The organism is Nocardioides sp. Z43_10, from assembly GCF_059766615.1.
Map to the genome: position 1 here is coordinate 280915 of NZ_JCBAJY010000004.1, position 57279 is coordinate 338193.

49 protein-coding genes, 1 tRNA gene and 1 pseudogene (2 of these 51 cut by a window edge) are annotated in these 57279 nt (G+C 72.9%); 32 read left to right on the plus strand and 19 right to left on the minus strand.

The annotated features are described in order from the left end of the window. The 8 genes from AC6EI4_RS09645 to AC6EI4_RS09680 form a co-directional block, all read left to right on the plus strand. Positions 1–81: the 3' portion of a FecCD family ABC transporter permease gene (locus AC6EI4_RS09645; protein ID WP_498451311.1), read on the plus strand. The gene continues 1002 nt to the left of window position 1, outside the view; only the last 81 of its 1083 coding nucleotides appear in the window; its start codon lies beyond the left edge, outside the window; it ends in the stop codon at positions 79–81. Further along, positions 78–1148, plus strand: a complete 1071-nt coding sequence (locus AC6EI4_RS09650; protein ID WP_498451312.1) for a FecCD family ABC transporter permease — start codon at positions 78–80, stop codon at positions 1146–1148. Before AC6EI4_RS09645 ends, AC6EI4_RS09650 begins: the two co-directional genes overlap by 4 nt. Then, complete coding sequence (locus tag AC6EI4_RS09655) at positions 1145–1999, plus strand: ABC transporter ATP-binding protein (RefSeq protein WP_498422499.1); 855 nt, start codon at positions 1145–1147, stop codon at positions 1997–1999. The genes AC6EI4_RS09650 and AC6EI4_RS09655 overlap by 4 nt, the downstream gene beginning before the upstream one ends. A gap of 63 nt (positions 2000–2062) precedes the next feature. Further along, positions 2063–3121, plus strand: coding sequence for an iron-siderophore ABC transporter substrate-binding protein (locus tag AC6EI4_RS09660; protein WP_498422501.1), 1059 nt, complete (start codon positions 2063–2065; stop codon positions 3119–3121). Between the two features lie 143 nt (positions 3122–3264). After that, on the plus strand, positions 3265–3432 hold the full coding sequence (locus tag AC6EI4_RS09665) for a hypothetical protein (protein ID WP_498422502.1): 168 nt from the start codon (positions 3265–3267) through the stop codon (positions 3430–3432). Between the two features lie 31 nt (positions 3433–3463). Then, positions 3464–3970: a PH domain-containing protein gene (locus AC6EI4_RS09670; protein ID WP_498451313.1), complete on the plus strand. Its 507-nt coding sequence runs from the start codon at positions 3464–3466 to the stop codon at positions 3968–3970. Between the two features lie 25 nt (positions 3971–3995). After that, positions 3996–4484 (plus strand): MarR family winged helix-turn-helix transcriptional regulator, encoded by a 489-nt coding sequence (locus AC6EI4_RS09675; protein WP_498422506.1) that lies wholly within the window; start codon positions 3996–3998, stop codon positions 4482–4484. 47 nt (positions 4485–4531) lie between these two features. Beyond that, on the plus strand, positions 4532–5767 hold the full coding sequence (locus tag AC6EI4_RS09680) for a hypothetical protein (protein ID WP_498451314.1): 1236 nt from the start codon (positions 4532–4534) through the stop codon (positions 5765–5767). A gap of 78 nt (positions 5768–5845) precedes the next feature. Here AC6EI4_RS09680 and AC6EI4_RS09685 read toward each other — a convergent pair whose 3' ends face one another. Next, positions 5846–6961: a serine/threonine-protein kinase gene (locus AC6EI4_RS09685; protein WP_498451315.1), complete on the minus strand. Its 1116-nt coding sequence runs from the start codon at positions 6959–6961 to the stop codon at positions 5846–5848. 73 nt (positions 6962–7034) lie between these two features. Here AC6EI4_RS09685 and icmA point away from each other — a divergent pair, with 73 nt between their 5' ends. Both icmA and AC6EI4_RS09695 read left to right on the plus strand, forming a co-directional pair. Beyond that, complete coding sequence (icmA, locus tag AC6EI4_RS09690) at positions 7035–8792, plus strand: coenzyme B12-dependent isobutyryl-CoA mutase large subunit (RefSeq protein WP_498451316.1); 1758 nt, start codon at positions 7035–7037, stop codon at positions 8790–8792. Between the two features lie 28 nt (positions 8793–8820). Next, a complete protein-coding gene (locus AC6EI4_RS09695; RefSeq protein WP_498422512.1) occupies positions 8821–9810 on the plus strand; it encodes a co-chaperone YbbN in 990 nt (329 codons plus the stop codon). A gap of 126 nt (positions 9811–9936) precedes the next feature. Here AC6EI4_RS09695 and AC6EI4_RS09700 read toward each other — a convergent pair whose 3' ends face one another. Further along, positions 9937–10878, minus strand: coding sequence for a LysR family transcriptional regulator (locus AC6EI4_RS09700; RefSeq protein WP_498451317.1), 942 nt, complete (start codon positions 10876–10878; stop codon positions 9937–9939). A 74-nt stretch (positions 10879–10952) separates the two neighbouring features. Here AC6EI4_RS09700 and AC6EI4_RS09705 point away from each other — a divergent pair. Continuing rightward, a pseudogene (locus AC6EI4_RS09705) lies at positions 10953–11780 on the plus strand (EamA family transporter); the annotation flags it as partial. A gap of 42 nt (positions 11781–11822) precedes the next feature. On the opposite strand, the gene AC6EI4_RS09710 reads toward AC6EI4_RS09705, so the two are convergent. From AC6EI4_RS09710 to AC6EI4_RS09730, 5 genes are read right to left on the minus strand one after another with little or no spacing between them, the layout of a single operon-like run. Next, positions 11823–12623, minus strand: coding sequence for an NUDIX domain-containing protein (locus tag AC6EI4_RS09710; RefSeq protein ID WP_498422515.1), 801 nt, complete (start codon positions 12621–12623; stop codon positions 11823–11825). A gap of 51 nt (positions 12624–12674) precedes the next feature. Beyond that, positions 12675–14876 carry a 1,4-alpha-glucan branching protein GlgB gene (gene glgB, locus AC6EI4_RS09715; protein ID WP_498451318.1) on the minus strand — a complete coding sequence of 734 codons (2202 nt, stop codon included), beginning with the start codon at positions 14874–14876 and terminating at the stop codon, positions 12675–12677. Then, a complete protein-coding gene (locus AC6EI4_RS09720; protein WP_498422518.1) occupies positions 14873–16300 on the minus strand; it encodes a maltokinase N-terminal cap-like domain-containing protein in 1428 nt (475 codons plus the stop codon). Before AC6EI4_RS09720 ends, glgB begins: the two co-directional genes overlap by 4 nt. Then, on the minus strand, positions 16297–18084 hold the full coding sequence (gene treS, locus AC6EI4_RS09725; protein ID WP_498422520.1) for a maltose alpha-D-glucosyltransferase: 1788 nt from the start codon (positions 18082–18084) through the stop codon (positions 16297–16299). The genes AC6EI4_RS09720 and treS overlap by 4 nt, the downstream gene beginning before the upstream one ends. Then, entirely contained in the window at positions 18081–20090 is a 2010-nt protein-coding gene (locus AC6EI4_RS09730; RefSeq protein WP_498451319.1) for an alpha-1,4-glucan--maltose-1-phosphate maltosyltransferase, read from the minus strand. Before AC6EI4_RS09730 ends, treS begins: the two co-directional genes overlap by 4 nt. Before the next feature lie 177 nt (positions 20091–20267). On the opposite strand from AC6EI4_RS09730, the gene glgP reads away from it, so the two are divergent. Then, positions 20268–22865 carry an alpha-glucan family phosphorylase gene (glgP, locus tag AC6EI4_RS09735; RefSeq protein WP_498451320.1) on the plus strand — a complete coding sequence of 866 codons (2598 nt, stop codon included), beginning with the start codon at positions 20268–20270 and terminating at the stop codon, positions 22863–22865. Positions 22866–22884: 19 nt separating this feature from the next. Here the strand turns inward: glgP and glgX are convergent, their stop codons facing one another. After that, positions 22885–25053, minus strand: coding sequence for a glycogen debranching protein GlgX (glgX, locus tag AC6EI4_RS09740; protein ID WP_498422525.1), 2169 nt, complete (start codon positions 25051–25053; stop codon positions 22885–22887). A 118-nt stretch (positions 25054–25171) separates the two neighbouring features. On the opposite strand from glgX, the gene AC6EI4_RS09745 reads away from it, so the two are divergent. The 4 genes from AC6EI4_RS09745 (at position 25172) to AC6EI4_RS09760 (ending at position 28372) form a co-directional block, all read left to right on the plus strand. After that, positions 25172–25951: an enoyl-CoA hydratase/isomerase family protein gene (locus AC6EI4_RS09745; protein WP_498422526.1), complete on the plus strand. Its 780-nt coding sequence runs from the start codon at positions 25172–25174 to the stop codon at positions 25949–25951. 103 nt (positions 25952–26054) lie between these two features. Further along, on the plus strand, positions 26055–26402 hold the full coding sequence (locus tag AC6EI4_RS09750) for a hypothetical protein (protein ID WP_498451321.1): 348 nt from the start codon (positions 26055–26057) through the stop codon (positions 26400–26402). A gap of 229 nt (positions 26403–26631) precedes the next feature. Next, complete coding sequence (locus AC6EI4_RS09755; RefSeq protein WP_498422529.1) at positions 26632–27408, plus strand: electron transfer flavoprotein subunit beta/FixA family protein; 777 nt, start codon at positions 26632–26634, stop codon at positions 27406–27408. A gap of 10 nt (positions 27409–27418) precedes the next feature. Then, entirely contained in the window at positions 27419–28372 is a 954-nt protein-coding gene (locus tag AC6EI4_RS09760) for an electron transfer flavoprotein subunit alpha/FixB family protein (protein ID WP_498422531.1), read from the plus strand. A 66-nt stretch (positions 28373–28438) separates the two neighbouring features. Here AC6EI4_RS09760 and AC6EI4_RS09765 read toward each other — a convergent pair whose 3' ends face one another. Next, positions 28439–29965 carry a lysyl oxidase family protein gene (locus AC6EI4_RS09765; RefSeq protein ID WP_498451322.1) on the minus strand — a complete coding sequence of 509 codons (1527 nt, stop codon included), beginning with the start codon at positions 29963–29965 and terminating at the stop codon, positions 28439–28441. 130 nt (positions 29966–30095) lie between these two features. Here AC6EI4_RS09765 and AC6EI4_RS09770 point away from each other — a divergent pair, with 130 nt between their 5' ends. From AC6EI4_RS09770 to AC6EI4_RS09795, 6 genes are all read left to right on the plus strand, one after another. Beyond that, positions 30096–31346 (plus strand): glutamate-5-semialdehyde dehydrogenase, encoded by a 1251-nt coding sequence (locus tag AC6EI4_RS09770; RefSeq protein WP_498451323.1) that lies wholly within the window; start codon positions 30096–30098, stop codon positions 31344–31346. Between the two features lie 19 nt (positions 31347–31365). Next, a complete protein-coding gene (locus AC6EI4_RS09775; protein ID WP_498422538.1) occupies positions 31366–31521 on the plus strand; it encodes a hypothetical protein in 156 nt (51 codons plus the stop codon). A 2-nt stretch (positions 31522–31523) separates the two neighbouring features. Next, a complete protein-coding gene (gene nadD / locus AC6EI4_RS09780; RefSeq protein ID WP_498422539.1) occupies positions 31524–32183 on the plus strand; it encodes a nicotinate-nucleotide adenylyltransferase in 660 nt (219 codons plus the stop codon). After that, entirely contained in the window at positions 32180–32566 is a 387-nt protein-coding gene (gene rsfS, locus AC6EI4_RS09785) for a ribosome silencing factor (protein WP_498422541.1), read from the plus strand. Before nadD ends, rsfS begins: the two co-directional genes overlap by 4 nt. Then, positions 32556–33215: a histidine phosphatase family protein gene (locus AC6EI4_RS09790; RefSeq protein WP_498451324.1), complete on the plus strand. Its 660-nt coding sequence runs from the start codon at positions 32556–32558 to the stop codon at positions 33213–33215. The genes rsfS and AC6EI4_RS09790 overlap by 11 nt, the downstream gene beginning before the upstream one ends. Before the next feature lie 81 nt (positions 33216–33296). Next, positions 33297–33369: transfer RNA gene (locus AC6EI4_RS09795), tRNA-Ala, on the plus strand. A 76-nt stretch (positions 33370–33445) separates the two neighbouring features. On the opposite strand, the gene AC6EI4_RS09800 is transcribed toward AC6EI4_RS09795, so the two are convergent. Genes AC6EI4_RS09800 through AC6EI4_RS09810 form a run of 3 tightly spaced genes read right to left on the minus strand, consistent with a single transcriptional unit; the run spans position 33446 to position 36629 of the window. Next, on the minus strand, positions 33446–35086 hold the full coding sequence (locus AC6EI4_RS09800) for a glycerol-3-phosphate dehydrogenase/oxidase (RefSeq protein WP_498451325.1): 1641 nt from the start codon (positions 35084–35086) through the stop codon (positions 33446–33448). Then, a complete protein-coding gene (locus AC6EI4_RS09805; protein WP_498451326.1) occupies positions 35083–35925 on the minus strand; it encodes a phosphotransferase family protein in 843 nt (280 codons plus the stop codon). The genes AC6EI4_RS09800 and AC6EI4_RS09805 overlap by 4 nt, the downstream gene beginning before the upstream one ends. After that, positions 35922–36629 (minus strand): class II aldolase/adducin family protein, encoded by a 708-nt coding sequence (locus tag AC6EI4_RS09810; protein WP_498422547.1) that lies wholly within the window; start codon positions 36627–36629, stop codon positions 35922–35924. Before AC6EI4_RS09810 ends, AC6EI4_RS09805 begins: the two co-directional genes overlap by 4 nt. Before the next feature lie 43 nt (positions 36630–36672). Between AC6EI4_RS09810 and AC6EI4_RS09815 the strand changes: the two genes are divergently transcribed. Then, complete coding sequence (locus tag AC6EI4_RS09815) at positions 36673–37293, plus strand: TetR/AcrR family transcriptional regulator (RefSeq protein WP_498422549.1); 621 nt, start codon at positions 36673–36675, stop codon at positions 37291–37293. Positions 37294–37366: 73 nt separating this feature from the next. On the opposite strand, the gene AC6EI4_RS09820 is transcribed toward AC6EI4_RS09815, so the two are convergent. Next, entirely contained in the window at positions 37367–38860 is a 1494-nt protein-coding gene (locus AC6EI4_RS09820) for an HNH endonuclease signature motif containing protein (RefSeq protein WP_498451327.1), read from the minus strand. 227 nt (positions 38861–39087) lie between these two features. After that, complete coding sequence (locus AC6EI4_RS09825; RefSeq protein ID WP_498451328.1) at positions 39088–40590, minus strand: potassium/proton antiporter; 1503 nt, start codon at positions 40588–40590, stop codon at positions 39088–39090. Between the two features lie 217 nt (positions 40591–40807). Between AC6EI4_RS09825 and AC6EI4_RS09830 the strand changes: the two genes are divergently transcribed. Together AC6EI4_RS09830 and AC6EI4_RS09835 are read left to right on the plus strand one after the other, a co-directional pair. Continuing rightward, the gene (locus tag AC6EI4_RS09830; protein ID WP_498451329.1) at positions 40808–41809 is read left to right on the plus strand and encodes a sensor histidine kinase; all 1002 of its coding nucleotides are present in this window, start codon (positions 40808–40810) and stop codon (positions 41807–41809) included. Then, the gene (locus AC6EI4_RS09835; RefSeq protein WP_498451330.1) at positions 41806–42480 is read left to right on the plus strand and encodes a response regulator; all 675 of its coding nucleotides are present in this window, start codon (positions 41806–41808) and stop codon (positions 42478–42480) included. The genes AC6EI4_RS09830 and AC6EI4_RS09835 overlap by 4 nt, the downstream gene beginning before the upstream one ends. Here the strand turns inward: AC6EI4_RS09835 and AC6EI4_RS09840 are convergent. The 3 genes from AC6EI4_RS09840 to AC6EI4_RS09850 are packed head-to-tail and all read right to left on the minus strand — an operon-like array spanning position 42447 to position 46389. After that, positions 42447–43127 carry an acetoacetate decarboxylase family protein gene (locus AC6EI4_RS09840; RefSeq protein ID WP_498422558.1) on the minus strand — a complete coding sequence of 227 codons (681 nt, stop codon included), beginning with the start codon at positions 43125–43127 and terminating at the stop codon, positions 42447–42449. The two genes, AC6EI4_RS09835 and AC6EI4_RS09840, sit on opposite strands and share 34 nt — an antisense overlap. After that, positions 43124–44848: a GMC oxidoreductase gene (locus AC6EI4_RS09845; protein WP_498451331.1), complete on the minus strand. Its 1725-nt coding sequence runs from the start codon at positions 44846–44848 to the stop codon at positions 43124–43126. Before AC6EI4_RS09845 ends, AC6EI4_RS09840 begins: the two co-directional genes overlap by 4 nt. Then, the gene (locus tag AC6EI4_RS09850) at positions 44845–46389 is read right to left on the minus strand and encodes a flavin-containing monooxygenase (protein WP_498451332.1); all 1545 of its coding nucleotides are present in this window, start codon (positions 46387–46389) and stop codon (positions 44845–44847) included. Before AC6EI4_RS09850 ends, AC6EI4_RS09845 begins: the two co-directional genes overlap by 4 nt. 70 nt (positions 46390–46459) lie before the next feature. Here AC6EI4_RS09850 and AC6EI4_RS09855 point away from each other — a divergent pair, with 70 nt between their 5' ends. From AC6EI4_RS09855 to AC6EI4_RS09865, 3 genes are read left to right on the plus strand one after another with little or no spacing between them, the layout of a single operon-like run. Further along, positions 46460–47566 carry an AraC family transcriptional regulator gene (locus tag AC6EI4_RS09855; protein ID WP_498451333.1) on the plus strand — a complete coding sequence of 369 codons (1107 nt, stop codon included), beginning with the start codon at positions 46460–46462 and terminating at the stop codon, positions 47564–47566. Between the two features lie 47 nt (positions 47567–47613). Then, positions 47614–49299: a sodium:solute symporter family protein gene (locus AC6EI4_RS09860; RefSeq protein WP_498422563.1), complete on the plus strand. Its 1686-nt coding sequence runs from the start codon at positions 47614–47616 to the stop codon at positions 49297–49299. Positions 49300–49319: 20 nt separating this feature from the next. Continuing rightward, complete coding sequence (locus AC6EI4_RS09865; protein WP_498451334.1) at positions 49320–49634, plus strand: hypothetical protein; 315 nt, start codon at positions 49320–49322, stop codon at positions 49632–49634. A gap of 8 nt (positions 49635–49642) precedes the next feature. Here the strand turns inward: AC6EI4_RS09865 and AC6EI4_RS09870 are convergent, their stop codons facing one another. Beyond that, entirely contained in the window at positions 49643–50404 is a 762-nt protein-coding gene (locus AC6EI4_RS09870) for an SDR family NAD(P)-dependent oxidoreductase (RefSeq protein ID WP_498422565.1), read from the minus strand. A 50-nt stretch (positions 50405–50454) separates the two neighbouring features. Then, a complete protein-coding gene (locus AC6EI4_RS09875; RefSeq protein WP_498451335.1) occupies positions 50455–51153 on the minus strand; it encodes a hypothetical protein in 699 nt (232 codons plus the stop codon). A 167-nt stretch (positions 51154–51320) separates the two neighbouring features. Here AC6EI4_RS09875 and leuS point away from each other — a divergent pair, with 167 nt between their 5' ends. From leuS to AC6EI4_RS09895, 4 genes are all read left to right on the plus strand, one after another. Continuing rightward, entirely contained in the window at positions 51321–53828 is a 2508-nt protein-coding gene (gene leuS / locus AC6EI4_RS09880) for a leucine--tRNA ligase (protein WP_498451336.1), read from the plus strand. A 22-nt stretch (positions 53829–53850) separates the two neighbouring features. Further along, positions 53851–54732, plus strand: a complete 882-nt coding sequence (locus AC6EI4_RS09885; protein WP_498451337.1) for a DegV family protein — start codon at positions 53851–53853, stop codon at positions 54730–54732. Positions 54733–54803: 71 nt separating this feature from the next. Continuing rightward, positions 54804–55862, plus strand: a complete 1059-nt coding sequence (locus AC6EI4_RS09890; protein ID WP_498451338.1) for a ComEA family DNA-binding protein — start codon at positions 54804–54806, stop codon at positions 55860–55862. Between the two features lie 3 nt (positions 55863–55865). Beyond that, positions 55866–57279 carry the 5' portion of a DNA internalization-related competence protein ComEC/Rec2 gene (locus AC6EI4_RS09895; RefSeq protein WP_498451339.1) on the plus strand. The gene runs 911 nt beyond the window's last position, so 1414 of the gene's 2325 nt are visible here — the first part of the coding sequence; its start codon is at positions 55866–55868; its stop codon lies off the right edge, out of view.

The window sequence follows — 57279 nt, forward strand, 5'->3', positions numbered from 1 at the left end:
GAGGCCGGGCTCGTCGTCGCCGTGATCGGGGCTCCGGTGCTGATCGCGCTGGTGCGCCGCTCGAAGGGGGTGGCGATGTGACCCTGCTCGAGGAGCGACCCACCGGGGTCGGCGAGCGGGAGGCGCGGCTGCTGCTGCGCAGCACCGCGCGCACCCGCCGTACCCGCCGGATCGCGGTGAACGCCGTGCTGAGCGTGCTCGCCGTGGCCACGATCCTGCTGACCCTGTCGGTCGGCGAGATGGCGGTCGGCGTCGGCGACGTCTTCGCCACCGCCCTGGGCCGCGGCGACGAGATCTCCCGCCTGGTGCTCGTGGAGTTCCGGCTGCCGCGGGTGCTGATGGCGGTGCTGGTCGGCGTCGCCTTCGCGCTGGCGGGCGGCCTGTTCCAGTCGGTGCTGCGCAACCCGCTGGCCAGCCCCGACATCATCGGGATCTCGCAGGGTGCCAGCGTCGGGGCGGTGGTCGCGCTGCTGGTGCTCGGTCTCTCGGGGCCGATGGTCTCGCTCGGCGCCCTGGTCGGCGCCGCGGTGATCGCCGGGGTGAACCTGCTGCTGGCCTCCCGCGGCGGCCTGGCCGGGCACCGCTTCGTGTTGTGCGGGATCGCGCTGGCCTTCGTGGCGAACAGCGTGCTCAGCTACGTGCTGACCCGGGTGGACGCGCGCGACGCCCAGACCGCGATGGTGTGGCTCTCCGGCTCGGTGTCCTCCGCCGAGTACGACGCGATCAGCCGGCTGACCCTCGCGCTGGTCGTGCTGGTGCCGCTCGCGCTGGTGCTGGGGCGGCCCCTGGGCATGCTCGAGATGGGCGACGAGGCGGCCAGCGCGCTCGGGGTCTCCTCGGCGAGGCTGCGGCTGGGCGCGATCGTGCTCGGCGTGGCGCTCGCCGCCGTCGCCACCGCGGCCGCCGGGCCGGTCGCGTTCGTGGCGCTCACCGCCGCTCCCATCGCCCGCCGCCTCGTCGCCGACGGTCGCCTCTCCCTGGTGGCCACCGCCCTGGTGGGCGTGGTGATCATGGTCGTCGCGGACCTGGCCGCCCAGCACCTCCTCGACGGCGTACAGCTGCCGGTCGGTGTGGTGACCGGCGTGATCGGCGGGCCCTACCTGATCTGGCTCCTCGCGAGCTCCCGTCCCCTGAGGAGGAGCGCATGAGCGCACCCACCGCCACGGCCCCCGACCGGGCCGTCGCGCCGAGCACCCCGCCGACGCTGCGCGCGGAGGGACTCGGGCTCGCCTACGACCGCCGTCAGGTCGTCGACGACCTCGACCTCGAGCTGCCCTCGGGCAAGGTCAGCGTCATCGTGGGGGCCAACGGCTGCGGCAAGTCCACCCTGTTGCGCGGTCTGGGCAGGCTGCTGCGCCCCAACCGCGGCCGGGTCCTGCTCGGCGACGAGGACATCCACCAGATGTCCGCGCGCAAGGTGGCCTCGGTGCTGGGCCTGCTCCCGCAGCAGCCGCTGGCCCCGGAGGGGATCACCGTCGGCGACCTCGTCGGGCGGGGGCGCTACCCGCACCAGGGCGTCTTCCGGCGCTGGAGCGCCGAGGACACCCGGATCGTCGCGCATGCGCTGGCGGCCACCGGGACCGGCGACATCGCCGGGCGGCGCATCGAGGAGCTCTCCGGCGGGCAGCGCCAGCGGGTGTGGATCGCGATGGCGCTGGCCCAGGAGCCGCGGATCCTGCTCCTCGACGAGCCGACGACGTACCTCGACGTCGCCCACCAGGTCGAGATCCTCGACCTGCTGGCCGAGCTCAACCACACCCGGGGCAGCACGGTGGTGATGGTCCTGCACGACCTCAACCTCGCGGCCCGCTACGCCGACCACATGGTGGTGATGGGCAACGGGGGCATCCTGTGCCAGGGCGCGCCCGGGGACATCCTCACCGTGGACACGGTGCGCGCGGCGTTCGGACTGGACTCGGTGGTCGTGCCCGACCCGGTCACCGGGGACCCGATGGTGGTGCCGCTGTCCGGGTTCCACCGTCCCTCCGTTGAACGCTAAGTTAGGATAGCCTTACCGTGCTACCAGTGGGGTGGCGCGAGTTCAGTGATCTGGAGTAAGCCCGTGTCCTTGAAGAACGCCTTTCCGCGCACGCCCGCTCGGCTGCGTCGGTCCCGCGGTCTGGTCGGCGTGGCCCTCGCGGTCTCGCTGCTGTCCCTGGCCGCGTGCGGGTCCGAGAGCGACTCCGACGATGCCCAGGGCGGCGCGGACTCCTCGGCCGCAGAGTTCGAGCCGGTCAGCATCGAGCACGTCTTCGGCAAGACCGAGATCGACGCGCAGCCCGAGCGCGTCGTGACCCTCGGCTGGGGCTCGGCCGACGCGGCCATCGCCCTGGACGTGGTGCCGGTGGCGATGCCCTCGCTGACCTACGGCGCCGACGAGAACGGCCTGATGCCGTGGACCGCCGAGGCGCTGGAGGAGAAGGGCGCCGAGACCCCCACGCTGTTCACCGAGGGCGAGGAGCCCCCCTACGAGGAGATCATCAAGGCCAAGCCCGACGTGATCCTCGCGACCTACTCCGGCATCACCGAGGCGCAGTACAAGAAGCTCTCGGCGATCGCCGACACCGTCGCCTATCCCGGCGAGGCCTGGGCGACCCCGTGGCGCGACGTCATCACCACCACCGGTGAGGCGCTGGGCAAGGCCGACGAGGCCGAGGAGCTGGTCGAGGAGATCGACGGGCAGGTCGCGACCGCGGCCGAGGAGCACCCGGAGTTCAAGGGCAAGACCATCGCCGCCATCGCCGACTTCGGCTCGCTGTACGTCTACACCAGCGACGACCCGCGCGTGCAGTTCCTCGAGGACCTCGGCTTCGAGGTCGCACCGAGCGTCGACAAGCTCGAGACCGGCGAGGACACCTTCTTCTACACGATCTCCTACGAGGAGTCCGACAAGCTGACCTCCGACGTGCTGGTCTCCTACGCCGACAGCGAGGAACAGGCCGCCAAGGTGCGCGACTCGGCCTCCACCAAGGCCATGCAGCAGGCCAAGAACGGCACCATCGCCGAGATCACCGGCGCGCCGCTCGTGGCGTCGATCTCGCCGCCCACCGCGCTGTCGCTGACCTGGGGCCTCGACGACTTCGTCACCGCGCTCTCCGAGGCGGCCAACAAGGTCTCCTGACCCTCCACTCCGTTCCACGCGGACGCCCAGGACCGTCTCAGGTCCTGGGCGTTCGTCGTCCCCGGGCGCGCCTGCGCGGGTGCGGGGTCGCGGGCTGCTAGAAATATGACGACCCATGCCCGCGGACACAGGACGGACCAGCCATGAACGCCAAGAAGGCGGTGCTCGCCCTCCTCGTCGTGCTCCTCGGGTACTGGATGGTCAACGACCCCCAGGGTCTCGCCGACTTCGCCCGCACCGGCGGCTCCGAGGGCTGGGGCGGCCTGAGCAGCGCCTTCGAGGCGATCATCGCCTTCGTCGGCGCGTTCTGAGACGGGCCCTGTCGTGGGTCTCCTCCGGGCGGTGACCGACCCGAACATCGCCAAGCACCTCCTGCGCGAGGAGGGCGAGGTGATCGTCGACGAGGTCCGCCACCACTGGGTGGCCTACGTCCTGCCGGCGCTGGAGGGGCTGCTCGCCCTGGCGCTGCTGGTGGCGCTCCCGTTCGTCGACGCGGACCTGGCCTGGCTCCCCTTCCTGCTCGTCGTCGCGCTGGTGGCGCACGGCGGCTGGCGCGCGCTGGGCGAGCACATGGACCGCTTCGTGATCACCAACATGCGGGTCTTCCGGGTGCACGGGGTCCTGTCCCAGCAGCTGGCCACGATGCCGCTGACCCGGATCCTGGACATCACCGTCGCCAAGCCGCTGCACGGGCGGATCCTCGGCTTCGGTCACTTCTGCTTCGAGTCCGCGGCCCAGGAGCAGGGCCTGCGCGACATCCGGTACGTCGGGCGCCCCGACGAGCGAGACCTCTCGATCCAGCGGGTGGTGCAGCGATCGGGCCTGCGTGGGCCTCGCACGGTGAACTGATGAGCCACCCCGGCGGCACCCGGCGATGACCCTGCCCTTCGACCCGATCGACGAGGCGGCCCGCCAGTGGGGCCTGCGCTGGTCCGGCGTGCCCGCCATGCACGCCGTCACCTCCCTGATGCGGGTCCAGCAGCTGGTGATCGCGCGCCTGGATGCGATCCTCAAGCCGCACGGGCTGACCTTCGCGCGCTACGAGGCGCTGGTCCTGCTGGTCTTCTCCACGCGTGGCTCGCTACCGCTCGGCAAGATGGGGGAGCGGCTCCAGGTGCACCCGACCTCGGTCACCTCGATCGTGAACCGGCTCGAGGCCGCCGGGCTCGTCGTACGGCGCCAGCATCCCGACGACGGGCGTGCCGTGCTGGCCGAGATCACCGAGGCCGGCCGCGCCGTGGTGGAGGCGGCCACCCGCGACCTCGTCGAGGCCGACTTCGCGCTCGGGGCCCTGGACGAGGACGCCTTGGGCGAGCTGTCGACGCTGCTGCGCCCGGTCCGCTCCGCCGCCGGCGACTTCTGAGGGCTCCGGTGCTCCGGGACGCGACGCCTGCACTAAGGTCAGCCAGCATGATCATGGGGACCGCCGGCTCGGCTCGGGCTGCTCGACTCGCCGGCGCGCTCGCCGTACTGGCCGCGGTGGTGTGCGTCCCGGCGCCGGCACAGGCCGCCGACGACCCGCAGCTGCCGGGCGAGGAGACCGCGACCAGCACCGACCTCGGCGCACCCACCGACCTCACCGCCGGCACCTGGCGCTTCGACGTGGAGGGCCCCGACGAGCCGCGCTGGTTCCGGGTGCCGCGGACGATCCCGGGCAGCACCGTGCACGCCTCGGTGCTGGCCCCGGCCGCCGAGGGCGACGCCGTGGACCTGGTGATCGCCACGCCGGACGGCGACTCCTGCGCCCAGGGCAGCGCCCGCGCGCCGTTCTCCTGGGGATGGCTGATGGACACCCAGGCCCGGGTGGGGCCCGAGGTCGACCCGGACGGCACCGGGACGGCCGAGGACGAGGACCCCTGCCTGGCCGCGAAGTCGCTGCTGGTCGCGGTCGGACGCGCCAGCACCGCGGAGGGCACCGGGCGGCTGCCGGTGAGCCTGCGCCTGGTCGAGGAGGCTCCGGTGAAGAGCCTCGAGGGGCTGCCCGAGACCGAGGAGGCGCCCGAGTTCCGGGCGCCGGACGTGTCGGGGGAGCCCAGCGACGCCGAGGCCGCGCCCGGGCTCGTCGACGTCCCGGAGATCGGCACGGGGATCCACCGCGGGACCCTGTCCAGCGGTGAGGACGACGTCCGCCGGATCTCCCTGGAGTGGGGGCAGCACGCCCTGGTCCGGGTGGTCAGTCCCCGGGTGGCAGAGGACGTCGCCGAGGACCTCCCGGACGGCCTGCCCGACCTGCGCCTGGCGGTCCGCGGACCGCTGCTGTCCGCCGTGACCGACCCGGTGGACCGGACGCTCTCGTCGAGCAGCGTGACCACGCTGGAGGCCGTGGTCGGCCCGGTGGAGTACCTGCAGCGCGCCGCCGACGGTCCGTACCTGCCCGGCGACCACTTCGTGGTGGTGACGGCCGAAGGCGTCGACGGCGACCCGCTCGAGGTGGACTACACCCTCCAGGTCGAGGTGGTCGGGGAGCCCGACGCGGCGCCGGCGTACACCGAGGACGACCCGTTCGTGCTCGGCGACGGGGAGACGGCGCGGCTGGTGGGCTACGACGTCGGTCGCAGCCTGGTGCGGACGCTGAGCGCCGGAGCGCTCGCGGTGCTGGGGCTCGGCAGCCTGGGCGCCGGGGTCGTGCTGCTGCGCCGCCGCTGAGGCGGCGCTCAGCCGAGCACGCTCAGCCGAGCACGCTCAGCCGAGCACGCTCAGCCGAGCACGCTCAGCCCAGCACCTTCAGCCCAGCGCCACCAGCAGGGCGGCCACCAGCAGGACCAGGCCCAGCGCCAGCAGCGCGAGGCCGGGGACTGCGCTGCCCCGGGGCCGCGGACTCGCGCCGGCGGTCTCCACCGGTTGCTCCACGCGGGTGGGCGCGGGCAGGACCGAGGTGGCCGGCGAGCGGGTGGGGGCATCGGGGAGTCGGACCGCCCGGGTGGGGGCGCTCGCGGTCAGGCCGGCGGCGGCCGGCTCCGGCGTGGAGGCCGGCTCCGGAGCGGGGGTGGGGGAGCCGGGACCGAAGTGGTCGCGGACCTCGACGTCGTCCCCGTCCTGCGGTGCGAACGCGGACAGTCCGAGCTCGGACAGCTCGGCGCGCAGCTGTGCGGCCGTGGAGTGCCGATCGTCGGGGTTCTGGGCGTTCGCGCGCAGGAGCACGGCGACCAGCCGCTCGACGAGCTCGCGCGGCTGGGGGAGGACCTCGGGCGCGGGCGCGACCAGGGGGTCCGGGCTCGCCGCGGGGCGCGTGCCGGTCAACATCTCGAGTCCGACCACCGCGACCGCGTAGAGGTCCTGGCGCGGGTCGGGGTGGGCGCCGTGCCACTGCTCGGGGGCCATGTAGCCGGGCGTGCCGATGGCCATCGAGGCGTGCGTCATCCGGGGCTGGTCGGTCGGCGCGGCGATCCCGAAGTCGGTCAGCCGCAGCTGGGGCAGCCCTCGGCCGGTGGGCTCGAGGAGGAGGTTCGCCGGCTTCACGTCGCGGTGCACGATGCCGGCCGCGTGGACCGCCTCGAGGGCCTGCAGGGTCTGGTCGAGGAGAACCCCTACCCAGCGCACCGGCAGCGGGCCCTGCTCCTTGAGCAGGTCGGCGACCGAGCCGCCGCGCACCAGCGGCATCGTGAACAGCACCCGGTCGTCCATCCCGGCCCAGGACAGCGGGGTGACCACGTGGCGGTGGTCGATGCGCACCGACTGCTCGCGCACGAAGCGCAGCAGCGAGGAGGCGTCGGACTGGCGCAGGATCTTGGCGATCTTGACCTCGCCGTCGGCTCGGTCGTGGATCAGCCAGACCGACCCCATGCCGCCCTCGGCGACCGGGTCGAGCAGCTCGTAGCGTCCCGCGAAGATCTCACCCACGGGGAGCACCCTAAGGCCATCGGTCTCGGCAGACCCCTGGATGTATTTAGTAGGACGTCCTAGTATCTGGCGTATGAGCGACTCCTCCCGTGACCTGAACCACGCCTCGAGCGGCGAGCCCGGTGCCGCGTCCGGCCGCGCCCGCTGGCAGGCCAGGTACGACGCCTCCCGGGTGCGCGAGGCCGACTTCACCACCCTGTCGGGCGTGCCGGTCGACGCGGCGTACGGCACGGAGGACTCGGAGTGGCCCGGCGAGTTCCCCTTCACCCGCGGCCTGCACCCGACCGGGTACCGCGGCCGGACCTGGACCATCCGCCAGTTCGCCGGCTTCGGCAACGCGCAGCAGACCAACGAGCGCTACCGGATGATCCTGGGCCGCGGCGGGGGCGGGCTCTCGGTGGCCTTCGACATGCCCACGCTGATGGGCCACGACTCCGACAGCCCCAAGGCGCTGGGAGAGGTCGGCCACTGCGGCGTCGCCATCGACAGCGCCGCGGACATGGAGACGCTCTTCGACTCCATCCCGCTGGGCGAGGTGACGACGTCGATGACGATCAGCGGGCCGGCCGTCCCGGTCTTCTGCATGTACCTGGTCGCCGCCGAGCGTCAGGGCATCGACCCCGGCGTGCTCAACGGGACCCTGCAGACCGACATCTTCAAGGAGTACATCGCCCAGAAGGAGTGGCTCTTCGCGCCCGAGCCGCACCTGCGCCTGATCGGCGACCTGATGGAGCACTGCTCGCGCGACATCCCGGCCTACAAGCCGCTCTCGGTCTCCGGCTACCACATCCGTGAGGCGGGCTCGACGGCCGCGCAGGAGCTCGCCTACACGCTCGCGGACGGGTTCGGCTACGTCGAGCTCGGCCTCTCCCGCGGGCTCGACGTGGACGTCTTCGCGCCGGGGCTGTCGTTCTTCTTCGACGCCCACCTGGACTTCTTCGAGGAGATCGCGAAGTTCCGCGCCGCCCGCCGGATCTGGGCCCGCTGGATGCGTGACGTCTACGGCGCGAAGACCGAGAAGGCGCAGTGGATGCGGTTCCACACCCAGACCGCCGGCGTCTCGCTGACCGCGCAGCAGCCCTACAACAACGTGGTGCGCACCGGCATCGAGGCGCTCGCGGCGGTCCTGGGCGGCACCAACTCGCTGCACACCAACGCCCTGGACGAGACGCTGGCGCTGCCCTCCGAGCAGGCCGCGGAGATCGCGCTGCGCACCCAGCAGGTGATCATGGAGGAGACCGGCGTCGCGAACGTCGCCGACCCGCTCGGCGGCTCCTGGTATGTCGAGGCGTTGACCGACCGGATCGAGGCCGAGGCGAACGCGATCTTCGACCGGATCCTGGCGATGGGCGGCTCGACGCTGACCCACGCCGACTCCGACGGGCTCGCCCAGACCATGCGCCAGGCCACCGGCGAGGCCGAGGCGGGGGTGTGGCCGATGACGCGCGGCATCCTGCGCGGCATCGAGGAGGGCTGGTTCATGTCCGAGATCGCCGAGGCCGCGTTCCAGTACCAGGTGGCGCTGGAGAAGGGCGACAAGCGGGTGGTGGGCGTCAACTGCCACCAGGACTCGGTCACCCACGACCTGGAGATCCTGCGGGTCTCGCACGAGGTCGAGGTCGAGCAGGTCCGGCTGCTCGCCGAGCGCAGGGCTGCGCGCGACGCCGCGGCCGTGGAGTCCGCGCTGACCCGGATGGTCGAGGTGGCGCGCACCACCGAGAACATCATCCCGGCGATGCTCGACGCGGTCCGGGTGGAGGCCACGCTGGGGGAGATCTGCGACGCCCTGCGCGCCGAGTGGGGCGAATACCGCGAGCCTGCGCGGTTCTAGTCGTGGTGCTTGGGGGAAGATGGGCACCATGACCCAGCAGCCGTTCACCCGCCCTGGAGCGATCGACCTGTCCGCCCTCAAGCGCCCGGCGCCCGCACCGTCCGCCGCAGCCCCCGGCGGCGTCCCCGGTGCAGCCGGTGGCGCCCCCGCAGGCATGGCCGGTGGTGCCCCCGCCGGCGCGCCCGGCGGCGGCTCGGCGTACGCCGTCCCGATCAGCGAGCAGAACTTCCAGCAGGTCCTCGAGACCTCGATGACCGCCCCGGTCCTGCTGGTGTTCTTCTCGCGCACCCGGATGCCGGAGAGCGGCCAGCTCGCCGACGACCTCGAGACGCTCTCGGGGGAGTTCGAGGGCCGCTTCCTGGTCGGGCTGGTCGACATCGACGCCGCGCCGGCGATCGCCCAGGCCATGCAGATCCCGTCCATCCCGCTGGTGGTGGCCGTCGTCGACGGTCGCCCGATGCCGCTGCTGCAGGACCCGCTGCCGATCGACGAGCTGCGCACCGCGCTGACCCAGGTCGCCCAGCAGCTCACCGCGCAGGGCGTGGCCGGGCGACACCAGCCGCGCGCGGTCGGCCCGGTGGCCGACGGCGACGAGGAGCCGCAGCTCGACCCGCGCTACGCCCCGGCGCAGGACGCGCTGGCCGACGGGGACATCGACCGTGCGGTCGCCGAGTACCAGAAGCTCGTCGACGCCAACCCGGCCGACACCGAGGCCGCGGCCGGGCTGGCGATGGCCAAGGTGCTGCAGCGCACCCAGGGCGTCGACCTGAACGCCGCCCGCACGGCGGCCGCCGAGGCGCCCGACGACGTCGATGCGCAGACGATGGTGGCCGACCTCGATCTGCTGGGGGGACACGTCGACGACGCGTTCAACCGCCTCGTCGAGCTGGTGCGCCGTACCTCCGGCGACGAGCGCGACCGCGCCCGCCAGCACCTGATCGGGCTCTTCGCCGCCGTCGGCAACGACGACTCCCGCGTCATCAAGGGCCGCCAGAACCTCGCCTCCGCCCTCTTCTGACCCCCCACCCCGCCGCGCCGCGCCGCGCTCCGCGCGTCCCGCGCGCGCCGTACCCCGCCGCTGTAACGCGGGGTTATGTCCACTGGAGCAGCGTTATTTCGCTGTGGCAGTAGGCATAACCCCGCGTTACAAGCGGGATGTGGCGTCGGGGGGCGGCGCGGGGGCGGGGGCGGGGCAGGGCGTGGGCGGGAGGGCGGTGAGGAAGGCGCGTACGGCGGGGGAGGTGGCCATGCTGCGGCGGGGCAGGGCCAGCACGTCCCGGGTCGGCACGGGGTCGTGGGCCGGTACGGCGCACAGGCCGGCCGGCAGCTCCGAGCGCCCGAGGCGCGGGATCAGCGCGATGCCGAGACCGGCCTCGACCAGGGCCACGTGCGAGTGGAACTCCAGCGACTCGTGGGCGATCAGCGGCAGCCGGCCGGTGCCGTCGTACATCCGGGTCAGCCACTGACGGCAGATCGTGCCCTGCGGCGTCGCGATCCAGCGCTCGTCGACGAGGTCGGCCGGTGTCACCCGCTCGCGCGCGGCCAAGGGGTGGTCCGCCGCCACGATCACGTCCGCGACGTCGCGTGTCACCGGGGTCGTCTCCAGGTGGTTGGGGACCGCGATCGGGACGTCGCCCCAGCGGTGCACGATCGCCACGTCGCTGCGACCGTCGGCCACCAGCTCGACGGCGTCCCAGGGCTCGCGCTCGGTGAGGGAGACGGTGAGCGCCGGGTGCTCGCGCTGCACCGTGCGTACGGCGGGCGCGACCAGGCCGCGCGTCGCGGTGGAGAACGCGGTGACGCGCAGGTGACCGGTCACGGTGCCGGCGCCCGCGTGCAGGTCGGCCTCGATCTTCTCCAGGTCGGTGAGCAGCCGGGCGCCGGACTCGACCAGCTGTCGGCCGGGAGCGGTGAGCAGCACCCCGCGTCCCACCCGCTCCAGCAGCGGCACCCCGGCCTGGCGCTCGAGACGCTTGACCTGCTGGGAGACCGCGCTGGGGGTGTAGCCCAGCGCCGCGGCGGCGGCGACCACCGAGCCGTGGGTGGCGACGGCGCGCAGGGAGATCAGGGCGGCGAGGTCGATCATGAAGCAACGCTACAAGAAGACATGTAGATCAGTGCGCTGGTGCTTCGTGGTCGGTGGGCCCCAGACTCGTCCGTGTGACTGCACGAGACTCCCTCCTGGCCGCCCTGGTCGCCACCATCTGGGGCTTCAACTTCGTGGTGATCGACTGGGGGATGGCAGACGTGCCGCCGCTGCTGTTCGTGGCGCTGCGCTTCGGTCTCGTGGTCTTCCCCGCGGTCCTGCTGGTCCCACGCCCCGCCGCGCCGTGGAGGACCGTCGCCGCCGTCGGGGTGTTCATGTCGTTGGGACAGTTCGGCCTGCTCTACGTCGCCATGCACGCCGGGCTGCCGCCCGGTCTCGCGGCGCTGGTCCTCCAGGCCCAGGTCATCTTCACGATCGTGATCGCCGCCGGGGTGCTGGGGGAGCGCCCCACTCGCGGGCAGGTCGCCGGCGTGCTCCTGGGCTCGGGCGGCCTGGTCGTGGTCGCCCTCGGCCGTGGTGGCGACGTGCCGTTGGCTGCCCTGCTGCTGTGCCTGGCCGGCGCGCTGTCCTGGGGCATCGGCAACGTCGTCTCGCGGGCGTCCGGGATCGCCGGCGGGCTCTCGCTGACGGTGTGGTCGGCCGTCGTGGTGCCGGTCCCGCTGCTCGCGCTCTCCCTGCTGCTCGACGGCCCGGCCACCGTCGGGGCGGCGCTGGTCGGGCTGAGCCCGCAGGCGGTGCTCTCGACGCTGTACACCGCGGGGCTGGCCTCGCTGGTCGGCTACGGCATCTTCAACGCGCTGCTCTCGCGCAACCCGCCGGCGGCGGTGGTGCCGTGGGTGCTGCTGGCGCCCGTGGTGGCGATGACCTCGGCCTGGCTGCTGTTGGGCGAGCAGCCCAACCGCGCGGAGGTCGGCGGAGGCGGGCTGCTGCTGGTCGGCGTGCTGGTCGCGCTGCGCCCGGGGTTCGGGCGGCCCCGCAGGGACCTAGTTGCCGGACTCAGTGTAGGCGGGGGAGTCGCCGGGGCCGGCCTGGCGCAGGGCGGCCTCGACCCGGCGGGCGGTGAAGTCCGCGCACCGCTCCCTGACCTCGTCGAGGGTGCAGAACGCCGCTGAGCGGATCTCGCGCTCCTCGCGAACGACGCGCTCCAGCATGCTCGAGGGGTGGCGCCCCCCGTCGAAGACCAGGCACAGCGCGTCGTCCCAGCCGCTCCACGCGGGCAGCCAGTCGGTGAGCAGCAGCGGCCCGGCCGGGATCGTCAGCCCGAGCTCCTCCTCGATCTCCCGGCTCACCGCCAGCTGCGGGGACTCGCCCACCTCGACCACGCCGCCGGGCAGGTCCCAGTCCCGCTTGTAGGTGAGCTGGCACAGCAGCACCCGGTCCTGCTCGTCGCGCACCAGCATCTGGCTGATCGCCCGCTTGCGCGGCAGGAACGAGTTGAGCAGCTCGCGGAACCCCTCGGGGCGATCGGCCGGCACGTCGGAGGCGAGCCGGGCGAAGACGACCAGGTCCACGGTGCCGCCGTCGCGGGGCACCCCGCGCATCACGCCCTCGCGGCGCAGCCCGGCCCAGGTGGCGATGCGCAGCGCGGCCTCGTCGTCGGGGGGGATCAGCGTCTCCACCCGGAGGTGGCCGGCGAGCAGCGCCTCGACCTCACGGCGTACGACGTCGACGGCGGCCGAGCCGTGCGCGGTCAGCGACGGCTCCCAGCTGATGCGGGCGATGCCCTCGGCGACCACCGCCACGTGCAGGGTCGGCTGGCCCGGGAGGGACGACGGGTCGGTCACGCAGTCACCCTAGCCGTCCCTCCCGCGCCCACGCGCGAAGCCGTCACGTGCTCAGCGACGGCGCCGGAACCAGACCGTCGCGAGCGGCGGGATGACCACGTCGGCATGCGCCGGGTGGCCGGACCACTCGCCCTCGACGGCCTCGATCGCGCCCAGGTTGCCGACGCCGGAGCCGGTGTAGCCCTCCGCGTCGGTGTTGAGCACCTCGTCCCAGGTGCCCGCCTCGGGCAGCCCGAGACGGAAGCCCTCGTGCGGCACGGCCGAGAAGTTCGCCACGCAGACCAGGTCCGGCGCACCGGGCGCCCGGCGCACGAACGAGAACACGTTGCGCCCGGCGTCGTTGGCGTCGATCCAGGCGAAGGTCGACGCGTCGTTGTCGGCGGCGTAGAGGGCGGGGGAGTCGCGGTAGACGGTGTTCAGGTCGCGGACCAGGTCGCGCATCCCGCGGTGCTCGGGGTGGTCGAGCAGCCACCAGTCGAGCTCGCGGGCCTCGGCCCACTCCGACTCCTGACCCAGCTCGACGCCCATGAACACCAGCTGCTTGCCGGGGTGGGCCCACATGAACCCGAGGTAGGCGCGCATGTTGGCCAGCTGGCGCCAGCGGTCCCCGGGCATCTTGCGCAGCAGCGAGCCCTTGCCGTGCACGACCTCGTCGTGGCTGATCGGCAGCACGTAGTTCTCGGAGAACGCGTAGACCAGCGAGAACGTCATCTGGGCGTGGTGGTAGGCGCGGTGCACCGGGTCGTGCTCGACGTAGCCCAGCGAGTCGTGCATCCAGCCCATGTTCCACTTGAAGCCGAAGCCCAGCCCGCCCTCGCTGGTCGGGGCGGTGACGCCGGGCCAGGAGGTGGACTCCTCGGCGATGGTCATCGCCCCCGGCACCCGCTTGTCGACGGTGGCGTTCATCTCCTGCAGGAACTGCATCGCCTCGAGGTTCTCGCGGCCCCCGTGCACGTTGGGGGTCCACTCGCCCGGCTCGCGGCTGTAGTCGAGGTAGAGCATCGAAGCGACCGCATCCACGCGCAGCCCGTCGATGTGGTACTCCTCGAGCCAGTACAGCGCGTTGGCGACCAGGAAGTTGCGCACCTCGCGGCGACCGAAGTTGAAGACGTAGGTGCCCCAGTCGGGGTGCTCGCCCCGGCTCGGGTTGGGGTCCTCGTAGAGCGGCGTGCCGTCGAAGCGGGCCAGCGCGAACTCGTCCTTGGGGAAGTGCGCCGGCACCCAGTCGACGATGACGCCGATGCCGGCCTGGTGCAGCCGGTCCACCAGATGGCGGAAGCCGTCGGGGTCGCCGAGCCGCGCGGTCGGGGCGAAGTACGACGTGACCTGGTAGCCCCACGACCCGCCGAAGGGGTGCTCCATCACCGGCATGAACTCGACGTGGGTGAACCCGAGCTCGGTGAGGTAGGGCACCAGCACGTCGGCGAGCTGGCGGTAGTCGAGGGTCTCGCCCTGCCAGCCCTTGCGCCACGAGGCGAGGTGCATCTCGTAGACCGACATCGGCTCGGCGACGTGACGCCGCTCGGGACGCGAGGCCATCCAGGCGTCGTCGGACCAGGAGTAGGAGGAGTCGAAGACCACCGACGACGTCAGCGGCGGCACCTCGGTGTGGAAGGCCATCGGGTCGGCCTTCTCCCGCCAGACGCCGTCGGCACCCAGGATCGCGAACTTGTAGCGGGTGCCGGAGCCGATGTCGGGGACGAACAGCTCCCACACGCCGGAGACGCCGAGCTGGCGCATCGGGTGCTCGCGGCCGTCCCAGCCGTTGAAGTCGCCCTTGAGGCGCACGCCGCGGGCCGAGGGCGCCCAGACGGCGAACGACGTGCCGGTGATCCCGGCGGGGTAGTGGCGCACCTTCGCGCCGAGGACCTCCCAGAGGTTCTCGTGGCGGCCCTCGTTGATCAGGTGCAGGTCGGTGGGGCCCAGCGTCGGCAGGAACCGGTAGGGGTCGTCGAGGACCACCGGCTCGGCGTCGTAGGAGACCACCACCCGGTAGTCGGGGACCTCCTCGACCGGCAGCACGCCGGCCCAGATGCCCTCGTACTCGTGCACCAGCCGGGTCTCGGTGCCCTGGTGGCCGATCACGACGCTGGAGGCCAGCGGCTTGAAGACCCGGACCGTGACGCCGCCGTCGTGCGGGTGGGCGCCGAGCACGGCGTGCGGGTCTCCGTGCGCGCCCTCGATGAGCAGGTCGAGCTCCTCGCGGGGCACCGGCTTGAGCGCGGCGGTGGAGGCGGGGGTCTCGTCGGTCATGATGTGGCTCCGATCCGGGCGACGGCAGCGAGGGGGATGGACACCCACGCCGGTCTGTTTCGGGTCTCGTAGACGGTCTCGTAGACGGCCTTGTCCGCGACGTACGCCGCGAGCAGGGTCTGCTCGCCGGCGGAGAGGTCGCGACCGGCGTAGGCCTGCAGGAAGGCGTTGCGGTTGTGCTCGGACCACTCCTCGGCGCGGTAGGCGCGCTGGTGGTCGTCGTTGGCGTCGCCCTCGCCGAGGGTGCGCTCGACCACGCGCGGCGCGTAGTCGAAGGAGCGCAGCATCCCGGCGACGTCGCGCCATGGCGAGTCCGGCAGCATCCGCTCGGCGAGCGGCTTGGCGGGCTCGCCCTCGAAGTCGACGATCTTCCAGCCCTTGCTGGTGCGCAGGGTCTGGCCCAGGTGCAGGTCGCAGTGCACCCGCTGGACGGGCACGTCGTCGAGCTCGCCGAGCCTGGCGTACGCCGCGCGCAGGCCCTCGGCGTACGGCTCGAGGCCGGGCACGATCGTCAGCGCCTCGTCCAGGCGCCGGCTCATCGCGGCCCCGAGCTCGGCCATCTGCGCGGAGCTGCGCCGCTCGACGGGGAAGTGCTCGGCGAGGTCCGCGTGCACCTCGGCCAGCGCCACCCCGAGCCGCGCGGCCTCGGCGGCGAAGTCGCCGCCCACCTCGTAGGCGTGCAGGTCAGCCTCGGCGAAGAGGTTGCGCACGCTGGCCAGGGCGAGGTCCCAGCCGTCGCTGGCGGTGCGCAGGAACTGCTGCAGCATCGCCAGCTGGATGACGGAGTCGGCGGCCTCGTCGTGGATGTCGAGCCAGCCGTAGAGCGCGGCCACGTGGTCGGAGCCGGTGCGGGTGAGCACCTCGTGGATCGCGATGTCGGGGTTGACCCCCGGGGTCACCTTGCGGAAGACCTTCATCAGCGAGTCCTCGCCGAAGGCCACCGACGAGTTGGACTGCTCCCCGCTGAACAGCGTGGAGTGCCCACTCAGGTCGAGGTCGTGCCCGGGCAGGCGGTGGAAGGCCAGCGGGCTGTCGGGGTCGACGGTGCGGGTGGCCGCCAGGTCGAAGGAGCGCAGCCAGGACGCCATCGCGTCGTGGTCGTGGACCGCGTCGTAGGCGTGCACCTCGCCGAGGCCGAGGTCGGGCTCGGCCCAGGTGCCGACCAGCGCGTGCTCGAGGCGCTCCTGCGGCTCGGGGTAGAAGGCCAGCGGGACCTGGTACATCTCGCGGCGCTCCTCGCCGCCCTCGGTCCCGTCGGTGTAGTCGACGACGACGAGGTCGATGACCACCCGCGGGCCGCCCTCCACGCCGCCGGGCACCTCGCCGAGTCGCCGGATCTGCGTGACCGTGAAGGCGCGGCCCTTGCCGCCGAACCAGCGCGACCTTTCCAGGAACGGGACCATGACGTCCGTGGGACCGGTCATGTCGACGCTCCCTCCTCCGCCGAAGCGGGCTTGGTGAGACGGAACCAGTAGAAGCCGTAGGCGCCGAGGGTCAGCAGGTAGGGCAGCTCGCCGACGGGCGGGAAGGGCACCCCGCCGAGCAGCTCGACGGGCTGGTAGCCCTCGAAGCGGCGCAGGTCCAGCTCGACCGGCTGGGGGAAGCGCGAGAGGTTGTTGACGCACACGATGGTGTCGGTGCGCCCGTTCTCGTCGGTGTGCTCGCGGGCGTAGGAGAGCACGCTGGGGTTGGACCCGCCCAGGTCGGCGAAGGTGCCGAGGCCGAACGCCGCGTGCTTGCGGCGGGCGTGGATCATCCGGCGCGTCCAGTGCAGCAGCGAGGAGGAGTTCTCCAGCTGCGCCTCGACGTTGACGCTCTGGTAGCCGTAGACCGGGTCCTGGACCAGCGGCAGGTGCAGCTTGCCCGGCGTGGCCACCGAGAAGCCGGCGTTGCGGTCCGGGGTCCACTGCATCGGGGTGCGCACCCCGTCGCGGTCACCGAGCCAGATGTTGTCGCCCATCCCGATCTCGTCGCCGTAGTACAGCACCGGCGAGCCCGGCAGGGAGAGCAGCAGCGCGGTGAACAGCTCCATCTGGTTGATGTCGTTGTCCAGCAGCGGCGCCAGCCGGCGGCGGATGCCGATGTTGGCCTTCATCCGCGGGTCCTTGGCGTACTCGCCCCACATGTAGTCGCGGTCCTCGTCGGTGACCATCTCGAGGGTGAGCTCGTCGTGGTTGCGCAGGAAGATGCCCCACTGGCAGTTGTGCGGGATCGCCGGGGTCTGCTCGAGGATCTCCGAGATCGGGAAGCGCGACTCGCGGCGCACCGCCATGAAGATGCGCGGCATCACCGGGAAGTGGAAGCACATGTGGCACTCGTCGCCACCGGACTCGAAGTCGCCGAAGTAGTCCACGACATCGGCGGGCCACTGGTTGGCCTCGGCCAGCAGCACCCGGCCGGGGTACTTCTCGTCGACGAAGCGGCGCACCATCCGCAGGAACTCGTGGGTCTCGGGGAGGTTCTCGCCGTTGGTGCCGGGACGCTCGTAGAGGTAGGGGACCGCGTCCAGGCGGAACCCGTCCAGGCCCATGTCGAGCCAGAAGGACAACGCCTCCAGCATCGCCTCGTGGACCTTGGGGTTGTCGAAGTTGAGGTCGGGCTGGTGGCTGAAGAAGCGGTGCCAGAAGTACTGCTGGCGCACCGGGTCCCAGGTCCAGTTCGACGGCTCGGTGTCGACGAAGATGATCCGCGCGTCCTCGTAGAGCTCGTCGGAGTCCGACCAGACGTAGAAGTCGCCGTAGGGGCCCTCGGGGTCCTCGCGGCTCGCCTGGAACCACGGGTGCTGGTCGCTGGTGTGGTTCATGACGAAGTCGATGATCACGCGGATGCCGCGCTTGTGCGCCTCGTCGAGGAAGTGGTGGAAGTCCTCGATCGTGCCCACCTCGGGGAGGACCCCGGTGTAGTCGGCGACGTCGTAGCCGCCGTCGCGCAGCGGGCTGGGGAAGAACGGCGGCACCCACAGGCAGTCGACGCCGAGCCACTGGAGGTAGTCCAGCTTCTCGGTCAGGCCCTTGAAGTCGCCGGTGCCGTCGCCGTTGGAGTCGCGGAACGAGCGGACCAGCACCTCGTAGAAGACGGCCGTCTTGAACCAGTCGGGGGTGTCACCCCCGGCGAAGAGCGCGTTGTCGGCGGCGGTGGTGCCCGCGGCTGGGTCGGCGGTGACGGCGGGATCGCCGGTCGTGGATCCGGATGACGCGGGCTCGATCAACGGGGCCTCCTGACAGTGAGGATGTGGGCGGGCTCGTAGGACGGGTCGAGGCGCACGTAATTGTGCGCGCCCCAGGTCCAGGTCTCGTCGGTGAGCTCGTCGTGGACGTGGAAGGAGTCGTGCCACTCCATTCCGAGGGCGGGCAGGTCGAGGTGGACGGTCGTCTCGCGGGTGCCGTGCGGGTCGACGTTGACCACGACGATGACCAGGTCCTCCTCAGCGTCCGCCTGGGCGGCGGACCCCGCGGGCGGGGACTGCTTGGAGAAGACCAGGACGTTCTCGTCGTCGCTGTGGTGGATCACCACGTTGCGCAGCTGCTGCAGTGCCGGGTGGGCGCGGCGGATCGCGTTGAGCCGGGTGAGGTACGGCGCGAGCGTGCGGCCCTGCGCCTCGGCGCCCTCCCAGTCCCGGACCCGGATCTGGAACTTCTCCGAGTCGAGGTACTCCTCGCTGCCCGGCTTGAGCGCCACGTGCTCGTAGAGCTCGAAGCCGGCGTAGACGCCCCAGCTCGGCGAGCCGGTGGCCGCGATCGCAGCCCGGATCTTGAACGCCGCCGGCCCGCCGTACTGCAGGTAGGCGTGCAGGATGTCGGGGGTGTTCACGAAGAAGTTCGGCCGCAGCAGGTGTGCGGACTCCTCGGACAGCTCGCGCAGGTACTCCTCGAGCTCCCACTTGGCGTTGCGCCAGGTGAAGTAGGTGTAGCTCTGGTGGAAGCCGACCGAGCCGAGCGCGTGCATCATCGCCGGGCGGGTGAACGCCTCGGAGAGGAACAGCACGTCGGGGTCGGTGCTGCGGATCTCCTTGAGCAGCCGCTCCCAGAAGGCCACCGGCTTGGTGTGCGGGTTGTCGACGCGGAAGATCCGCACCCCGTGATCCATCCAGTGGCGCACCACCCGCAGCACCTCGGCGTAGATGCCCTCGGGGTCGTTGTCGAAGTTGATCGGGTAGATGTCCTGGTACTTCTTCGGCGGATTCTCCGCGTAGGCGATGGACCCGTCCGCGCGGGTCGTGAAGAACTCCGGGTGCGCGCTGACCCAGGGGTGGTCCGGGGCCGCCTGCAGCGCCAGGTCCAGCGCCACCTCGAGGCCGAGCTCGTCGGCGCGCGCGACGAAGTCGTCGAAGTCGTCGATGGTCCCCAGGTCCGGGTGCACGGCGTCGTGGCCGCCGTGCCGGCTGCCGATCGCCCACGGCGAGCCCGGGTCGTCGGGGCCGGGGGTGAGGGTGTTGTTGGGGCCCTTGCGGTTGACCTCGCCGATCGGGTGGATGGGCGGCAGATAGACCACGTCGAAGCCCATCGCGGCGACCGCGTCGAGGCGCTTCGCGGCGGTGGTGAAGGTGCCGCTGACGACCTTGCCGGTGGCCGGGTCGTGGTAGGCGCCCTCGGAGCGCGGGAAGAGCTCGTACCAGCTGCCGAAGAGCGCTCGGGAGCGGTCGGCGTAGAGGGGGAAGGGGCCCTCGAGGGTGACCAGGTCGCGCAGCGGGTTGGCCGCGAACACCTCGTCGAGCTCGGGGGACTGCAGCGCGGCGAGGCGGGCCCCCTCCGGGCGGGCGGTGTCGGTGGCCGCGTCGATCGCGGAGCGCAGCACCTCGCGCTGGCCGTCACCGGCGGGCAGGTCGGCGAGGATGCGCTCGCACAGCAGCCGCGCCTCGGTGAACATCAGCTCCACGTCCACGCCGGCCGGGATCTTCAGGCCCGCGTCGTGCTGCCAGGTGGCCAGGGGGTCGGACCAGGCCTGGATGGCGAAGGTCCACGGCCCCTCGGCGTCGGGCGTGACCCACGCCTCGTAGCGATCGGGGGTCTCGGGATCGGGGCTGGGTGCCATCCGCACCGGGGGGCGGCGTACGCCGTCGGGTCCGGTGAGGACCACCTCGGCGCCGAGCTTGTCGTGGCCCTCGCGGAACACCGTGGCGGTGACCGGGAAGGGCTCGTGGAGGGTTGCCTTGGCTGGCTGACGGCCCAGATCGACCAGAGGCATGACGTTCATGACGGGGATGCGTCCGACCATTTGTCCAACCTAGCGGTCTGTGGTGACAGGGCAGCAACACCGGGGGGCGGCGCCGGGCGTGGGGCGCCGGGTCGGGCCTGCGGTGCTGCGCAGGGAGTGGTTCCCCGTTCCTTGGTCGTTACACACCATTCGCGGGATTCGGTTGGAACGTTCCAGCGTGACCGCTACGGTCAGCATGTGCGAGCCATCAGACGATTCACCGTCCGTCCTGTCCTGCCCACCGAGCTCAGCGCCCTGAGCGATCTGGCCGCCAACCTGCGCTGGAGCTGGCACCACGACTCCCAGGAGCTCTTCCGCACGGTCGAGCCCGACCTGTGGGAGGAGGTCGGCCGTGACCCGGTGCGCCTGCTGGGCGCCCTGGACCCGGCCCGGCTCGAGGAGCTGAAGCGCGACAAGAGGTTCCGCAAGCAGCTGCGGGCCGTCGCCGAGGACCTCACCGAGTACCTCACCGCGGACCGCTGGTACCAGCGGCGCGCCGCCGAGGGGAAGACCTCTCCCGCCGCGATCGGCTACTTCTCCCCGGAGTTCGGCATCGCCTCGGTGCTGCCGCAGTACAGCGGTGGCCTGGGCATCCTCGCCGGCGACCACCTCAAGAGCGCCTCGGACCTCGGTGTGCCGATCGTCGGCGTGGGTCTGCTCTACCGGCACGGCTACTTCCGCCAGTCCCTCTCCCGCGCCGGCTGGCAGCAGGAGACCTACCCGGTCATCGACCCCGACGGTCTGCCGGTCTCGCTGCTGCGCGAGGAGGACGGGACCCCGGCCATCGTCACCCTTGGCGTGCCCGGTGCCGACCTGCACGCCCGGATCTGGGTGGCGCAGGTGGGCCGCGTCCCGCTGCTGATGCTCGACTCCGACGTCGAGGCCAACGAGCCCCGGCTGCGTGAGGTCACCGACCGCCTCTACGGCGGCACCTCCGAGCACCGCCTCCTGCAGGAGCTGCTGCTCGGCGTCGGCGGCGTCCGCGCGCTGCGCGTGTACTCGCGCATCACCGGCAGCCCCGAGCCCGAGGTCTTCCACACCAACGAGGGGCACGCCGGCTTCCTGGGCGTCGAGCGGATCCGCGAGCTCACCGTCGGCGAGGGCGGACCGGCCCTGGACTTCGAGACCGCGCTGGAGGTCTCGCGCACCGGCACGGTGTTCACCACCCACACGCCGGTGCCCGCGGGCATCGACCGGTTCCCGCGCGACCTGGTCGCGCAGTACTTCTCCGGCAACAGCCCCACGCCGGGCGTGCCGGTCGAGGAGGTGCTGGCGCTCGGCGCCGAGAACTACGACGGCGGCGACCCCGGAGTGTTCAACATGGCCGTGATGGGCCTGCGTCTGGCCCAGCGCGCCAACGGGGTGTCCCAGCTGCACGGGCACGTCTCGCGCGGCATGTTCAACGGCCTGTGGCCGGCCTTCGACGAGTCCGAGGTCCCGATCGGGTCGATCACCAACGGCGTGCACGCGCCGACCTGGTGCGCGCCCGAGGTCTTCGAGCTCTCCCGCGGTGTCGGCGTGGACCCCGACTCCGAGCTGACGCGCCTGGACCCCAGCGACGCCTTCGCCGCCGTCGACCGGGTGGCCTCCGCCGACATCTGGCGGACCAAGCGCGTGCTGCGCGAGCGGCTGGTGCTCGACGCCCGGCGCCGGGTCCGCGAGTCCTGCCTCGAGCGCGGCGCGGCCCCGGCCGAGCTGGACTGGACCGACTCCGTGCTCGACCCCGACGTGCTCACCATCGGCTTCGCGCGGCGGGTCCCGTCGTACAAGCGGCTCACGCTGATGCTGCGCGACCCCGCCCGGCTCAAGCGCCTGCTGCTCGACCCCGAGCGGCCGATCCAGCTGATCATCGCCGGCAAGGCGCACCCGGCCGACGACGGCGGCAAGAAGCTGATCCAGGAGATCGTCCGGTTCGCCGAGGACCCCGAGGTGCGGCACCGGATCGCGTTCCTGCCCAACTACGACATCGCGATGGCGCTGCCGCTGTACCCGGGCTGCGACGTGTGGCTGAACAACCCGCTGCGGCCCTACGAGGCCTGCGGCACCTCCGGGATGAAGGCGGCCCTGAACGGCGGGCTGAACCTGTCGATCCTCGACGGCTGGTGGGACGAGTGGTACGACGGCAACAACGGCTGGGCGATCCCGTCCGCCGACGTCGTCGACGACCCCGACCACCGTGACGACATCGAGGCGACGGCGCTCTACGACCTGATCGAGAACGAGGTCGCCCCGCGCTTCTACGACGTGGACCGCCAGGGCGTCCCGGCGCGCTGGATCGAGATGGTGCGCCACACGCTGAAGTCGCTCGGCCCCAAGGTGGTGGCCTCGCGGATGGTCCGCGACTACGTCGAGGCGCTCTACGCCCCGGCCGCCGCGTCGCGGCGCAACATCGTGGCCGACCCCGACGCGGCCCCCGAGCTGGCGCGCTGGAAGCACCGGGTCCGCGACGCGTGGTCGCACGTGGTCGTCGAGCACGTCGACTCCTCCGGCGTGGGCGACAGCCCGGAGCTGGGCGACGAGCTCACCGTGCGCGCCTTCGTGGCGCTCGGCGCCCTCTCGCCCGAGGACGTCGATGTGCAGTTGGTGCACGGACCGACCACCGCGGAGGACACGCTGAGTGACGCCGCGACCACCTCCCTGGAGCTGCAGGAGTCCTATGAGGGCTCCCGGTACTCCTTCGGGGGCACGGTCAGGCTCGCGCGCCCGGGCCCGTTCGGCTACACGGTGCGCGTCCTGCCGCGCCACCGGCTGCTGACCGCGCCGGCCGAGCTGGGCCTGATGACCCTGCCCGGCTGAGGCGCTGCCGGGCCCGCGCTCAGACCTGGCGCAGCACCACCGTCGAGCGCGGGCCCACCAGCAGCCACTCCCCGGCCCGCAGCGGCGTGCCCTCGGCCAGGTCGGCATCGGTGGAGAGCACCACCTCGCCCTGCTGGACCCAGTCGTTCTCGGGGAGGTGGACCTTCACCGGGCCGTCGCCGGAGTTCAGCCAGACCATGAACGACTTGTCGTGCAGCTGCTCCCCGTGCGGGCCGGGCGCGCGCAGCGGGGACCCGGAGACGAACATCCCCACCACGTGCAGCGAGTCGTCCTGCCAGTCGTCGCCGGTCATCTCCCGTCCGCTCGGGTGCAGCCAGGCCAGGTCCTTGGGGCCGCCGCGGATCGCCGGACGACCCTCGAACCAGTGCCGCTGGCGCAGCGCGGGGTGCTCTCGCCGCAGACGCAGCGCGGTCCTGGTCACCGCGTGCACGTCGAGCCAGGCGTCGTCGAGGGACCAGTCCATCCAGGAGATCTCGTTGTCCTGGCTGTAGGCGTTGTTGTTGCCGCGCTGGGTCCGACCGCGCTCGTCGCCGGCGGTCAGCATCGGCACCCCGGCCGACAGGCACAGCGTCGCCATCAGGTTGGCGGCCTGGCGTCGGCGTAGGGCGCGGATCCGGGGGTCGTCGGTCTCGCCCTCCACCCCGTGGTTCCAGGAGCGGTTGTTGTCGGTGCCGTCCCGGTTGTCCTCGCCGTTGGCCTCGTTGTGCTTGCGGTCGTAGGAGACCAGGTCGCGCACCGTGAAGCCGTCGTGGGCGGTGATGAAGTTGACCGAGGCGTACGGCGAGCGCCCGTCGTCGGCGTACAGGTCCGAGGAGCCGGCCAGCCGGGTGGCCACGCTGCGCACCCCCGCCGTGGCGCCGCGCCAGAAGTCGCGCATGGTGTCGCGGTACTTGTCGTTCCACTCCACCCACGGCGGCGGGAACTCGCCCACCCGGTAGCCCTCGGCGGAGGCGTCCCACGGCTCCGCGATCAGCTTCGTGTGCCGCAGCACCGGGTCCTGGCCGATCGTGGTCAGCAGCTGGCAGTGCATGTCCACGTCGTAACCGGTGCGGGTCAGGGCCGGGAGCAGGTCGAAGCGGAACCCGTCGACGTGCATCTCCTCGGCCCAGTAGCGCAGCGAGTCCAGGATCAGCCGCAGCACCTGGGGGTTGGAGCTGTCGACGGTGTTGCCGCACCCGGTGACGTCCCAGTAGGTGTCGTCGAAGACGGGGCCGCCGGCCGCCAGCTCCGCGAGCGTGGGCAGCACGCGCCGGTAGGTGCCGCGGTCGTCGAGGCCGCGGAAGCTGAGCGCGGGCCCCTGCGAGCCGGCCTCGGCGGTGTGGTTGTAGACCACGTCGAGGATGACCTCGAGCCCGGCGGCGTGGAAGGCCTTCACCATCTCCTTGAACTCGCGCACCTGCTCGCCGCGATCCCCCGAGGAGGAGTAGCCGTTGTGCGGCGCGAAGAACCCCAGGCTGTTGTAGCCCCAGTAGTTGTGCAGGCCGAGCCGGGACAGCCAGGGCTCGGAGAAGAACTGGTGCACCGGGAGCAGCTCGACCGCGGTCACCCCCAGGTCGAGCAGGTAGTCGATCACCGCGGGCGAGGCGAGGCCGGCGTAGGTGCCGCGGAGCTCCTCGGGCACCCGGTCGTGCAGGGCGGTCATGCCCTTGACGTGGAGCTCGTAGATCACCGTGTCGCGCCAGCGGTGCTGCAGCGGACGGTCGCCCTCCCAGTCGAACCGGTCGTCGACCACCACGCTGCGCGCGACGTACGGCGCGGAGTCGGTGGTCTCGGGCTTGGCGGGGTCGTCGAGGCGGTGGGCGTAGATGGCCGGGTGTGCGGTGAGGTCGCCGGACACGGCCCGGCCGTAGGGGTCCAGCAGCAGCTGGGCGGGGTTGAAGCGCAGGCCCTGGGCGGGGTCCCAGGGACCGTCGACGCGGAAGCCGTAGCGGGTACCGGGGGCGACTCCCGGCAGCGCGCCGTGCCAGATGCCCAGGGTGCGCTCGGTGAGCGAGACGCGCATCTCGATGTCCAGCTCGTGGAACAGGCACAGCCACACGTGGGTGGCGTCGGGGGCGTAGACGGCGAAGTTGGTCGACTCCTCCGACCAGGTGGCACCCAGCGGGTAGTGGTGTCCGGGCCAGACGCTGGACGTCTGCCCCTCGTAGGTCCACATTCCAGGAGTCATTCGCCCATTGTCCCCGATCGCCCTCCTCCGGACTCCTGACGGCGGATCGGCGGCTCGGGCACAATGCGGCGTGGGCCGGCGCAGGCGCCGGACGTCGACGAGCAGTGAGGTGTGCAGCATGGGTGAGTTCGTCCGACTCGAGGTCTCCGACCAGGTGGCGACGCTGCGGCTGGACCGGCCGAAGATGAACGCGCTCGACGCGCAGGTGCAGGAGGAGATCCGTGCCGCCGCGGCCGAGGCCACCGAGCGTGACGACATCAAGGCCGTGGTCATCTACGGCGGGGAGCGGGTGTTCGCGGCCGGGGCGGACATCAAGGAGATGGCCGACATGTCCCACACCGACATGGTCAAGCGCTCGAGTGGGCTGCAGTCGGCGTTCTCGGCCGTGGCGCAGATCCCCAAGCCGGTCGTCGCCGCGATCACCGGCTACGCGCTGGGCGGGGGATGCGAGCTCGCCCTGTGCGCCGACCTGCGCTTCGCCGCGCACGACGCGACGCTGGGGCAGCCGGAGATCCTGCTCGGCATCATCCCCGGGGCCGGCGGCACCCAGCGGCTCACCCGCCTGGTCGGCCCGAGCAAGGCCAAGGACCTGGTCCTCACCGGCCGCTTCGTGAAGGCCGACGAGGCGCTGGCCATCGGCCTGGTCGACCGCGTCTTCCCCGCCGACGAGGTGTACCGCGAGGCGCTGGCCTGGGCGCGCCAGTTCGCCGGGGCCGCGACCTACGCCGTGCGTGCCGCCAAGGAGGCCATCGACCGCGGGCTGGAGACGGACCTGGAGACCGGGCTGGCCATCGAGCGCCAGCAGTTCGCCGCCCTGTTCGCCACCGAGGACCGGACCATCGGGATGGCGTCGTTCATGGAGAAGGGGCCGGGCAAGGCCGAATTCGTGGGACGGTGACTAGCCAAGGCCCCGTCCGTCGGCTTCGATGACGGGCGAGCGAGCCCGACGGGAGGCTCGTCGAGACACGGATGAGGGATGAGCAGTGGCGCAGAAGGAAAAGGTGGACAGCGAAGCCGGCAAGAGCGGGCGGACCAAGCGGGACCTCAGCCCGAACGGCGTCCGCTCGATGCTGGCGCAGTTGGCCTGGCTGGTCTGTGTCGTGTGCGCGCTCTTCCTCGCGGTCGGCGCGCTCTGCGTCGCGCTGGGGGCCAACGAGGACAACAGTCTGGTGTCCTTCGTGCTCAGCGGCGCGGACCTCGTCGACCTCGGCATCTTCGCCCGCGAGGGCGGGGTCAAGGAGTTCACCGGCCAGAACGCCGAGACGCTGAACGCGCTGGTCAACTGGGGGATCGGCGCCGTGGCGTGGCTGGTGATCGGCAAGGTCTTCGACAAGCTGCTGCGCCCCTGAGGCCGAGGCTCACCCGCTCGCGGCGGCCGGCCGGCACCACGCGGGCCGGCGGTCGGTCGTGGGCGTGGACCGGGGTCACTCGGCGCGGGGGTCCGTGACAGTATCGCTGTGACTGACCACACGCGAGAGTCCCGTTCTCGCCCGGACGGCCAACTAGTAACCTCGCACAACACATCGAGCGCACAGGAGGGGCCGTACCGGCCACACCACCATGAACATTGTTGTCTGTGTGAAGCACGTCCCGGACGCCACTGCGGACCGGCATTTCGAGTCCGACAACACCGTCGACCGCGTGAGCGTCGACGGGCTGCTCTCCGAGCTCGACGAGTACGCCGTCGAGCAGGCCCTGCAGCTGAAGGAGAAGAACGAGGGCGCCGAGGTCACCGCGCTCTGCGTCGGCCCGGAGAAGGCCGTCGACGCGGTCCGCAAGGCCCTGCAGATGGGCGCCGACAAGGGCGTCCTGGTCTCCGACGAGGCCATCGCGGGCTCCGACTACGTCGCCACCTCGCTGGTGCTGGCCAAGGCCATCGAGAAGCTCGGCGCGGAGTCCCCGGTCGACCTGGTGGTGTGCGGCATGGCCAGCACCGACGCCTCGGGCAGCGTGGTCCCGGCGATGCTCGCCGAGCGGCTCTCCCTGCCGCAGGTCACCTTCGCCTCGGTCGTGGAGACCCAGGGCAAGGAGGTGCGCGTCAAGCGTGACGGCGACACCGCCACCGAGGTCATCGGTGCCACGATGCCGCTGGTGCTCTCGGTCACCGACCAGACCGGCGAGGCTCGCTACCCGTCCTTCAAGGGCATCATGGCGGCCAAGAAGAAGCCGCTCGAGACGCTCTCGCTAAGCGACCTCGGCGTGGAGGCCGACCAGGTCGGGCTCTCCGTGGCCTGGACCGCCGTCGAGGACACCGCGGCCCGCCCGCCGCGCACCGCCGGCGAGATCGTCACCGACGAGGACGGCTCGGGTGCCAAGGCGCTCACCGACTTCCTCGCCTCGAAGAAGTTCATCTGAGGAGCGTCGAATGTCTGAGATTCTGGTTCTGGTCGACCACGTCGACGGGACTGTCCGCAAGCCCACCTACGAGCTGCTGACGATCGCGCGCCGCCTCGGCGAGCCCTCGGCCGTCTTCATCGGCTCCGCCGACAAGGCGGCCGCCGCCGCCGACAGCCTCAAGAAGTACGGCGCGGAGAAGATCTACTCGGTCGACGACGCGCAGATCAAGGGCTACCTGGTGGCCCCCAAGGCCGAGACGCTGCAGCAGCTGGCCGAGAAGACGTCGGCCGGCGCGATCCTGATCCCCTCCTCCGCGGAGGGCAAGGAGATCGCGGGTCGGCTCGCGATCAAGCTCGACTCGGGCCTGATCACCGACGCCGTGGACGTGCAGCCCGGCCCGGTCACCACGCAGTCGGTCTTCGCCGGCAACTACACGGTGACCGCCAAGGTCACCCACGGCACGCCGATCATCACGGTCAAGCCCAACTCGGCGGCTCCCGAGGAGGCGGCCGGTGCCGGCACGGTCGAGGAGTTCGCGCCGTCGATCTCCGACGCCGCCAAGACCGCGCAGATCATCGCCTCGCAGCCGCGCAAGGCGACCGGGCGCCCCGAGCTGACCGAGGCCGCGATCGTGGTCTCCGGCGGTCGTGGCACCGGCGGCAACTTCGAGCCCGTCGAGGGGTTCGCGGACTCCCTCGGTGCAGCCGTCGGCGCCTCGCGCGCCGCGGTGGACTCGGGCTGGATGCCGCACACGTTCCAGGTGGGGCAGACCGGCAAGACGGTCTCGCCGCAGCTCTACGTGGCCAACGGCATCTCCGGTGCGATCCAGCACCGCGCCGGCATGCAGACCTCGAAGACGATCGTGGCCGTCAACAAGGACGAAGAGGCCCCGATCTTCGAGCTGGTCGACTTCGGCGTCGTGGGAGACCTGCACACGGTCCTCCCGGCCGCCACCGAGCAGGTCAACCAGCGCAAGGGCTGACCGCTCCCGCACGTCCACGACGCCGCGTCGCCCCTCAGGGGCGGCGCGGCGTCGTGCGTCGTGGGCTCAGTAGTCCTCGTCGGGTGCCGGCTCGTCGATGATGCCGACCTTGCTCACCCGCACTGTGCGCGCTCCGGGCTTGCCGCCGATCCGGATCCGGCGCAGCGCCTGGTTGTTGGCCGTGTCGGACTCCAACAGCCGGCGCATCGGGTTGCCCTCGACGGCGATGTAGTACACGCCGTTGGGCACCTTGCGCAGGTCGAAGGACTGGCCCGCGCGGAACTGCGCGTAGGTGTCGCCCGAGCCGGAGGCCAGCACCTCCCGGATCGAGAGCGAGCCCAGCTCCCCGCAGGCGCTGGACAGGTCGGTCTCGTCGGGCTGCCAGTCCGCGCCGGGCACCGTGTAGTCGACCATGTCGGTGTTGGCCAGGCAGAAGGACTGCTTGCGGGAGCGCACCGCCTCGGTGCGATCGGCGCGCAGCAGGCTGTAGCGGGCGAAGTCGAGGAAGTGCCAGTGCTGGTGGGTGCGCGCGGCGTGCCAGTGCAGCTGACCCACCTGCTGGTAGCCGGTCTGCTCGCCGTCGGCGTCGAAGAAGTACTGGTAGGCGTCCATCAGGTCCTCGCCCTCGCGGCGGAACCCGTCGACCACCAGCGGGCCGGTCCCGGCGTTCCACACCGTCGCCGAGAACTGCAGGAAGTTGCCGTTGGGCGCCACCCGGATCCCGAACGCCGGCAGCGAGCGCAGGTCGGGGGTCGCGTCGCCGGGGGCTCCCGCGGCGCGTCGTGACGGCTCCTGGGCGGCCGGCGTGGCCCGAGGGCTCGCCGACGGCGTGGGCCGGGCGTCCTGGCGGTGCGGGTGGTCCTCACCGTGTCGGCGGGCGCGGCGCACGACCAGGGGGAAGGTGCGTTGCGACTGGGCCGCGCTCAGGCCCAGCGGGCCGGCGTACGCGGCACCGAGCGTGGCGGTGACCCGGTAGCGCCCGGGTCGCAGCGGCATCCGGCGCTCGGACTCGGCCAGCGGCGAGGCCCAGCCCGCCTGCACGCCCTGCACCGAGCCCAGGCTGTAGGTGCTGCCCCCGCAGTACTGCGGGTAGGGGGAGCGGGCGGGCGCGTCCGGGCGGACCCGCTCGGTGCTCCAGCTGTTCAGGCAGCCGCCGCGCCGCGCCTGGTGCACCACCTTGCCGGCGCGGTTGCGCACGACCACGCGCAGCATGCCGGGAAGGTTGGAGCCGAACGCGCTGAGCCGGACCCCGGGCAGCGGGACCGGGCCGTCGGGCGATTGCCAGTGGGTGAGGATGGGCTGGGAGTACGACGCACGCGTCGAGCGCAGCTCGAAGGGCACGTCGCCGGCCACCAGTCGGACCCCGAGGTTCACCCAGGCCCGCTTGCCGGAGGACTCGGCGACCACCCTGGGCGGAGCCCACAGGGTGACCGGAGGGGTGGCCGCCCGGGCGGCGGCAGCCAGGCCCGAGGAGCTGGGCGCGGGGGTGGGCGCGGGGGTGGGCGAGGCGGACGCACCGCCCGTGCCGGTGCCCGCGAGGGTGGAGGCGACGATCGTCGCGGTGGCGAGGATCGTGAGGAGTGGACGGCGCACGGCGGTTCCCTTCGACGAGGTGTGCTGCTCCTCACTGTGACGCGCCAGGCGGCGTTCCGGTTGCCCGCCGCGCGGGGAGTGGGGCGAGACGGCCTCGGAGCCGGGCACGCCGAGGGATTACCCTCCAGGCATGTCGAGTGAGCAGGACGTCATCGAGGCGGCCCGGCGGGCCCGCGAGGCCTCCCACGGTCTGGCCGTCGCCACCCGGGCACAGAAGGACCGCGCGCTCCACGCGATGGCCGCGGCGCTGCTCGAGCACGCCGCGCCGATCCTCCAGGCCAACGCCGAGGACGTCGCGCGGGCCGAGGAGGAGGGGACGCCGGCCAACATCGTCGACCGGCTCCGGCTCACCGAGGAGCGCCTGGCGGCGATGGCGCAGGGCCTGCGCGACGTCGCCGCGCTGCCCGACCCGGTGGGGGAGGTCGTCCGCGGCGCCACGCTGGCCAACGGTCTCGAGCTGCGCCAGGTCCGGGTCCCGTTCGGGGTGGTCGGCATCATCTACGAGGCCCGCCCCAACGTGACCGCCGACGCCGCCGGCATCTGCGTGAAGTCCGGCAACGCGGTGCTGCTGCGCGGCAGCTCCAGCGCCCGCTCCAGCAACGCCGCCATCGTGGCGGTGCTGCGCGACGCCGCCGCGTCCGAGGGGCTCGACCCGGACGCCGTCCAGCTGGTCCCCGGGCACACCCGGGACAGCGTCAAGACGCTGATGCGCGCCCGCGGCCTGGTCGACGTGCTCATCCCGCGCGGGGGAGCCGGGCTGATCCGCAGCGTGGTCGAGGAGTCGACGGTGCCGGTGATCGAGACCGGCGTCGGCAACTGCCACGTCTACGTGGACCGGGCCGCGGACCTGGAGAAGGCGCTGGCCATCGTGGTCAACTCCAAGACCCAGCGCACCAGCGTCTGCAACGCCGCCGAGTCGCTGCTGGTGCACGCCGACATCGCCGACGAGTTCCTGCCGACGGTCATCGAGACCCTGCACGCGCACGGCGTGGTGATCCACGGGGACGACCGCTTCGCCGAGTACGACGACGTGGTGCCCGCCACCGACGAGGACTACGCCGAGGAGTACCTCTCCCTCGACATCGCCGCGGCCGTGGTCGACGACCTGGAGGAGGCAGTGGCCCACATCCGGCGCTACTCCAGCCAGCACAGCGAGGCCATCGTCACCGAGGACCAGAGCGCCGCCCGCCGCTTCGTCGCGGCCGTCGACGCGGCCGCGGTCCTGGTCAACGCGTCCACCCGCTTCACCGACGGCGGCGAGTTCGGCTTCGGGGCGGAGATCGGGATCAGCACCCAGAAGCTGCACGCGCGCGGCCCGATGGGACTCAGCGAGATGACCTCCACCAAGTACGTCGTGACCGGCGACGGACACGTGCGCTGAGACCGGTAGGCTGTGGCGTATGACGTTGAGTGACCTGACCCTTCTCGCCGCCGAGTCCAGCGAGCACGGGGACCCCGCGATCAATCCCTACCTGGTCGGCCTGATCACGTTCGCGATCCTGATGTCGATGCTGATCGGCCTGCTCGCCTTCGGCGCGGGGCGCGAGCACAGCTGAGCGTGTCAGCCGCGGGGGCCTCGGGGCCGGCGCGCCGCAGGGTCGGCGTGATGGGCGGCACCTTCGACCCGATCCACCACGGGCACCTCGTCGCCGCCTCGGAGGTGCAGGCGTGGTTCGGCCTCGACGAGGTCGTCTTCGTCCCGACCGGGGATCCCTGGCAGAAGTCGCACCGGCAGGTCTCCCCGGCCGAGCACCGCTACCTGATGACGGTCATCGCGACCGCCGCCAACCCGCGGTTCACGGTGTCCCGCGTCGACATCGACCGGCAGGGGCGCACGTACACGATCGACACGCTGCGCGACCTGCACGCGCAGCTTCCCGACGTCGAGCTCTACTTCATCACCGGTGTCGACGCGCTGGCTGAGATCTTCACCTGGCGCGACGCCGCCGAGCTCTTCGAGCTCGCCAACTTCGTGGGCTGTACCCGTCCCGGCTACGCGATGGACCAGCACACGCTCGACACGATCCCGCAGGATCGCGTCACGATGGTGGAGATCCCGGCACTGGCGATCTCCTCGACCGACTGCCGCGAGCGCAAGCAGCGCGGCGAGCCGGTCTGGTACCTCGTCCCGGACGGTGTCGTCCAGTACATCGCCAAGCACGACCTCTATCCCGGGCCGGATTCGGTTCCCGGGACGGTTCAAGGAGTAGCACCATGACCGCCACCGACCATGCCCTCGAGCTCGTCCGCGCGGCGGCCCTCGCCGCCGCCGACAAGCAGGCTGCCAAGATCGTCGCCTTCGACGTCAGCGAGCAGCTCACCATCACCGACGCCTTCCTGATCGCCTCGGCCACCAACGACCGCCAGGTCAAGGCGGTCGTCGACGCGGTCGAGGACAAGCTCCGCGACCTCGGCGCCAAGCCGATCCGGCGCGAGGGCGAGCGCGACGGACGCTGGGTGCTCATCGACTACGGCGACGTGGTCGTCCACGTCCAGCACGAGGAGGAGCGCGAGTTCTACGCCCTCGAGCGGCTCTGGCGCGACTGCCCGGAGATCGAGCTGCCGGCCGACCCGGCCCGGCCCGCCACGCATGAGGCCTGAGCAGGTCGCTTCCATCGACCCGGCCCGCCCCGGGCGCCGGCTGGTGCTGGTGCGCCACGGCCAGACCGCCTGGAACGCCGAGGGCCGGGTCCAGGGCCAGACCGACGTCGAGCTCGACGACATCGGCCACGCCCAGGCCGCCGCGGCGGCGCCGTACCTGGCGTCGCTGCGTCCGGACGTGCTCTGGTCCTCCGACCTCGCCCGCGCCCGCCAGACCGCCGCCTACGTGGCCAAGGAGGCCGGCCTGGAGCCGGTGCTCGACGCCCGCCTGCGCGAGTTCGACTTCGGTGAGCGCGAGGCGATGACCCAGGTCGACTACGCCGCGCAGCACCCGCAGGAGCACGCCGCCTTCCGCACGGGGCGCTACGAGGTCGCCCCCGGCGCCGAGCGGCCCGGCGAGGTGGCGGCGCGGATGCGCGCGGCCCTGGACGACCTGGTGGCCGGTCTCGCGCCCGGCGCGACGGCGATGGCGGTGAGCCACGGAGCCGCGACGCGGGTGACCGTGGTGTCGCTGCTGGGGCTCGGCGTGGAGAGCGCGGGGGTGCTCAGCCCGGTGGTGAACTGCGCGGCCGTGCTCCTCGAGGAGGCCGGGTACGGCGAGCGGTGGCGGCTCGCGGGGTACAACCTGGGTGCCGGTGGCGCGCTGTGAGGGACCCCGATTTCACACCGGTGGGGGACGCCCGCTAGTGTTCTCTCGTTGCCCGGGCGGTGTGAGCCGGCCGAGAGCAATGGGGCTGTGGCGCAGCTGGTAGCGCACCTCCATGGCATGGAGGGGGTCAGGGGTTCGAATCCCCTCAGCTCCACAACGCAGAAGGCCGGTCCTCACGGACCGGCCTTCTGGCTTTCCCGGCCCTTTCAGCGCTGCTGAGGGCCGGCGGCTCAGCTCGGCAGCGCCAGCGCGCGCCGTACGTCCTCGAGCTCGGCGGCCTGCCGCTCGTCGTCCCAGCCGAGCTCGCGTGCGGCGACCGCGGCGATGCTGGCCAGCGTCTCCTCGGGCACCTGCCCCAGCGTGCCCAGGCCGGTGCGGCGCAGCATCACGTCGCGCAGGGTCCGCGCCATCTCCCAGCGCGTCGCCACCACGACCTGCGCCAGCAGCTCTCCGTCGGCGTCGAGGCGGCGGGCGAGGGCGGGGTCCTCGCGTGCCAGCTCGAGCACCGCGCGGTGCTCGGTGCCGTGGTGCTGGACCAGGTAGCGCACGGTCTCCGGGGCGAAGTCGGGGCTGTCGGCGATGCTGGCCGCGAGGTACCGCGCGAACGGGCCGGTGTCGCAGCCGTGCAGCGGGGTGCGCGCCGTACGGCTGCGGGCGGCCGGGCGGCCGACCTTGCGCTGCACGGCGCGCAGGGTCTTCTGCGCGAAGTGCCGGCTGGTGGTGTACTTGCCGCCGCTGGTGCTGATCAGCCCCTCGACGCCGTCCCGGGCGTGGTCGACGTACTCCGAGGAGCGCGAGGCGTTGTAGGTGTCCTCGCCGGACGTCTCGCTCAGCGGTCGCAGCCCGCCGTAGGCGAACAGGACGTCGTCGATGCCGAGCTGCACGGGCAGCATCGAGGACCCGTTGATCACGTCCAGGAACTCCGTCACGCTCTCGCGGGTCAGGCGCCACTCGTCGACCGGGCCGGTGTAGGGCTTCTCGGTGGGCCCGATCAGGCTGTGCCCGCGCCACGGGGCGCAGGAGAAGTGCCCGTGCGGCGTGACGTGCAGCGTCATCACGTCGGTGAGCTGGCGGGTGAGCAGGTAGATCCCCTCCGAGCGGACCTGCGGGCGCGGACCGGCGGTCTGCTGTGTCTGCGGCGTGCCGGCCAGGACGTCGTGGCCCCACGGTCCGGTCGCGTTGACGACGACGCCGGCCTGGATCTCGTGCTCGGTGCCGGTGAGCAGATCCTCGACGACGGCACCGAGCACCTGGGAGCCCGTCCCGCGAGCCCGGGTGAGCAGTCGCGCGGCCCGGGTGTGGTTGGCGATCAGGGCGCCGTTCGCGGCGGCGGAGCGCACGAACGCGAGCGTGAGCCGCTCGGGGCTGATCATCATGCAGTCGTGGTACAGCAGCGGCGTGCGACCGCTGTCCACCCGGGCGGCGCGCGCCTCCTCGCGGGTCATCCGCCGGTGGCGCGGGATCCGCTTGTCGGGATCGCGCACCCGGTTGCGGTCGAAGGAGAGCGCGTCGTAGGCGGTGAGCCCGGCGTGCTCGACGAGACCGGCGTCGGGCAGCACGATCGGGTAGGGGTGGACCAGGTTGGGCGCGATGTCGCTGAGGATGCGGCGCTCGCGCAGTGACTCGCGCACCAGCCGTACCTCCAGGTGCTTGAGGTAGCGCAGCCCGCCGTGGACGAGCTTTCCGGTCGCCGCCGAGGTGGCGGCCCCGAAGTCGTCGCGCTCCACCAGGGCCACCGAGTAGCCGCGGCTGGCCGCCTCGTAGGCGATCGCGGCGCCGGTGATCCCGCCGCCGAGGACGAGCACGTCGACGTGGGTCTGCTCGCCGGGAGCGAGGCGCTCGACGAACCGGTCCAGCAGCAGCGGGGTCATCGTGCGCCACCGTTCAGCTGCTCGCGGATCTCGCGGCGCAGCCGCTCCCGCTCACTGGCGATGTCCAGCTCCCCGAGGCGCATCACCAGCACCGGGAGGCGCCAACGGTCGATCTCGGCGCGGTCCATGCCGGTCAGCCGCAGGTACTGCGAGAGCCAGGAGGCGCACAGGGTGCGGCGGAAGACGTTGAACACCAGCTTCTTGAGCGCCGGGGTCCCGGGCCACAGCTCGGCGTCGCGCAGCAGGAAGACGGTGGCCGCCACGTCGGCGGCCGGGTCGCCGCGCCGCGCCGTGGGCCAGTCGATGACCTCGTGCCCGGCCTCACCGTGGGTGAAGACGTTCTCGGAGTGGAAGTCCATGTGCAGCACGCTGGAGCCGTCGGGCAGCGCCCGGATCCGACGTACGGCGGATGCCCGCTCGTCGTCGGCGAGGAACGCCAGCGGCGGCGTGTCGAGGGTGGCGACCACGCTCTCGCGCAGGTCGGGGAACACCTCGCTGTGCTGGGCGTGCAGGCGGGCCTGGAGCCGGGCGAGCACGCCGGCCGAGCGGGGCAGGCGCAGGGGGTTGCGCTCCATCACCCGGGTCAGCGACTCGCCGACGACCCGGTCCAGGACCAGGCCGGTGAGCTCCCCCACGCGGACCTGGCCGTGGCAGCGGACGGCGGTCAGGCCGAGGCGGTGCGCCTCGGCGCTGTACGCCTCCTCGCGGTCGATCTCCGCGGCGGGGTAGCCGGCGTGGAAGAGCTTCACGACGCGGTCGGTGCCCCAGGCGTGCACCTCGGCGCTACGCCCGGTCGCCAGGTGGGCGCCGAGCTCCGGGGGGAGGGCGGTGTCGCTCATGGCTGCGCCACCCGCCGGGTCGCGCCGTACCCGGTCCGCATCGCCTCCGCGACGACGGCCCGCTGCTGGTCCTCGGTCAGAGCGCGCGGGTCACCGACGGCCTTGGCCCGCCAGTACAGGCCGCAGCACCACTCCAGGAGCAGGGCGTTCTCGACGGCGCTGGTCAGGTCGGCGCCCAGCGCCACGGAACCGTGGTTGGCCATCAGTGCGGCCTGCTTGCCGGCCAGCGCGGTGTCCACCGACGCGGCGAGGTCCGCGGACCCGAAGACGTCGAACGGCGCCACGCGGACCGCGCCACCGAGGGCCAGCTGCTGGTAGTGCACGCAGGGGAGCTCGTCGAGCACCAGCGACAGGGTGGTGGCCATCGGGGAGTGGGTGTGCACGACGGCGCACGCGTCGGGGCGGCGCAGCAGCATCAGGTGCAGGCCGAGCTCGGAGGTGGGGGCGAGGTCGCCCTGGACCAGCTCGCCGTCGAGGGTGACCACGCTGACCTGGTCGGCGGTGACGTCCGCGAGCACCGCCCCGGTGGCGGTCACCGCCACCAGGTCTCCGATCCGGGCGCTGACGTTGCCGGCGGTCCCGATCAGGAGCCCTTCGGCGGCGAGGCGACGAGCGGCGGCGGCGACGGCGTCGCGGGTGGAGGCGATGTCCTGCGGGTGGTCGGCTCCGGGGCCCATGCTGGTGGTGGGGCGTGTAGTGGTCACTTTGATAGCGTAACCAATATTGAGTTTGGTTTGGGGGTTACGAGTGTCGGCTCGAGATGACGACCTGGCAGGGGTCCCACTCGCGCGCACCCCGCTCCAGGCACGCTCGCGGGCGAAGGTGCTGCGCGCGTTGGCGGCGGCCGAGGCGCTGCTGGAGAGCGCGGGGCCGGACTCGTTGACCTTGACCTCCGTGGCGCGCGAGGCGGGTCTCACGGTGGGTGCGCTCTACCCGTACCTGCCGGACCGGGATGCGATCGTGCGGGCCCTGACGTCGCGCTACCACGCCCGTCTGGAGGCGCTGATGGCCGCGATCACGGCCGAGAGCGTGCCTGCGGTGGGTGATCCCGTCAGCCAGGTGCTCGATGCACTCGCGGGCCTCTACCGCGACCAGGCCGGGATCCGGTCGCTGCGCGCGGCCTGCGTCGAGCCCTCGGACGAGGCGCGGGACCACAAGGCACGGATGGCCCGGCACACGCACGCCGTCCTGGTGGCGCGGGGGATCCTCCCTGACGACGAGACGTCGGTGGCCGTGGCGCGCACGATGTTCCTCGCCGCCGACGCCGTGATGCACGAGGCGTTCCGGGGTGAGCGCGCCGGTGACCAGGTGCTGCTGGAGCAGCTCAAGGAGATGCTGCGCGGGTACCTGCGCCAGGTGGCGGGCTGACGGCAGGTGTTGACGGCACTGGGCTGAGGCCGCTGGGCCGATGGCATCGTGCTGACGGCACCCGAGGAGGGCGCTATTCGCGGCGGGGCCGGTGGCGGGTCCAGTCGGGAGGCGCCGGGGCCGGGCAGTCGTGGCCGTCGTGGTGCTGGCGGTGCTCGTGGTGAGGTCGTCTGCGGGGCGGGGGTGGCTGGAACTCGGGTAGTCGGTCGTGGGGGTTGAGCCGGACCTGCCAGGGGCTGTGGTGCAGCGTGCGGTGGTGGTGGCCACAGACCAGCACCAGGTTGTCCAGTGACGTGGCGCCGCCGTCGGCCCAGTGGGTGAGGTGGTGGGCGTGGCACATCACCGGGGGTCGGGTGCAGGCCGGGAACGCACAGTGCCGGTCGCGAACGACGAGCGCGCGCCACAGTGCCGGGGTGACCAGACGATGGGCGCGGCCCACGTCGAGTTGTTCACCTGGTCCGCCGAGGGCGACGGGGATCAGGTCGGCGTCGCAGGCCAGTCGCCGGGCGGTGGCCGCGGACAGGGTGAGGCCCTCATCGGTGACCCCCAGCCCGGCGGCCAGGTCGTCGGGCAACGCGGTACCGAGCAGTGACCAGTCGATGCCACCCTCCGAAGCGGCGAAGTTGCCCTCAGCAGTGTTGGGCGCCTTGCAGTCCAGGTGACGGGTCAGGGCCGTGTAGTCGATAGTGACCGTGACCCGCGGCCGAGCGCCATGCGACTCCGGTGCCTGATCGGTGTCCAGCGCGTGCTGCGCGGTCTGGATCAGCGCATCCCACAACCGCGCCCCATGATCACGGGGATCCAGCACCTCCCCGCCACACCCCTCGTCGGGATCCTCGCTCAACGCGGGTTGAGGCTTGGTCAACGGCAACAGCGCCGCCTTGAGGACCGCGGCGTCCTCGACCGACCCCCGCCCCTTGAGGCGGACCCCGCCGGCGCCGTCGTCGACCAGGGACAGGTACCGGTCCAGGTGTGCGGCCCGTTCGGCGCGGTCCAGCGCCTTCTCCAGATCCCGTTCGGTGCGTTCGGGGTCGACGACGTGAACCAGGTGCCGCGCGGCCTTGGTCAGCTCCGAGGCGTCCAGGCGCTCGGCCTCACCCAGCAACAGCGCCTCAGCCTCAGCGCGCAGGCGGGGGTTGCGGGGCAGCTGCTCGACCGCATCCACGATCACCCCGGCCTGCTCGGGCGAGACCCGGCCCGCGCGCAACGCCGCCAATGTCGCCTGCCGGTCGCTGCACAGCAACCCGGCGTGATCGACCGCCCGTTCTCCCTGCGCACGGCGCAGACCACCCACATGGGTGAACCAGTCCCCGGTCGAGGCCCAGGCCCGTTCGGTCTTGGCTGCGGCGCGGGCGTGGACCTCGGTCAGCAGCACTGCCTCCACCGCGGCCAGGTGCGCCCGCAGCCCTTCCAGCGCGCCGACCCCGTTCATCAGCTCCTCGGAGGTCCGGCTGGCCCACAGCACCGAGTCCAACCCCGCTAGGGCCTCCTCGGCCCGGGAGACCACCGCGACCGCACCACCAGCGGCACCGTCGCCGGTGCCGTCGGGGTCGAGTGTGATCTCCATGACACTCACTCAAGCAGGGACCACCGACACTCCGGCCCCCACAGAGGCGCCCTGGTCCCAATCTGTGGACAACCACCCAGAAAAGTTCTGTGGGCCTCGGCCAGGGTGGCGACGCCCCGTCTGTCGCACCCGGCGCCCGCTCCGCACGCCCCCGACACCCGGCGCCTCAGACCCCACGCGCGCCACGCCGCATCCACCCGCCACCCCGCATCCACCCGGCCCCCACCTCAGGCGACGACCTCCTCGGGGCTTCCACGCTCCCCGAGCCAGAAGGCGAGCCGCCCCTGACGCCCCACCGCCCGCAACCGTCGTTCGGTCAGCTCGCGCACGTCGTCGGAGGCGACCAGCAGTAGGTGGTCGCCGCTGCGCAGCGTGGTGTGCGTGTCGGGCACGAAGATCTCGCCGTCGCGGTGCACCAGCGCGAGGGCGGCGTTCCCGGGCAGCCGCAGCTCGTGGATGTGCACCCCCGCCAGCCGCGAGCCGGGCGGCACCCGCAGTTGCAGCAGGCTGGCGCCCATCTCCTCCAGCGGCGCGGACTCGACCTCGAGCTCCTGGGTGCCGGACGTCACCGCCACCCCGGTACGCCGCGCGAGCCACGGCAGCACGGGCGCCTGCAGCAGCGTGAAGACGACCACGAGGAGGAAGACGACGTCGAAGATCCGGGCGGCGTCCGGGATGCCCTGGGTGATCGGGATCGTCGCCAGCACGATCGGCACGGCACCACGCAGTCCCGCCCACGACATGAACGCCTGCTCCCGCCAGGGGATGCGCCACCAGGACGCGCAGGCGGCGACCGACAGCGGGCGGGCCACGAAGGTGAGGGCGAGCCCGACCAGGGCCGCGGCGGGCAGCGCGTCGAGCAGGCGCCCGGGGCTGGCCAGCAGGCCGAGCAGCACGAACAGGCCGATCTGGGCCAGCCAGGCCAGGCCCTCGCTGAAGCCGGCCGTGGCCCGGCGGTGCGGCAGGGGAGCGTTGCCGAGCCAGAGCCCCGCCACGTAGATCGCCATCAGCGCGCTGGCCTGGAGGGCGCCGGCGGAGGCGAACGCGAGGAACATGATCGCGATCGTGGCGAGCGGGTAGAGCCCGGCCGACGGCAGCGCGCTGCGCGAGAGCAGCCACTGGCCGAGCCGGGCCACGGCCAGCCCGATCAGGATGCCCCCGACGAGCTGGTAGACCACCTGTCCGCCGATCGTCCAGGGGTCGGCCGCCTCCCAGGCGTCGCTGGTGACCACCGTGACCAGGATGATCACCGGCGGGTCGTTGAACCCGGACTCCGCCTCGAGCGTGGCCCGGACGCGGGACCGGATCGGCAGGCGCCGCATCACCGAGAAGACGGCGGCCGCGTCGGTGGAGCCCACCACCGCCCCGAGCAGGATCGCGGTGCGGGCGTCCACGCCGAGCAGCCAGTGGGCCAGCCCGGCCGTGACCGCGACGCTGATCGCGACGCCGACCGTGGCGAGCAATCCGGCCAGCCCGACCACGGGCCGCACCACCGACCACCGGGTGGTGAAGCCCCCCTCACCCAGGATCACCGCGAGCGCCAGGGTGCCGAGCAGCATGGTGAGGTCGGCGTCCTCGAACTGCAGCCCCAGCCCGGCCTCACCGATCGCCAGACCGAGGGCGAGGTAGAGCAGCAGGCTGGGCAGCCCGGCGCGTACGGAGACCCGCACCGCGGCCACCCCGGCGAGCAGGACGAGCGTGCCGCCGAGGATCGCCAGGTAGAGGCTCACCGAGGCGGCTCGAGGGGGAGTGCGCTGGTCGAGGGCATGGCTCGATCCTTCTCGCTCGTCGCCTGCGGCCCTATGGGGACCGCTCCCCACTTCCCGCGGGCGACCACCCGCACCGGTCGCGGGCCCGCGCGGCCTCCCGACCTCCGCCGTACGCCCTGTGCCGGGTGCGCGGACCCCGGCGTGGACAGCCGGGATCGGGGTGCGTGAGGGTGACGCCATGCCCGGTGTCCGCCCGCCCTCCCTGTCGCTGCGGGTGATCGCCACCAACGCGGCGATCTTCGCGGCCGGCACGGCCCTGCTCGCCTTCTCGCCGGCGACCGTCTCGTCGCGCCCGGTGGTCTCGGAGGTCGTGGTGCTCGGGGTCGGGCTGGTCGTGCTCGTCGCCGCCAACGCCGTGCTGCTGAGTCGTACCCTCGGGCCGCTGGACCGGCTGGTGCTCGACCTGGAGCGGACGCGGGGTGCCGACGGGGTGGAGCGGGTGCCCGATCCCGTCCCGGTTCCGAACGCTCCGGTGGCGCGGGAGCTGGCCGACGCGGTCAACGACCTGCTCGCGCGGATGGCCACCGCCCAGCGGGAGAGCGACGCGGCGGCGTTGGCGGCCCAGGAGGCCGAGCGCGCCCGCATCGCACAGGAGCTGCACGACGGAGTGGGCCAGTCGCTGACCGCCCTTCTGCTCGACGTCAGCCTGGCGGCGCGGTCGGAGCCGGGCGAGGCCCGGCCCCACCTGGAACGGATCCAGGAGGCCACCCGCGCCGCGCTGGAGGAGGTCCGAGCGGTGGCGCGCAGCCTGCGTCCCGACGTCCTCGACGACCTGGGGCTGCGCAGCGCACTGGCCGCCCTGACCACCGACCTCTTCGGGCCCACCGACACCCTGGTACGGCGCGGGATCACCCCCGGTCTGCCCGCGCTCGACCAGCGGTGCGAGCTCGTCGTGTTCCGGGTCGCCCAGGAGGCCCTGACCAACGTGGCGCGCCACGCCACGGCGAGCACCGTCGAGGTTCAGCTGGGACTGAGCGGGGACGTCGTCGAGCTCCGCGTCCTCGACGACGGGGTGGGGATCGCCCGCGATGCCCGGGGGACCGGCCTGCGCGGGATGCACGAGCGGGCCACGCTGGTCGGCGGCACCGTCGAGGTACGGCGCCGCGACGGCGGCGGGACCCAGGTGACGCTGCGGGTCCCGGTCCCGCACGCCGACGCACCCGCGCCGGGGCGCCGGTGAGTACCCCGAGCGCGGCGGGCCCCGAGCCCGCGCGGGTGCTGCTCGCCGACGACCACGCGCTGGTGCGCCGCGGCGTACGGCTGATCCTGGACCAGCAGCCCGACCTCGCCGTGGTCGCCGAGGCCGGGGACGGCGCCGAGGCCGTCGAGCTGCTGCGCACCACCGCGGTGGACCTGGTGGTGCTCGACATCGCGATGCCGCGACTGACCGGACTCCAGGCCGCACGCGAGATCTCCCGGCGCCCGGACCCGCCCCGGATGCTGATGCTGACCATGCACGACAACGAGCAGTACTTCTTCGAGTCGCTGCGCGTCGGGGCCTCGGGCTACGTGCTCAAGTCGGCGGCCGACCGGGACCTGGTCGACGCCTGCCGGGCCGCGCTGCGCGGCGACTCGTTCCTCTACCCCGGCGCGGAGAGCGTGCTGGTGCGCGACTACCTCGAGCGGCAGCGTCGCGGGGAGCGGCTGCCGCGCGCGGTGCTCACCGCCCGGGAGGACGAGGTGGTCAAGCTGATCGCCGAGGGCCACTCCTCGCGCGAGATCGCCCGGCTGCTGGTGATCAGCGTGCGCACCGTCGAGCGGCACCGCGAGAACGTGCTGGGCAAGCTCGGCATGCGCGACCGCACCGAGCTGACCCGCTACGCCATCCGGGTCGGTCTGATCGAGCCCTGAAGCCGCGGCCCGAAGGACATCGCGAAGTCGTCGGCGACCAGGCTCGTCACCGGCCGGGCCTCGCGCAGCCAGTGCAGCGGCCCCTCGGCGGAGAACGTCCAGCCGGCGCGGGCCGTCCGGACCCGGCCGCCGGCCCGGATCCGGCTGGCCACGGTCGTCTCCCCGAGGGTCTGCACGACGCGGCCGGGCAGCGTGGGCAGCGGTACGGCGGGCGGCCGGCGCGGGGCGAACCAGGCATGGGCCAGGGGAGCGTGACCGGCTCCCGCGCCGGGGGCCAGCGCCGCCGAGCGCACGGTCCGGGCCGGCTCCGCGGTGGTGGTGAAGGCGGCCATCTCCTTGGGGATGCCCCACAGCGCACGGCCCCCGGCGCGGGAGGCGGGGGAGTCGACCCAGATGTCGGTGATCGAGAGCGCGCCGCCGCGGCCGTGGCGCACCACGACGGCGGCGAGCAGCTCGTCGTAGGCCATCTGCCCGGCCTCGGAGTAGGAGACGAACGCGGTGACCGCCAGGGCCCGACCGCGCACCGCGAGCGGACGCACGCCGGTGGGCAACACCGGCAGCGCCGCGACGGGCACCCGCCACACGGTGATCTGGCCGGCGCCGGCCAGGTTCCACGGCTCGGGTGGGTACTCGACGGACTCGGTCACGAGGGCTCCTTGATGAACAGCGGCAGCCGCAGGGCGGCCGGCGCGGTGGGCGGTACGACGGGGTGCAGCGGCGCGACGGGGGAGACGCGCCGGTAGCCGGTACCCGGCTCGGGCCGGGGGTCGGGGGTGCCGGCGTTCGGCCACAGCGAGACGGCCCGCTCGGCCATCGCGGTGATCGTCAGCGACGGGTTGACGCCCAGGTTGGCCGACACCGTCGAGCCGTCGATCACGTGCAGACCCCGGTAGCCGTGCACGCGATGGTAGGGGTCCACCACGCCCTCCTCGGCGCTCGCCCCCATCGGGCAGCCGCCGATCAGGTGGCCGGTGGTGGGGATGTCGAGGAGGTCGGCCCAGGTCCCGTTCGGGATCCCGTCGATGCGCTCGGCGACCTGGCGGGCGACCGCGTGCGCGGCCGGGATCCAGGTGGGGTTGGGCTCGCCGGTGCCCTGCCGGGTGGTCATCGTGCGGCCCCAGGGCCGCCACCGGGTGAACGTCGTGAGCGAGTTGTCGAGGGTCTGCATCACCAGCAGCGTGATCGCCTGCTGCGACCAGCGGCGCGGGTCGTGCAGCCGGCGCAGGTCGCGGCGGTCGCGCAGCATCCCGCGCAGGCCCAGCAGCCAGCGCCGCCGGCCCTCCTCGACGTCGGTGAGCACCGCGCTGAGCAGCCCCATCGCGTTGCTGCCGGGGCCGTAGCGCACCGGCTCCACGTGGGTGTGCTCGTCGAGCTGGACCGAGGACGTGATCGCCACCCCCTCGGAGTAGTCGACGTCGTCGCCGCGCGCGCGGACCGCGAGGATCGCCTCGGAGTTGGTGCGGGTCAGCTCGCCCAGCCGCGCGGAGATCCCGGGCAGGCTGCCGCGGTCGCGCAGCCGGTGCAACAGCCGCTGGGTGCCCAGGGCGGCGGCGGAGATCACCACCTGCTCGGCGGTGAAGGTGCGCCGCGTCGTCCGGCCCAGCCAGCCCGGCCGCCCGGTGCGCTGGGTGGTGACCCGGTAGCCGCCGCCGGGCAGCGGGCGGACGTCGGTGACCGTGGTCAGCGGGTGCACCACGGCGCCGGCGCGCTCGGCGAGGTGGAGGTAGTTCTTGACCAGGGTGTTCTTGGCGTTGTGCCGGCACCCGGTCATGCACTCCCCGCAGTTGCGGCAGGCGTTGCGCGCGGGGCCGACGCCGCCGAAGTAGGGGTCATCGACCCGCTCGCCGCGCTCCTTGCCGAGGCTGTCGCCGAACAGCACGCCGACCTGGGTGGGGCTGAAGGTGTGCCCCACGCCGAGGTCCTCGGCGACGCCGCGCATCACCTCGTCCGACGGGCTCGTCCAGGGGTACGTCGCGGCCCCCAGCATCCGCTTGGCCTGGTCGTAGCAGGGCGCCAGCTCGTCGCGCCAGTCGGTGAGGTGGCTCCAGGACGGGTCGCGGAAGAACGCCTCGGACGGCTCGTAGAGGGTGTTGGCGTAGACCAGGGAGCCGCCGCCGACCCCGGCGCCGCTGAGCACCAGCACGTTGCGCAGCAGCGTCATCCGCTGGATGCCGAAGCAGCGCAGGGCCGGCACGAAGAGGTAGTCGCGCACCTTCCACGAGGTGGTGGCGAACTCGTCGTCGGCGAAGCGCCGGCCCGCCTCCACGACGCCGACCCGGTAGCCCTTCTCGGTCAGCCGCAGCGCGCTGACGCTGCCGCCGAACCCCGACCCGACGACGAGCACGTCGTAGTCGAAGCGGCCGCTCATCGCGCGCCCCCGACCCGCTCGCGCCGGGCCGGCGCGGTGACGGTGAAGTCGCGCAGGTCCAGCTTGGCCGTGCGTGCCTGGTACTCCTTGACCAGCCCCGGCCAGTTCGTGGTGACCCGGCCCCCGTCCTCGCGGTACCAGCTCAGGCACGCGGTCCACACGCTGTCGCCGAGCCGGGACTGCATCTCGGCGTCGAAGTCGTCGGCGATCTCGGGGCGGACGTCGAGGCGCTCGACGCGGCCCTCGGCGAGAGCCCGGACGGCCTGGACCAGGTAGCCGGACTGGGCCTCCATCATGGTGATGATCGAGCTGCCGCCCAGGTTCGTGTTCGGCCCGTAGACCAGGAACAGCTGCGGGAAGCCGGGCACGGTCATCCCGAGGTGGGCGCGGGCGCCGTCGGCCCAGTGCTCGTGCAGGTCGCGGCCGCCGACGCCGCGCACGGTCATCGGGGCCAGGAACTCGGTGGCGGCGAACCCGGTGCCCCAGATCAGCACGTCGGCCTCGTGGACGCGTCCGTCGGTGGTGCGCACCCCGTGCGGCAGCACCTCGGCGACGTGCTCGGTGACCACGTCGACGTGGGGGCGTGCGAGGGCGGGGTACCAGTCGTTGGAGAACAGCATCCGCTTGCACCCCAGCGGGTAGTCGGGCACCAGCCGGGCGCGCAGCCCGGCGTCGCGCACCTGCAGGCGCAGCTGGGTGCGCCAGGCGAGCTCCATCGCCGTGGCGATCGGGGTGCCGGTGGTCAGGGCCGCGTTGAGCCGCTCGGAGAGCACCCAGGTGAGCCGCCGGCCGAAGCGCTGGGTGCGCGGCCAGCGCGCGAACGCCCGGTGGTGCAGGTCGGTGTAGGCCCGGTCCGGCTTCGGCACGACGTACGGCGCGGAGCGCTGGAAGACCGTCATCGCGGCGACGTCGTCGACGATCCCGGGCACGAACTGGATGGCGCTGGCGCCGGTGCCGAGCACCGCGACCCGCTTGCCGCGCAGGTCCACGTCGTGGCGCCACTGCGCGGAGTGGAACGCGGGGCCGGCGAAGCTCTCGCGGCCCGGGAGCTCGGGCACCACAGGACGGGAGAGCTGGCCCACGGCCGGGACCAGCACGTCGGCCTCGAGCACCTCGCCGCCGGCGAGCTCGACCTCCCAGCTGCGGGTCTCCTCGTGCCACGTGGCGCAGACGACCTCCGCGCCGGTCCGGACGTGGTCGAGCACCCCGCTCTCGCGGGCCGTGCGACGCACGTAGTCGAGGATCTCGGGCTGGCCGGGGTAGCGCCGCCCCCAGTCGGGGTTCGGCGCGAACGACCAGGAGTAGAGCGCGGACGGCACGTCGCAGGCGGCGTTCGGGTAGGTGTTGTCGCGCCACACGCCGCCGACCTCGTCGGCCCGCTCGACGATGGTCAGGTCGCTGAACCCGGCCCGCAGCAGCGCCATGCCGGCGCCCAGGCCGCCGAACCCGGCGCCGATGACGAGCACCCGGGGACCGGGCGGGCGTGGCCCGGGGGAGGGGGCGCTGGACGGCTCGGTCTGCGGGCGCGCGGAAGTCGGCATGGGGTGACGGTAGGGCCCGTGGGTGTGACTCACGAGACATCCGCGGACAGATGGATCCATAATTGCGGCCATGACGTCCTCTGCGCCCGCGGCCACCCTGGAGGAGCCGGCCGCGCGAGGCTGGGACTTCCCCCGCAGCGTCAGCGGGGTCGCGCTGCTCGTCCAGTACGCCGCGCAGCGGGGCCTCGACGCCGCCGGCGCGCTGAGCGGCACCGGTCTCACGGTGGCCGACCTGGCCCAGCCCGAGCGCGAGGTCACCGCCGGCCAGGAGCTGCACGTGGTCCGCAACCTGCTCGCCGGCACCCGCGACTCGCTCGGGCACGCGCCGGGGGTGGAGGTCGGCAGCCGCTACCACGTGAGCACCTTCGGGATCTTCGGCTTCGCCCTGCTCAGTAGCCGCACCGTGCTCGACGCGGTCAACCTTGCCCTGCGGTTCATCGACCTCAGCTTCACCTTTGGGATCCCGCGGGCGCGGATCGAGGGCGACCTGGTCCGGGTCGTCGTCGACGGCACCGGCCTGCCCACCGACGTGCGCCGCTTCCTGGTCGAGCGCGACCTGGCCGCCATCCACACGGTGCTCGGCGAGCTCGTCCCCGGCGGGGTCCCGCTGCTCGAGGTCCAGCTGGCGTTCCCCGCGCCGGCGGATCCCGCGCCGTACCGCCAGGTGCTGGCGACGATGCCGCGCTTCGCCGCGCCGCGCACCAGCTTCGCCTTCGAGGCGGCCCACCTGCACCGGCCGCTGCCGCAGGCGAACCCGCAGACCGTGGCGCTGTGCGAGGCGCTGTGTCACGACGCGGTGGCCCGGCGCCGGGTCCGCAGCGGGATCACCCAGCAGGTGCGGGTGCTGCTCACCCAGCAGGTGGCCTTCGGCGGCGGGATGGAGCAGACCGCCGCCGCCCTGCGGATCAGCCCGCGCACCCTGCGCCGGCGCCTGGAGGAGGCCGGCACCAGCTATCGGGCCCTGCTCGACGAGGTCCGTCAGTCGCTGGCCGAGGAGCTGCTGGGCAGCCGAGGCGGCAGCGCGCTCACCGTCGAGGACGTCGCCCAGCGGCTGGGCTACGCGGAGGCGTCGAGCTTCATCCACGCCTTCAAGCGGTGGACCGGGACCACGCCCGCGGCGTTCCAGCGCGAGTCGCGCATCTCACTGCCAGGCATGGAGGCATCGCTAGGGGGGTAACGCTCCGATGGCCCGCACGCGCGGGTCCTGACTCCCGGGAGGACCGCGTGCTCACTGCCGCAGAACAATCGCTACGACTCGACGCGCAGTGGGTCGACTACCTGCTGGTGGCGATCTACTTCGCCTTCGTCCTGGGCGTCGGGATCCTGGCGCGGCGCTCGATCTCGAGCAGCATCGACTTCTTCCTCTCCGGGCGCAGCCTGCCGGCCTGGGTGACCGGTCTGGCCTTCGTCTCGGCCAACCTGGGCGCGGTCGAGATCGTCGGCATGTCCGCCAACGGCGCCAGCTACGGCGTGGCGACCATGCACTACTTCTGGATCGGCGCGGTGCCGGCGATGCTGTTCCTCGGCATCGTGATGATGCCGTTCTACTACGGCTCCCAGGTGCGCAGCGTGCCGGAGTTCATGCGCCGTCGGTTCGGCACCGGGGCGCACCTGGTCAACGCGCTCAGCTTCGCGGTCGCCCAGCTGCTGATCGCCGGCATCAACCTGTTCCTGCTCGCCTCGATCGTCGAGGTGCTGCTGGGCTGGTCGCTGTGGGTCTCGCTGGTGGTGGCCGCGGTGGTGGTGCTCACCTACACCGCGCTGGGCGGACTGTCCGCGGCCATCTACAACGAGGTGCTGCAGTTCTTCGTGATCGTCGCCGCGCTGGTCCCGCTGACGCTGGTGGGCCTGCACAAGGTCGGTGGCTGGAGCGGCTTCACCGAGAGGGTCACCGCCAGCCCCGGCGGCGCCGAGCAGCTCTCCTCGTGGCCGGGCACCGCGCTGAGCGGCTTCGACAGCCCGGTGCTCTCGGTGATCGGCATCGTCTTCGGCCTCGGCTTCGTGTTGTCGTTCGGCTACTGGACCACGAACTTCGTCGAGGTCCAGCGGGCGATGGCCTCCAGCTCGATGTCGGCCGCCCAGCGGGCCCCGATCATCGGCGCCTTCCCGAAGATGTTCATCCCGTTCATCGTGGTGATCCCCGGCATGATCGCGGCGGTCCTGGTCACCGAGCTGATCGACCTCAAGGCGGGGGAGGACAACGGGGCCTCCTACAACGACTCGATCCTCTACCTGATGCGCGACCTGCTGCCCAGCGGCATGCTCGGGGTCGCGATCGCCGGCCTGCTGGCGTCGTTCATGGCGGGCATGGCGGCCAACATCTCGGCCTTCAACACGGTCTTCAGCTACGACCTGTGGCAGACCTACGTGAAGAAGGACAAGCCCGACGAGTACTACACGGCGGTGGGGCGCTGGGCCACCGTCGGCGCCACCGTGGCCGCCATCGGCACGGCCGTGCTGGCCTCGTCGTACACGAACATCATGGACTACCTGCAGACCCTCTTCGGGTTCTTCAACGCGCCGCTGTTCGCGACGTTCATCCTCGGCATGTTCTGGAAGCGGATGACCGCCACCGCCGGCTGGGTGGGACTGGTCAGCGGCACCGCCGGCGCCATCACGGTGTGGCTGCTCAGCGAGGACGTCCTCGGCGTGATCGGCCTGGCCGGCCAGGGCGCGGCGTTCGTGGCCGCGGGCGTGGCCTTCGCGCTCGACATCGTGGTCAGCGTGGTGGTCAGCCTGGCCACCAAGCCGCGGGTGGAGTCGGAGCTGCGCGGGCTGGTCTGGTCGCTGACCCCGCGCAAGGACTTCCGCGACCCCGACGAGCCGCAGCTCGCGTGGTTCCAGCAGCCGACCAAGCTGGCCGCGGTGGGCCTGGCCATCGTGATCGGCCTCAACTTCCTCTTCTGGTGACCCGAGCAAGGGATCGAGACATGACTCAGCACGACAGCCCCTCCGCACAGCCGAAGGCCCAGCGGGCAGCCCGGGCCTTCGACATCCGCACCTTCATCGCCGCGCTGATCGGCATCTACGGGGTGGTGCTGGTGGCGATGGGCCTCCTGTCCACCAGCGACGCCGACCTCGACCGGGCCGGCGGGGTCAACGTCAACCTCTGGGCGGGGATCGGCATGGTCGTGGCCGCGGTGCTGTTCCAGGCGTGGGCGATGTGGCGCCCGGTGGTGGTACCGGCCGAGCCGGAGCCCGAGACCGTTCTCGACAAGCCCGCACGCGACGACTCCGCGGGCTGAGTCCCGGCTCAGGTGATCGTCATCCCGCCGTCGACGGCCAGGGTCTGGCCGGTGACGTAGCCGCCGGCGGGGGAGACCATCCACACCAGCGTCGCGGCCAGCTCGCGCGGGTCGCCCTTGCGCCCCGCCGGGATCCGCGCCTGCTGGGACTCCAGGTAGCCCGGCGGGTACTGCTCGGTCATCTCGGAGGTGAAGAACCCCGGCGCGATCGCGTTCACCCGGATGCCCTTGCGTCCGGTCCACTGCTGGGCCAGGTCGCGGGTGAGACCGATCAGGCCCGCCTTGCTGGCCGCGTACGCCGCCTGCGGCAGGCCGGCGGTGGTGAGGCCGAGCACCGAGCTGATGTTGACGATCGAGCTGCCCGGGCCCATCACCCGCCCGCACGCCTGGGCCATCCAGTAGCAGCCGTTGAGGTTGACGTCGATGACCTGGCGGAACTGCTCGGGGGCCTCCCGGGTGGCCGGCACCGCGGTGCCGATGCCGGCGTTGTTGACCAGCACGTCGACGCGGCCGAGCTCGGTCATCGCGGTGTCGACGAGGCGCTGGCAGGCGGCCGGGTCGGCGACGTCGGTGGCGACGGTGACCACGCGCCGACCGAGGTCGCGCACCAGCTGCGCGGTCTCCTCGAGCCGGTCGGTACGGCGAGCGCCGAGCGCGAGGTCCGCGCCCGCCTCGGCGAGGGCCTGGGCGAACGCGACGCCGAGACCGCTGGAGGCGCCGGTCACGATCGCGACCTTGCCGTCGAGTCGGAACATGTCGTTGACAGTCATGCTGGCACCCTAGAGGGTCCGCGCCGGCGGGGGCGGTGTCCCGCTCCGACTCAGATCACCCAGCGCACCGGGTCGCGGTAGGCGTTGCGGGGGTTGGTGAACACCACGGCGTCCAGCGGCGCGCGCCGCTCGGTGAGGATCGGCACGCAGGCCGTCCACGTCGTGCCCACCGCCACGCCCGTGCCGTCGTAGGGCGGCGGCTCGTCGGAGCAGGGCGCGAACTCCTCCCACAGGATCACCGGCAGCACCGACTCGCCGTCCGCCTCGCCCTCGATGTTCATCCCGACCGACAGGTTCAGCAGCGCCGCGCCCCGGCCCTCGAGCAGGGTGGCCCGGATCCGCACGTAGGTCAGGTCCCAGGCGCCGGGGGAGTCGGGGCGCTGCTCGGCGGGCAGGGCGCTCGCCGCGACGTTCTCGAGGCCGATGATCCGGTAGCGCACCAGCGCCTTGGCCCGGCCGAAGGAGACGGGCAGGTCGGCGGTGTCCCCGATCGCCAGCTCGGTGCCCGGCGGGGTGGGGGTGCCCGCGACCGGGTCGGCCGGCGAGGCCTCGCCCGACGGCGACAACGACGGCGACGGCGAGACCGAGCCCGAGGTCGAGGTCGAGGTCGAGCCCGACGGCGGCTCCGGCGCGGTACCGGCGGAGGAGTCCTCGCCGCACGCGGCGAGCGGCAGCAGCAGGGCGGCGGTGAGCATCCCCGGCAGCAGACGCAGCCGGTGACGGGGCCGGCGTCGGGTGATGGGGGGCAAGGCGGCTCCTGACGAGCGGTAGCATGACCGACATGGGTACGCAGTTCCTGCTTCTTCCCCAGCCGCGCTGATCGCCAAACGACCGCGCGGCCGCCCCTCCGTGTGAGGGGTTTTTTCATGTCAGGAGCAGGGGCGCGACGCTCCGAGCACCCCGGAAAGGGCACACGATGAGCCAGGACGGCACGCAGCAGCACGAGGTCGAGCAGGACGGGGCCACGACGTACGACGTGGTGGCCGTGCAGGAGAAGTGGCAGCAGGTCTGGGACCGGCTCGACCCCTTCACCGCCGACGACGACTCGCCGCGCGAGAAGAAGTACGCCCTGACGATGTTCCCCTACCCCTCCGGCGACCTGCACATGGGTCACGCCGAGGTGACCGCGCTGCACGACGTGCTCGCCCGCTACTGGTGGCAGCAGGGCTACGAGGTGATGAACCCGATCGGCTGGGACTCCTTCGGCCTGCCCGCCGAGAACGCCGCCATCAAGCGCGACGAGCACCCGGCGACCTACACCTACGCCAACATCGAGACCCAGGCCGCGTCGTTCAAGAAGTACGCGGTCAGCTTCGACTGGTCGCGCCGGTTGCACACCTCCGACGTCGAGTACTACAAGTGGACCCAGTGGCTGTTCCTGAAGTTCCGCGAGCGCGGGCTGGCCTACCGCAAGTCCTCGCCGGTCAACTGGTGCCCCAACGACCAGACGGTGCTGGCCAACGAGCAGGTCGTCGACGGCGCCTGCGAGCGCTGCGGCGCCGAGGTCACCAAGCGCGAGCTGACCCAGTGGTACTTCAAGGTCACCGACTACGCCCAGCGCCTGCTCGACGACATGGAGCAGCTCAAGGGCACCTGGCCCGAGCGGGTGCTGACCCTGCAGCGGAACTGGATCGGCCGCTCCGAGGGCGCCCACGTCGACTTCGACCTGACCCTGGCCGACGGCTCGACGCGCACCGTCACCGTCTACACCACCCGGCCCGACACCCTGCACGGGGCGACGTTCATGGTGGTCGCCGCGGACGCCGCGCTGGCCGGCGAGATCTGCGCCCCCGAGCAGCGCGCGGCCTACGACGCCTACCGCGAGCAGATCCGCAAGGAGTCCGACATCGAGCGGCTCGCCACCGACCGCCCCAAGACCGGCGTCCCGCTCGGGGTCACCGCGACCAACCCGGTCAACGGCGAGCAGATCCCGGTCTGGGCCGCCGACTACGTGCTGGCCGACTACGGCACCGGCGCGATCATGGCGGTGCCCGCGCACGACCAGCGCGACCTCGACTTCGCGAAGGCCTTCGACCTGCCGGTGCGCCGCGTCGTCGACACCGGGGAGGACAACCCGGAGGAGACCTACGTCGCCACCACCGGCAACGGCACCTACGTGAACTCCGGCTCCCTGGACGGGCTCAGCGACAAGGCCGCTGGGATCAGCGCCACCATCGAGGAGCTCGAGGCCGCCGGCCGCGGCAAGGGCGCGGTCAACTTCCGGCTGCGCGACTGGCTGCTCAGCCGCCAGCGCTTCTGGGGCTGCCCGATCCCGATCATCCACTGCGAGGCCTGCGGCGAGGTGCCGGTCCCCGAGGAGCAGCTGCCGGTGGTGCTGCCCGAGCTCAAGGGCGCCGACCTCAAGCCCAAGGGTGAGTCGCCGCTGGCGGCCGCCTCCGACTGGGTGAACGTCGAGTGCCCCTCGTGCGGGGCGCCGGCCAAGCGCGACTCCGACACCATGGACACGTTCGTGGACTCGTCGTGGTACTTCCTGCGCTACTGCTCGCCGAACTACACCGAGGGCCCCTTCGACGTCGAGGAGGTGCGCCGCTGGGGCCCCGTCGACCAGTACGTCGGCGGCGTCGAGCACGCCGTGCTGCACCTGCTCTACTCGCGCTTCTTCACCAAGGTCCTGCACGACATGGGGATGCTCGACTTCGTCGAGCCGTTCACGGCGCTGCTCAACCAGGGCCTGGTGATCAACGGCGGCAAGCGGATGTCGAAGTCGGCCGGCAACGGCGTCGACCTGGGCGACCAGCTCAACGAGTTCGGCGTCGACGCGGTGCGCCTGACGCTGGTCTTCGCCGGCCCGCCCGAGGACAACATCGACTGGGCCGACGTCTCGCCGGCCGGCTCGCTGCGCTTCCTGCAGCGCGCCTGGCGGCTCTCGGGCGACGTGACCAGCGAGCCCGGCACCGACCCGGGCGCCGGGGACGTGGCGCTGCGCAAGATCACCCACAAGACCGTGCACGAGGCCGCGGAGCTGGTGGAGTCCTTCCGGTTCAACGTGATGGTCGCCCGGGTGATGGAGCTGGTCAACGCCACCCGCAAGGCCATTGACTCCGGCTGCGGTCCCGCCGACCCCGCGGTGCGCGAGGCCGTCGAGGTGGTGGCGATCCTGCTGTCGCTGGTCGCGCCGTACGCCGCGGAGGAGATGTGGGAGCGCCTGGGCCACCAGCCCACCGTCGCCAAGGCCGGCTGGCCGGTCGTCGACGAGGCGCTGCTGGTCGAGGACTCGGTGACCGCGGTCGTCCAGATCCAGGGCAAGGTCAAGGGGCGCCTGGAGGTGTCGCCGCAGATCAGCGAGGCCGATCTCGAGGCCGCGGCGCTGGCCGACCCGGCCGTCCAGCGGGCCCTGGAGGGCAAGACGGTGCGCAAGGTGATCGTGCGGGCGCCGAAGTTGGTGAACATCGTCGCGCAGTAGCCGCAGCCAGTAGCCTCCCCCCATGGACCAGGGTCGCCGGGTGATCGTCACCGACTCGACCGCCAGCCTGCCCGCGCAGCTGGCGGCCGAGCGCGGTATCGAGGTGGTGCCCCTGCAGGTCGTCATCGGCGCCACGGTCTACGAGGAGGGCGTCGAGGGCGGCGCGACTCCGGAGCTGGTGGCGGAGTCACTGCGCAAGTGGGCCCCGGTCAGCACCTCGCGTCCCTCGCCGGCGGTGTTCGCCGAGGCCTACCGGCGGCTCGCCGCGCAGGGGGCGCAGGAGATCCTCTCGGTGCACCTGTCGGCGGACATGAGCGGCACGTTCGAGTCCGCCCAGCTGGCGGCCCGCGAGCTGGGGGCGGGGGAGTCGCCGGTGCGCGTCGTACCGGTGGACACCCGGCAGGTCGGGCCGGGCACCGGCTTCGCGGCGCTGGCCGCCGCCGACGTGCTGGACGCGGGGGGCAGCCTCGACGAGGCCGGCGAGGCGGCGCTGCGCCGGGCCGCCGCGACCACCTCGCTGTTCTACGTCGACACCTTGGAGTACCTGCGCCGCGGGGGCCGGATCGGCGCGGCCGCCGCGCTGTTCGGCAGCGCGCTGGCGCTCAAGCCGCTGCTGCGCATCGACGAGGGCCGGATCGCCTCCTACGAGCGGATCCGCACCTCGGGCCGGGCGCTGAGCCGGCTGGAGGACCTCGCGGTGGAGGCGGCCGGCGACGACCAGGTCGACGTCGGGGTCTACCACCTGGCCAGCACGGACCGCGCCGGGCAGCTGCGCGAGCGGCTCACCGAGCGGCTGCAGGCGAACCTGGCCGAGCGTGAGGTCGACTGCGGCGAGCTGGGGGCGGTGCTGGGCGCGCACGTCGGGCCCGGCATGGTCGCGGTCTGCGTGGCGCCCCGGCTCTGAGCCGGCACCGGCTATCCACAGGCGCGCGAACGCGCCTTCCGCGGCCCCCCGCGGCTTCCTAGGGTCGCTGCATGCGATCGCGCCGCCCCACCCCCCAGCAGGCTGAGGCGGTCGCGCGGCGGCTCGCGCAGCTGAGCGCGGAGCTGGCGGTGGTGCGCGCCGAGTCCGACCCACCCGCCCGGATGACCGTCCCGACGCCTGACCGGCCGGCCCCGGGCCAGGAGCTGCCGCGGGGGGTGCCCGACACCCACACCCGGATCCGGGAGCACCCGCCCCGGCCGGGCGGGGCGCCGGAACCCACCGCCGAGGCGGTGACGCGGGGAGCGACCCTGGAGACGCCGCCGGCAGCGCCGCTGGTGCCGATCCCGGGCCGGCACGCCGCCCGGCGCCCCGGCTCGGCGGTCGGCTCCGCGCTGGACGAGCTGGTGCCGGCGACGCTGCGCGGCCGGGCGGGCCTGGGCCCCGGCGCGCTGGCCGTGCTGGCGGTCGCGGTCGCCCTGGGGCTGGCGGTCACCTGCTGGTGGATCCTGCGCAACGACCCCGAGCAGGTGCCCGCCCCGACGGTGAGCTCCGCGGGGCCCGGCCTGTTCACACCCTCGGCGTCGCCCGGCGCGGTGCCCGGCGCCTCGCCCGGCGCGGTGCCCGGGACGGCACCGGGCTCCCCGGGGGCCTCCGGCGCGGCCGCGGCACCGGCACAGATCGTGGTCGACGTGGCGGGCCGGGTGCGACGCCCCGGGATCGCGGTGCTCGCGCCGGGCTCGCGCGTCGTCGACGCGCTGGCGGCCGCGGGCGGCGTCCGACGCGGGGTCGACCTGTCCGGGCTCAACCTGGCCCGGCTCCTCGTCGACGGCGAGCAGATCCTGGTCGGTGCGCCGGGGGCCGCGGCGCCGGGGCCCCCGCTGTCGCCTTCGGGGGCACCCAGCGGCGGGGCCGGTGGCGCGCTGGTCAACATCAACACCGCCGATCAGCCGACCCTCGAGACGCTGCCGGGGGTGGGGCCGGTGACGGCCCAGGCGATCATCGCCTGGCGCACCGAGCACGGCGGGTTCTCCGCGATCGAGGAGCTGCTGGAGGTCGACGGCATCGGCGACGCCACCCTGGCCGACCTGACGCCCCACGTCACGGTCTGAGCGGTGTCCGGACCGATCCGCGAGGAGGCCGCTGCGGCGCCTGCGGACCTGCGGATGCCCGCGGTGGCGGCCGCGGCCTGGGCCGGCGGGCTGGGTGGGCTGCTGCCGTGGCCGGCCGTGGCGCTGCTCGTCGTGGGCGGCGGATCCGGACTGCTGCTGCTGCGCCGGCGCGGTGTCGCAGCAGCACGGGTGCGTACGGCGACGGGGCTGCTGCTGGTGCTGGCCGCGGTCGCGACGAGCGCGCAGCTGCGCGAGCAGCAGGTCGCCCACGGCCCCGTCTCGGGCCTGGCCGCGAGCGGCGCCGCGGTCACCGTCGCGTTGAGCGTCACCTCCGATCCGCGCCGCCGCGAGGGGCGCTTCGAGGACTACGTGCTGCTGCGGGCCCGGGTCACCGCGGTCACCGGTCGCGGGCGCACGCACCGGGTGGGGGCGCCGGTGCTGGTGCTGGGCGAGGAGTCCTGGGCCGACGTCGAGCTCGGGGCGCGGCTGCGGGCCGAGGGCCGGCTGGCCCCGGCCGACGGGCGTGACCTCGCGGCCGTGCTGCGCCCCCGCGGCGCCCCCGAGGTGACCCACGGCCCGGGAGTCTGGTGGCGCGGCGCCGACCGGGTGCGCACGGCCCTGCGCGCCTCGGTCGCCGAGCGACCGCCGAGCCAGCGGGCGCTGGTGCCGGCGCTGGTGGTGGGCGACGACGAGGGGATGCCCGAGGAGCTCGCCGACGACTTCCGCACCACCGGGCTGACCCACCTGCTGGCGGTCTCGGGGACCAACCTGACGCTGCTGGTCGGCTTCCTGCTGGTGCTGGCCCGCTGGGCGGGGGTGCGCGGGCGCTGGCTGATGGTCGTCGGCGGGCTCGGCATCGTCGGCTTCGTGCTGCTCGCGCGCACCGAGCCGAGTGTCGTGCGGGCCGCCGCGATGGGCACGGTCGCGCTGGTCGGGCTGGGTGGCAACGGCCTGCAGCGCGGCACCCGCGCCCTGGGGGTGGCGGTGGTCGCCCTGCTGCTGGTGGACCCGTGGCTGGCGACCACGGCGGGCTTCGCGCTGTCGGTGCTGGCCACCGCGGGGATCCTGCTGCTCGCTCCGGCCTGGCGCGACGCGCTCGCACGCTGGCTGCCGCGCTGGGTGGCCGAGGCGGTGGCCGTGCCGGCGGCCGCCCAGCTGGCCTGCACGCCGGTGGTGGCCGCGCTCTCGGGCGAGGTCAGCCTGGTCGCGGTGGTGGCCAACCTGCTGGCGGCCCCGGCCGTCGGCCCGGCCACGGTCCTGGGACTGGCCGGAGGGTTGCTGGGGGTCGGCTCGGGCACCGTGGGGGCGGTCTTCGGGCTGCTCGCGTCGTGGTGCGTGGCGTGGATCGTGACCGTGGCCCGCTGGGGGGCCACGATGCCGGGCGCGGCGATGGAGTGGGGCAGTGGCGCGGTGGCGC

Coding starts and splice junctions, on each gene's coding strand:
- rsfS (WP_498422541.1), top strand. CDS start 32,180: ATGACCGCCACCGACCATGCCCTCGAGCTCGTCCGCGCGGCGGCCCTC.
- glgB (WP_498451318.1), bottom strand. CDS start 14,876: ATGACCGACGAGACCCCCGCCTCCACCGCCGCGCTCAAGCCGGTGCCC.
- AC6EI4_RS09845 (WP_498451331.1), bottom strand. CDS start 44,848: ATGAGCGGCCGCTTCGACTACGACGTGCTCGTCGTCGGGTCGGGGTTC.
- AC6EI4_RS09830 (WP_498451329.1), top strand. CDS start 40,808: ATGCCCGGTGTCCGCCCGCCCTCCCTGTCGCTGCGGGTGATCGCCACC.
- AC6EI4_RS09655 (WP_498422499.1), top strand. CDS start 1,145: ATGAGCGCACCCACCGCCACGGCCCCCGACCGGGCCGTCGCGCCGAGC.
- AC6EI4_RS09820 (WP_498451327.1), bottom strand. CDS start 38,860: ATGGAGATCACACTCGACCCCGACGGCACCGGCGACGGTGCCGCTGGT.
- AC6EI4_RS09775 (WP_498422538.1), top strand. CDS start 31,366: ATGACGTTGAGTGACCTGACCCTTCTCGCCGCCGAGTCCAGCGAGCAC.
- AC6EI4_RS09665 (WP_498422502.1), top strand. CDS start 3,265: ATGAACGCCAAGAAGGCGGTGCTCGCCCTCCTCGTCGTGCTCCTCGGG.
- AC6EI4_RS09730 (WP_498451319.1), bottom strand. CDS start 20,090: ATGGTCGGACGCATCCCCGTCATGAACGTCATGCCTCTGGTCGATCTG.
- AC6EI4_RS09695 (WP_498422512.1), top strand. CDS start 8,821: ATGACCCAGCAGCCGTTCACCCGCCCTGGAGCGATCGACCTGTCCGCC.
- AC6EI4_RS09770 (WP_498451323.1), top strand. CDS start 30,096: ATGTCGAGTGAGCAGGACGTCATCGAGGCGGCCCGGCGGGCCCGCGAG.
- AC6EI4_RS09720 (WP_498422518.1), bottom strand. CDS start 16,300: ATGACCGGTCCCACGGACGTCATGGTCCCGTTCCTGGAAAGGTCGCGC.
- AC6EI4_RS09790 (WP_498451324.1), top strand. CDS start 32,556: ATGAGGCCTGAGCAGGTCGCTTCCATCGACCCGGCCCGCCCCGGGCGC.
- leuS (WP_498451336.1), top strand. CDS start 51,321: ATGAGCCAGGACGGCACGCAGCAGCACGAGGTCGAGCAGGACGGGGCC.
- AC6EI4_RS09865 (WP_498451334.1), top strand. CDS start 49,320: ATGACTCAGCACGACAGCCCCTCCGCACAGCCGAAGGCCCAGCGGGCA.
- AC6EI4_RS09890 (WP_498451338.1), top strand. CDS start 54,804: ATGCGATCGCGCCGCCCCACCCCCCAGCAGGCTGAGGCGGTCGCGCGG.
- AC6EI4_RS09850 (WP_498451332.1), bottom strand. CDS start 46,389: ATGCCGACTTCCGCGCGCCCGCAGACCGAGCCGTCCAGCGCCCCCTCC.
- AC6EI4_RS09680 (WP_498451314.1), top strand. CDS start 4,532: ATGATCATGGGGACCGCCGGCTCGGCTCGGGCTGCTCGACTCGCCGGC.
- AC6EI4_RS09760 (WP_498422531.1), top strand. CDS start 27,419: ATGTCTGAGATTCTGGTTCTGGTCGACCACGTCGACGGGACTGTCCGC.
- AC6EI4_RS09700 (WP_498451317.1), bottom strand. CDS start 10,878: ATGATCGACCTCGCCGCCCTGATCTCCCTGCGCGCCGTCGCCACCCAC.
- AC6EI4_RS09800 (WP_498451325.1), bottom strand. CDS start 35,086: ATGACCCCGCTGCTGCTGGACCGGTTCGTCGAGCGCCTCGCTCCCGGC.
- AC6EI4_RS09805 (WP_498451326.1), bottom strand. CDS start 35,925: ATGAGCGACACCGCCCTCCCCCCGGAGCTCGGCGCCCACCTGGCGACC.
- AC6EI4_RS09745 (WP_498422526.1), top strand. CDS start 25,172: ATGGGTGAGTTCGTCCGACTCGAGGTCTCCGACCAGGTGGCGACGCTG.
- glgX (WP_498422525.1), bottom strand. CDS start 25,053: ATGACTCCTGGAATGTGGACCTACGAGGGGCAGACGTCCAGCGTCTGG.
- AC6EI4_RS09870 (WP_498422565.1), bottom strand. CDS start 50,404: ATGACTGTCAACGACATGTTCCGACTCGACGGCAAGGTCGCGATCGTG.
- AC6EI4_RS09885 (WP_498451337.1), top strand. CDS start 53,851: ATGGACCAGGGTCGCCGGGTGATCGTCACCGACTCGACCGCCAGCCTG.
- AC6EI4_RS09855 (WP_498451333.1), top strand. CDS start 46,460: ATGACGTCCTCTGCGCCCGCGGCCACCCTGGAGGAGCCGGCCGCGCGA.
- icmA (WP_498451316.1), top strand. CDS start 7,035: ATGAGCGACTCCTCCCGTGACCTGAACCACGCCTCGAGCGGCGAGCCC.
- AC6EI4_RS09675 (WP_498422506.1), top strand. CDS start 3,996: ATGACCCTGCCCTTCGACCCGATCGACGAGGCGGCCCGCCAGTGGGGC.